The 42,594-nt window shown below is 42.9% G+C and carries 40 protein-coding genes and 2 rRNA genes; 34 read left to right on the top strand and 8 right to left on the bottom strand.

Features of this window, described 5'->3' with window-relative positions; genetic code table 11:
* From E7413_07655 to E7413_07610, 10 genes are all read left to right on the top strand, one after another.
* Positions 1-120: ribosomal RNA gene (locus E7413_07655) — 23S ribosomal RNA — on the top strand; the annotation flags it as partial.
* Between the two features lie 111 nt (positions 121-231).
* Positions 232-346, top strand: a 5S ribosomal RNA gene (rrf, locus tag E7413_07650).
* 723 nt (positions 347-1,069) lie between these two features.
* Positions 1,070-1,963, top strand: coding sequence for an MBL fold metallo-hydrolase (locus E7413_07645; GenBank protein ID MBE7019732.1), 894 nt, complete (start codon positions 1,070-1,072; stop codon positions 1,961-1,963).
* A gap of 233 nt (positions 1,964-2,196) precedes the next feature.
* Positions 2,197-3,702 (top strand): S-layer homology domain-containing protein, encoded by a 1,506-nt coding sequence (locus E7413_07640; protein ID MBE7019731.1) that lies wholly within the window; start codon positions 2,197-2,199, stop codon positions 3,700-3,702.
* Positions 3,703-3,736: 34 nt separating this feature from the next.
* A complete protein-coding gene (locus tag E7413_07635) occupies positions 3,737-4,681 on the top strand; it encodes a hypothetical protein (GenBank protein MBE7019730.1) in 945 nt (314 codons plus the stop codon).
* Between the two features lie 20 nt (positions 4,682-4,701).
* Positions 4,702-5,424 (top strand): acyltransferase, encoded by a 723-nt coding sequence (locus E7413_07630; protein ID MBE7019729.1) that lies wholly within the window; start codon positions 4,702-4,704, stop codon positions 5,422-5,424.
* Positions 5,417-6,250 carry a PHP domain-containing protein gene (locus E7413_07625; GenBank protein ID MBE7019728.1) on the top strand — a complete coding sequence of 278 codons (834 nt, stop codon included), beginning with the start codon at positions 5,417-5,419 and terminating at the stop codon, positions 6,248-6,250. The genes E7413_07630 and E7413_07625 overlap by 8 nt, the downstream gene beginning before the upstream one ends.
* Positions 6,234-6,959, top strand: a complete 726-nt coding sequence (locus E7413_07620; protein MBE7019727.1) for a YebC/PmpR family DNA-binding transcriptional regulator — start codon at positions 6,234-6,236, stop codon at positions 6,957-6,959. Before E7413_07625 ends, E7413_07620 begins: the two co-directional genes overlap by 17 nt.
* Positions 6,960-7,288: 329 nt before the next feature.
* Positions 7,289-9,280 (top strand): fructose-1,6-bisphosphatase, encoded by a 1,992-nt coding sequence (locus E7413_07615; GenBank protein ID MBE7019726.1) that lies wholly within the window; start codon positions 7,289-7,291, stop codon positions 9,278-9,280.
* A 69-nt stretch (positions 9,281-9,349) separates the two neighbouring features.
* A complete protein-coding gene (locus E7413_07610; GenBank protein ID MBE7019725.1) occupies positions 9,350-9,559 on the top strand; it encodes a DUF378 domain-containing protein in 210 nt (69 codons plus the stop codon).
* Positions 9,560-9,953: 394 nt separating this feature from the next.
* Here the strand turns inward: E7413_07610 and E7413_07605 are convergent, their stop codons facing one another.
* The 5 genes from E7413_07605 to E7413_07585 are packed head-to-tail and all read right to left on the bottom strand — an operon-like array spanning position 9,954 to position 12,851.
* Positions 9,954-10,541, bottom strand: a complete 588-nt coding sequence (locus E7413_07605) for an XTP/dITP diphosphatase (GenBank protein MBE7019724.1) — start codon at positions 10,539-10,541, stop codon at positions 9,954-9,956.
* The gene (locus tag E7413_07600; GenBank protein MBE7019723.1) at positions 10,538-11,086 is read right to left on the bottom strand and encodes an ECF transporter S component; all 549 of its coding nucleotides are present in this window, start codon (positions 11,084-11,086) and stop codon (positions 10,538-10,540) included. Before E7413_07600 ends, E7413_07605 begins: the two co-directional genes overlap by 4 nt.
* Positions 11,087-11,091: 5 nt before the next feature.
* Positions 11,092-11,568: a 2-C-methyl-D-erythritol 2,4-cyclodiphosphate synthase gene (locus tag E7413_07595; GenBank protein MBE7019722.1), complete on the bottom strand. Its 477-nt coding sequence runs from the start codon at positions 11,566-11,568 to the stop codon at positions 11,092-11,094.
* A gap of 26 nt (positions 11,569-11,594) precedes the next feature.
* Positions 11,595-12,323 carry a 2-C-methyl-D-erythritol 4-phosphate cytidylyltransferase gene (gene ispD, locus E7413_07590; GenBank protein MBE7019721.1) on the bottom strand — a complete coding sequence of 243 codons (729 nt, stop codon included), beginning with the start codon at positions 12,321-12,323 and terminating at the stop codon, positions 11,595-11,597.
* Between the two features lie 36 nt (positions 12,324-12,359).
* The gene (locus E7413_07585) at positions 12,360-12,851 is read right to left on the bottom strand and encodes a CarD family transcriptional regulator (protein ID MBE7019720.1); all 492 of its coding nucleotides are present in this window, start codon (positions 12,849-12,851) and stop codon (positions 12,360-12,362) included.
* A gap of 371 nt (positions 12,852-13,222) precedes the next feature.
* On the opposite strand from E7413_07585, the gene E7413_07580 reads away from it, so the two are divergent.
* The 21 genes from E7413_07580 to E7413_07480 all read left to right on the top strand — a co-directional run bounded on the left by E7413_07580 (position 13,223) and on the right by E7413_07480 (position 34,386).
* A complete protein-coding gene (locus E7413_07580; GenBank protein ID MBE7019719.1) occupies positions 13,223-14,857 on the top strand; it encodes an acyl--CoA ligase in 1,635 nt (544 codons plus the stop codon).
* Between the two features lie 31 nt (positions 14,858-14,888).
* On the top strand, positions 14,889-16,598 hold the full coding sequence (gene iorA / locus E7413_07575; GenBank protein MBE7019718.1) for an indolepyruvate ferredoxin oxidoreductase subunit alpha: 1,710 nt from the start codon (positions 14,889-14,891) through the stop codon (positions 16,596-16,598).
* Between the two features lie 17 nt (positions 16,599-16,615).
* Positions 16,616-17,188, top strand: coding sequence for an indolepyruvate oxidoreductase subunit beta (locus E7413_07570; protein MBE7019717.1), 573 nt, complete (start codon positions 16,616-16,618; stop codon positions 17,186-17,188).
* A gap of 86 nt (positions 17,189-17,274) precedes the next feature.
* On the top strand, positions 17,275-18,252 hold the full coding sequence (locus E7413_07565) for a LytR family transcriptional regulator (protein MBE7019716.1): 978 nt from the start codon (positions 17,275-17,277) through the stop codon (positions 18,250-18,252).
* A gap of 74 nt (positions 18,253-18,326) precedes the next feature.
* A complete protein-coding gene (locus E7413_07560; protein MBE7019715.1) occupies positions 18,327-18,947 on the top strand; it encodes a regulatory protein RecX in 621 nt (206 codons plus the stop codon).
* On the top strand, positions 18,925-20,253 hold the full coding sequence (gene rimO, locus E7413_07555; GenBank protein ID MBE7019714.1) for a 30S ribosomal protein S12 methylthiotransferase RimO: 1,329 nt from the start codon (positions 18,925-18,927) through the stop codon (positions 20,251-20,253). Before E7413_07560 ends, rimO begins: the two co-directional genes overlap by 23 nt.
* 5 nt (positions 20,254-20,258) lie before the next feature.
* On the top strand, positions 20,259-20,981 hold the full coding sequence (locus tag E7413_07550; protein MBE7019713.1) for a phosphatase: 723 nt from the start codon (positions 20,259-20,261) through the stop codon (positions 20,979-20,981).
* Between the two features lie 23 nt (positions 20,982-21,004).
* Positions 21,005-21,955, top strand: coding sequence for an ROK family glucokinase (locus E7413_07545; protein ID MBE7019712.1), 951 nt, complete (start codon positions 21,005-21,007; stop codon positions 21,953-21,955).
* A gap of 38 nt (positions 21,956-21,993) precedes the next feature.
* Positions 21,994-22,914: a UDP-N-acetylmuramate dehydrogenase gene (gene murB, locus E7413_07540; GenBank protein MBE7019711.1), complete on the top strand. Its 921-nt coding sequence runs from the start codon at positions 21,994-21,996 to the stop codon at positions 22,912-22,914.
* 25 nt (positions 22,915-22,939) lie between these two features.
* Positions 22,940-23,854 (top strand): DNA-binding protein WhiA, encoded by a 915-nt coding sequence (gene whiA / locus E7413_07535; protein ID MBE7019710.1) that lies wholly within the window; start codon positions 22,940-22,942, stop codon positions 23,852-23,854.
* Positions 23,855-23,866: 12 nt separating this feature from the next.
* The gene (locus E7413_07530; GenBank protein ID MBE7019709.1) at positions 23,867-27,274 is read left to right on the top strand and encodes a DNA polymerase III subunit alpha; all 3,408 of its coding nucleotides are present in this window, start codon (positions 23,867-23,869) and stop codon (positions 27,272-27,274) included.
* Between the two features lie 113 nt (positions 27,275-27,387).
* Positions 27,388-27,882 (top strand): hypothetical protein, encoded by a 495-nt coding sequence (locus tag E7413_07525; GenBank protein MBE7019708.1) that lies wholly within the window; start codon positions 27,388-27,390, stop codon positions 27,880-27,882.
* 12 nt (positions 27,883-27,894) lie between these two features.
* Positions 27,895-28,320, top strand: coding sequence for a DNA-binding protein (locus tag E7413_07520; GenBank protein MBE7019707.1), 426 nt, complete (start codon positions 27,895-27,897; stop codon positions 28,318-28,320).
* A gap of 14 nt (positions 28,321-28,334) precedes the next feature.
* Positions 28,335-28,805, top strand: a complete 471-nt coding sequence (locus E7413_07515; protein ID MBE7019706.1) for an acyl-CoA thioesterase — start codon at positions 28,335-28,337, stop codon at positions 28,803-28,805.
* A 152-nt stretch (positions 28,806-28,957) separates the two neighbouring features.
* On the top strand, positions 28,958-29,515 hold the full coding sequence (gene efp, locus E7413_07510; GenBank protein MBE7019705.1) for an elongation factor P: 558 nt from the start codon (positions 28,958-28,960) through the stop codon (positions 29,513-29,515).
* A 33-nt stretch (positions 29,516-29,548) separates the two neighbouring features.
* On the top strand, positions 29,549-29,980 hold the full coding sequence (locus tag E7413_07505) for a hypothetical protein (protein ID MBE7019704.1): 432 nt from the start codon (positions 29,549-29,551) through the stop codon (positions 29,978-29,980).
* Between the two features lie 275 nt (positions 29,981-30,255).
* Positions 30,256-30,606: a four helix bundle protein gene (locus tag E7413_07500; protein ID MBE7019703.1), complete on the top strand. Its 351-nt coding sequence runs from the start codon at positions 30,256-30,258 to the stop codon at positions 30,604-30,606.
* Between the two features lie 228 nt (positions 30,607-30,834).
* Positions 30,835-32,622, top strand: a complete 1,788-nt coding sequence (locus E7413_07495; GenBank protein MBE7019702.1) for an MBL fold metallo-hydrolase — start codon at positions 30,835-30,837, stop codon at positions 32,620-32,622.
* A 67-nt stretch (positions 32,623-32,689) separates the two neighbouring features.
* Positions 32,690-32,848, top strand: coding sequence for a rubredoxin (locus tag E7413_07490; GenBank protein MBE7019701.1), 159 nt, complete (start codon positions 32,690-32,692; stop codon positions 32,846-32,848).
* Between the two features lie 67 nt (positions 32,849-32,915).
* Complete coding sequence (locus E7413_07485) at positions 32,916-33,452, top strand: rubrerythrin family protein (protein MBE7019700.1); 537 nt, start codon at positions 32,916-32,918, stop codon at positions 33,450-33,452.
* A gap of 181 nt (positions 33,453-33,633) precedes the next feature.
* Positions 33,634-34,386 (top strand): ZIP family metal transporter, encoded by a 753-nt coding sequence (locus E7413_07480; GenBank protein ID MBE7019699.1) that lies wholly within the window; start codon positions 33,634-33,636, stop codon positions 34,384-34,386.
* 451 nt (positions 34,387-34,837) lie between these two features.
* Here the strand turns inward: E7413_07480 and E7413_07475 are convergent, their stop codons facing one another.
* Entirely contained in the window at positions 34,838-36,217 is a 1,380-nt protein-coding gene (locus E7413_07475) for a hypothetical protein (GenBank protein ID MBE7019698.1), read from the bottom strand.
* A 32-nt stretch (positions 36,218-36,249) separates the two neighbouring features.
* Positions 36,250-37,281 carry a DUF4432 family protein gene (locus E7413_07470; protein MBE7019697.1) on the bottom strand — a complete coding sequence of 344 codons (1,032 nt, stop codon included), beginning with the start codon at positions 37,279-37,281 and terminating at the stop codon, positions 36,250-36,252.
* A gap of 218 nt (positions 37,282-37,499) precedes the next feature.
* Here E7413_07470 and E7413_07465 point away from each other — a divergent pair, with 218 nt between their 5' ends.
* From E7413_07465 to E7413_07455, 3 genes are read left to right on the top strand one after another with little or no spacing between them, the layout of a single operon-like run.
* Positions 37,500-38,849 carry a potassium transporter KtrB gene (locus E7413_07465; protein ID MBE7019696.1) on the top strand — a complete coding sequence of 450 codons (1,350 nt, stop codon included), beginning with the start codon at positions 37,500-37,502 and terminating at the stop codon, positions 38,847-38,849.
* 11 nt (positions 38,850-38,860) lie between these two features.
* Entirely contained in the window at positions 38,861-39,511 is a 651-nt protein-coding gene (locus E7413_07460; GenBank protein ID MBE7019695.1) for a TrkA family potassium uptake protein, read from the top strand.
* Positions 39,512-39,522: 11 nt separating this feature from the next.
* A complete protein-coding gene (locus tag E7413_07455) occupies positions 39,523-40,356 on the top strand; it encodes a helix-turn-helix domain-containing protein (GenBank protein MBE7019694.1) in 834 nt (277 codons plus the stop codon).
* Between the two features lie 71 nt (positions 40,357-40,427).
* Here the strand turns inward: E7413_07455 and E7413_07450 are convergent, their stop codons facing one another.
* The gene (locus tag E7413_07450) at positions 40,428-41,915 is read right to left on the bottom strand and encodes a carbohydrate kinase (protein ID MBE7019693.1); all 1,488 of its coding nucleotides are present in this window, start codon (positions 41,913-41,915) and stop codon (positions 40,428-40,430) included.
* Between the last annotated feature and the right edge of the window lie 679 nt (positions 41,916-42,594).

The following is a 42,594-nucleotide window of genomic DNA, read 5'->3' as shown; positions in this document are numbered from 1 at the left end:
AAGATTTCCCACAGAGTTAATCTGGTAAGAACGCACGTAGACTATGTGTTTGATAGGTCGGAGGTGTAAGTGCAGTAATGTATTGAGCTAACCGATACTAATAGTTCGAGGACTTGACCAGAGCATACAAGATATGCATAAGTGATACAAGGAAACAAGGTTACAGAATTTACTATCCAAGCAGAATTCGTATTATTCGGTTTTGAAGGTACAAGAAATACCTTTAACCATACCGGTGACCAGCGGAGAGGCCCCACCCGTTCCCATCCCGAACACGGAAGTTAAGCTCTCATGCATCGAAAATACTTGGCGGGAGACTGCCCGGGAAGATAGATAGTTGCCGGTTTTATGAAAAAGACCACCCTAAAGGTGGTCTTTTTCTTTTTGTTGCTTGAAAAACGGCGCAGACCGCGAATTTTAAGAGAAAAATTCGCTATGAAAAAACTTCACCATTCGGCGTACCATCTGTACGCCTTCAGGCTTACGGTTGGGGCGGATAAATCCGCACCCAACTTCAGTTTTTCCATTCTGCATCCGTTTTTCTGCACAAGAAAACGATATATTTGGCAAAACGGATGAACTTCACCACCCAGCGTACCGTTATGCTGTACGCAGTACTACGCCTTCGGATAACCCCTTCGGGTTCAGTTTCTCCGTTCTGTTCTCATTTTTCCTCGTATAATTTTTTCAAGGTAAAACGGCGCATAATCCGTGAATTTCACCCTCGGCGTACACTAGGTACAGCCGAGGGCTCCGTCAAGGCGTTGCCTTGATTCAATTTCCGAATTCTGTTCTCATTTTTCTTCGCAAATATTTTCTAATGTAAAATACCTTAGAATCAAGATAAACGGCATCACTCGCCGTACCGTTATGCTGTACGTTGTAGGGGACGGTGCCCACACCGTCCCGCTGTATGATTTTGATGAACGCTTCGTTTTGCCGTACCTAAAACGGGCAGAGATGGTCATCTGTCCCTACAATTTTGTATACGATTCTCACCTTATCCGTTGACATTTTTTGACAAATATAGTAGTATAATAAAGTAACAAAAAACAAGGAAGGTGAAGATGTGGCACGAGCAAAAAAATTGGACCCTAAAGGGTTTGTTTGGGTTGTAATTGCCTTTGTTCTGGCATTTTTTGCAACAAAAATCCCCGAATATACCAAGCCGTCGCCTTTAGCTGATGTAGACTGGCAGGGGAAACTTTCCGTGGTATATGTGGACACCGGGAATTCCGATTCTATTGTGGTCCATTTTCCCGACGAGCGTACTATGCTCATTGATGCAGGAAAACCCGACGATTTTGATGCTATTTCCCAGGTATTGGAAAGCTTCGGGGAAGACACCATTGACTACGCTGTAATTACCCATCAGCATGATGACCATATCGGTTCATTTCCTGAAATTTTAGAAAATTACACGGTGAAAACCGTTTATATGCCCACATCTCCCATCGCTAACGACCCTACCGAAGAATCCATGAGAATTATCGAGGAGCATAATATACCCCTTGTGGAAATCAAGCAGGGCGTGATGGTGTGTGAGGGAACGGTCAAAGCCGAATTTTTGTCTCCCATGTATGAGCATTACGGTGACAAAAATGACTACAGCGGTGTGCTATACATGACTTATGGCGAGCGGAGTTTCCTCTTTATGGGAGATGCCACCACAGACGTGGAAAACGATATGCTTTCTAAAAAAACCGTTCCTCATGCGGACGTGCTGAAAGTGGGACATCACGGTTCCAAAGGCTCCACATCGAAAAACTTTTTAAATGCGGTGATGCCCTCCTATGCAATCATTACTACAGGAGAAAATGACTACGGACATCCCACAAAAAAGGTACTTGATTTACTCAGTGCCAAAGGAATTGAAGTGTTCCGAAGCGATCATCACGGAAATATTACGGTGGTAACAGACGGAGAAGACCTGAGTGTGACACCGCAAGAGAAAGCTCAGTAAAAAAACAGCTGTTTCCCTAAAGGAGGCAGCTGTTTTTTTATCGGAAAAGTTTTTTATTCTTCTGATGTGGCAAACTGTCAAAAAAATGGTAAGAAAAAAACTGTGGTTTTTGTTGATTTTTTTGAAATGATATGCTATAATGAACTTGGTATATTGAAAATGGGGGCATGTTACCCGTTTTCTGCCTAAGAATTATTTGTGAAAAATAACTTACATAACAGGAGGACCCAACCATGATGAAAAAAATTCTTTCGTTACTGCTTGTAATGATGATGTTCTCAAGCGTTGCCTTTGCGGCAAATTTCACCGACTTTAATGAAAGCCACTGGGCATATGTTTATGTGGATGAATTAGTGGAAAATGGTGTTGTAAACGGGTATGAAGACGGTTCTTACCGTCCCGAATCCAATGTAACCCGTGCAGAGCTTTCCAAACTTCTTTCTCTGCAATTTGGCGAAAGTGTAGAAAAAACCTATACCGACGTATCAGAAAACGATTGGTTTTATGATTATGTAACTGTCAGCGGCAGTTATTTCCTCTCTGAAGGTGTTTTTAATCCCAATACTCCTGCAACCAGAGAAGAAGTGGCATATGCCATTTACAAAGCGAAAAACTTAAATGCACCTACCGCTGCAGCAACCTTTACCGACACTGCAAATATTGCAGCAGTATATCAGGATGCTGTTGCAGCTGTTGCAGAACAAGGTATTATCACCGGTTATCCCGACGGTAGCTTTGGTCCCAAAAACAATATTACCCGTGCAGAGGTTGCAACTGTATTATCCAGAGCGATTAAGCTGGATGTTGGCGAAGCGCTCTATCGGGAAGTTTTCAAAATGGCGAAACTGACCAAAAAAGGTTACGATGCCAATGCTTTAATCACTTACGGGGAATTGTCTTCTGCAGCACTTCGTATGTTCAACAATGAATATAAATTAGCATACTACAATTTAGGAGACGTTGTTGGCAAACGTCCTTTCGAACATGACGATGCCTTATCCTTCTGGATTATCGGCAGAGACGTGTTAGGTGCAAATATTGTTACCGAAGCGAACATTGATACTCCCATCAGCGTAAAAGAAGCAATCGATGTTATGGCATTCTACGCAGAAAAACACGATTTCTTAAAGAGAACCATTGATAAATCCAAACTGATGGCAGGAAGCGATTTAACCGCTCCCTTAAACTATTTCCGTTTTGCGCAGTTGATTACCGAAATTGACGAACAGATTCCTATGTTGGTAAGAGTGGATGTTACCAGCGGTGCCTCTGCCAACAAAATTCCCACTGAAATCCGTAAGGACCTGGGTAGCTATCCGGCAAACAGAAGTCGGTATCAGGCTATTTTAGAAGAAATTCCCAACAGCATTTATGAAGCAGCATATCCCTTCCAGGGAAGCGCTTTGGGCGAAGCGTATGATTTTGCAAGAGAAATGATGAGCTTCCTCTTAAATCCTCTGCATGATTTTGCTATTATTGCACAGCATAACGGTGCGGAAATTCAGATCAGCTACTATCCGTCTTTAGTAATGCGCAAAGATAACGTATATGTAATGCGTGCGCAGATTGAAATTCTGTCTGCAAAAGACGGTTTGACCTTAGAAGATATTTGCTTGACTAAAGTAAACAGACCGATTAAAGCCGGAGATAAATTTTTCTGTGATATTAACACCAATGCACAGGTTCCTTCCGCAAATTTCAACGGTGGAATGCTGACCATTGATGCAATTTACGAATAAAAGAAAAAGAAACATTTGTTTAGGAGATTCGGGTATGAAACTGAAAATTGCCAATCTTCATATCGAAATCACAGGGGACTTAAATCCTTTGTTTATTGAGCGTGCAACACCTTATGAGACATCCTTTTTCAAGGCAGATATTACCATTCATTTTCATTTGAAAGACCATGTGGAATTGCCCTTGGATTATCAGATTTTGTCCGTTACCAATGACCGTACCTGGGCAGTGTTGCCAAACGGTGCTTTCAGTTATTGGGATTTTAACGAGCAGATTGGCAAACATACCTTGCTTACCAAAATCAAAAAAGATAAAATTGACATTCAGTTTTACCGTCTGGAAGATGAGCAGGAAATCCGCTTGATCAATGAAGCTCTGCGGGAATATAAAAAGACTATGCCCAATCCCAAGGAATATAAAAATGCGGATAAAGCAGCGTTTAAGCCGGAATTTCCGTTAATCAATTCTACCGACCAGGCAATGCGATATGCATTACTTCATCATAACGGATTCATGGTGCATGCCTCTGCAATCAGTTATGATGGGTATGGAATTTTATTTTCAGCTCCCAGCGGAACCGGAAAAACCACCCATACCAAACTGTGGGAAGAAGCTTATGATTCTGCATTCATTTTGAATGATGATTCTCCTATCATCCGCTTTTTGGAAGACGGCAAGGCCTATGCCTGCGGTTCTCCCTGGGCAGGTGCCAGTGGAGAAGGGCAGAATGTGGTGGTTCCCTTAAAAGCAATTGTATTTTTGCAGCAGGGTGAGAAAAATGAGATTTCTCGCTTGCAGACCTTGCAGGCGCTTCAATGGTTGTTAGGCTCTGTGAATCGCCCCGTGGAAAAAGGACTTATGGATAAACTTTTTACCTTGATTCACTTGTTACTCAGCGATACCCCTTGTTACCTTTTGAAATGCCGTCCTGACCGTGATGCGGTGGAAACGGTAAAAAAAGAATTATTTTGTAATGATTAACTGCCGGGAGAAACAGAAAAATGACAAATGCTTTTTCTAAGATTCAAAATTATTTAAAACGACGTGTTTTTCGTGTGAAAAACCATCTTTTGTATGCAACTTTAGCGCAGATTGTGTTGATGTCCGTCAATGTGCTGACGTTCCTCAGCGATACTCTGGATATCCCCTTTACGGTATTTCACATTGTGGTTCCCACCTATTTTTATCTGCTCTTTATTGTGTGTTACTACTGCCTTACTTACAAAATGAACAGGAAGCTGATCAGGCAATCTCTGTTTTCCAGAATTTTGGTGGTTACCATTCTGGCGGTAAACGTGGTTTACACTGTGATTACCACGATAGATGAAGAAGGCTGGTTCTATTATTTAGACACGGTAATCGTGCAGGCGATCAACGCTTTTTATATTATGATTTATATCACTACAAACGGCAGACAGTTTGCCCAGGGACGTCAGCTGAATTTGCTTCGTATCTTCGGATACGCTTCTGCAATTTCCGCGTTGTTGGCTTTCTATTTCACTTTCGTGGATCCTATGGTCATGTGGGTACTGGTTGTTGCAACCACCGTGCTGTTATTCGGTACCTACCTGATTTTCCATGAAAATCTGAAGAAAACATTACCCAAGAAAAAACGGTTACGTTCCCGTGCACAGAATAGTCTGAGCACGTCTGTCAAACAAAATAGCATGAAAAAATCTACGAAGCAGAACAGCTTAAAAGATCGATCCAAGAAAAATGGTTGATTTGCATACACACACTACCAATTCGGATGGGTCCCTTACTCCCCGTGAACTGGTGAAATTAGCAAAAGAGCAAGGATTTTCGGCAATTGCCGTGACTGACCATGACACGGTGGACGGAGTTTTTGAAGCAATGCAAGCCGGAAATGAATTCGGGATTGAAACCATTCCCGGGATTGAGCTTTCTTGTAACTATGAAAGAGAGCTTCATATAATCGGGCTTTTTATCGATCCCAATTATCCGCCCTTGGTGGAAAAGTTAAAGGAACTTGCAAAAAATCGGGAAAAGAGAAACCAAAAAACCTTAGAAATTTTAAATAGCTTAGGAATGCCCATCACCGTGGAGGAAGTGAAACAAATTGCCACGGGAAACATCTGGGGCAGAGCTCATTTTGCCAAGCTTCTTTGCGATAAGGGGTATGTGGCAAGCGTGAAAGAGGGTTTTCAGAAATATTTGGGACACGGCAGAGTGGCTCACGTGAACGAAGACCGTATTGAGCCGGAAGATGCCATTTCTCTCATCCGTGCGGCAGGTGGCGTTCCCATTTTAGCCCATATGCACTATTTGAAATTATCAGAAGAAGATTTACGAAATCTTCTCATCCGCTTTCAAAAAAGCGGACTTGCGGGGGCAGAGGTGATTTACACCGAATACACTCCCGAACAAACCAAGCTATATACCGAACTGGTGGAGGAATTAGGACTCCTAAAAAGTGGCGGAAGCGATTTTCACGGGGCAATGAAGCCTCAGATTCCACTCACCCCCAACCACCTTCGGATACCATACTCATTTTTAAAGGAGATTAAAAACCATGTCCGGACATTCTAAATGGTCAAACATCAAACACAAAAAAGGAAAAACCGATGCCCAGAAAGCAAAGGTATACACCAAAATCGGCAGAGAAATCGCAGTAGTGGTAAAAGCAGGCGGCCCTGACCCCACGGTTAACGGAAAACTCCGTGATTTGATTGCAAAAGCAAGAGCTAACAATATGCCCTCTGAAAACGTGCAGAGATGTATTAAAAAAGCGGCAGGCGGCGAAGATACCTCCAACTACGAAGCAATCACCTATGAAGGTTACGGCCCCGCAGGCGTAGCGGTAATTGTGGAAACCTTAACCGATAACCGTAACCGTACCGCAGCAGACGTGCGTCACGCTTTTGATAAATGCGGCGGCAATATGGGTGCAACCGGTTGTGTAAGCTGGTCCTTCCAGGAAAAAGGCATCATTGTGATTGAAAAAGAAGATGCTATGGATGATGAGGAAATGACCTTAGAAGCGCTGGAACTGGATGCAGAGGACATTGAAGTGCTGGATGAAGGCTACGAAATCACCACTTCTCCCGACACCTTTTCTGCTATCCGTGAAGCATACGAACAGAAAGGTTATACGATCTTAGAAGCGGAAGTTTCCAAAATTCCCGATAACTATACTACCTTAACCGATGAAGACCACATCAAGAATATGAATAAACTTATTGATATGTTAGAAGACAACGACGATGTGCAGAATATTTATCATTCATGGAATGAATAGAACTCGATAAAATAACGCAGATCACAAAAAAGCAATGGATAATCCATTGCTTTTTTTGTTACGAACAAACTTCATCACTCGCTGTACCGTTATGCTGTACGCAGTACTACAGCTTTGGATAACCCCCTGCGGGGTTCAGTTTGTTCGTTCTGCGTCATTTTCTCATCGTTTCCCCAAACAGTTTTTGAATGACGAAAATCCAAATTTGTAGGGCAGGGGCTTGCTCCTGCCGCATTTGAATTCAAAAAATAAAATAAATAAAAAATAAAAAAATGCAAAAACTAAAAGAACCAAAATATTAAAAACAAAAATCAAAATGAGAACAAAGGATGGATTTTATGAACCATGGGGGAGACCGTTTTTTGGAACTTTTATCCATGCAATTTCCAACTCAAAAGGTTGCTGCTGCCGAAATTATCAACTTAACTGCCATTTTAGGCCTTCCGAAAGGTACCGAACATTTTTTAAGTGACCTGCACGGGGAAGATGAAGCATTTTGTCAGTTGTTAAAAAATGCATCGGGGGAAATCCGATTAAAAATTTCCGAAGTGTTTTCACAAAATAAAGAACAAGCCGAAGTACTTTCCCAAAAAGAGCAGGATGAACTTGCTCATCTGATATACAACCCGAAAGAATTTTTGGCTAATCGGAAAAAAACAGCTTTCTGGTATCATAAAACCTTTTCCCGATTGATTCTTCTGTGTCGGGCGGTGGCGGACAAATATACCCGTTCCAAAGTGCGAAAAGCCCTTCCCGAAGAATATGCATACATTTTAGAGGAGCTGTTGCACCGACGTCCCGATTCTCCTAACCGTCTGGCATATCAGAAAAGCATTCTGGATGCCGTTATCGGTGTAGGACAGGCGGATTCGTTTATTGGTGTTCTTTGTGAATTAATCAGTCGTTTAGCGGTGGATCATCTGCATATTTTAGGAGACATTTTTGACCGTGGCAATGGTCCCCACCGTATTTTAGATATCCTGGAGACTTATCACAGTGTGGACATCTGTTGGGGCAATCACGATATTCTCTGGATGGGCGCTAACTTGAAAAATCCTCTTTGTGTTGCCTCGGCGGTACGGATTACTTTGCGGTATAATCATCCCAAACTGCTGGAACAAGATTATGGAATCCCTCTTAGAAAACTGTTTTTTCTGGCAGATAAACTGTATGGAGAAACATCTTGCACGTGCTTTTTGCCCAAAGGGGAAGCTGACGGCGATTGCTTTTCTGTGGCTCGTGCACACAAAATTATTTCAGTAATTTTGTGGAAGCTGGAGATCACATTCCGAAAAAACCATCTTCATTATGACTTGGAGCATACCTGCACACTGGAACATATTGATCGGGACGGCAAAACCATTCTTTGTGATGGGGTTTCCTATCCCCTTTCCGACACCTATTTTCCCACTGTTGATCCTCAAAAACCATGGGAACTGACGGCAGAAGAAGAGGAAGTGTTACAGGATTTGTGCCAAAGCTTTTCTCATTCGGAAAAACTCAGCCGACACGTTCGGTTTCTAATTGCAAAAGGGAGAATGTATCAGGTGATGAATCACAATCTGTTGTATCACGGGTGCATCCCTTTTACAGAGGATGGTTCGTTTGCATCCTTTTTGGGGTATCGGGGACGTGCTTTGATGGATTTTTGCGATAAAGCCGTTCGTAAAGCATATTTTCTGGAAGAAAATCATCCTGAAAAAAAGTCTGCAGTGGATTTTTTCTGGTATTTGTTTGCCGGAAAGTATTCTCCTTTATTCGGAAAAAACGAAATGAAAACACTGCCCCGATACCTTGTTTGTGACAAATCTGCTCATCGGGAAATTAAAAATCCGTATTATCGGCTCATAGAGGGAGAACAAGGGAAAGAGATTGCCCGAATCATTTTGTCAGAATTTTCATTGTATGAAGAGTATTCCAAAATTGTAAACGGACATGTTCCTGTTCGTCAGAGCAGTGGAGAAAGTCCGCAGAAAGCCGGTGGAATCCTTTTTATGATAGATGGCGGATTAAGTCCTGCCTACCAGGAAAAAACGGGAATCGGCGGATATACGCTATTGTATAATTCTCACGGTTTTTTCCTGACTGCTCACCAACCGTATGGCACTAAAAATGTAAACACCTCCGAAGCATTTTGTTCACATAGGGTGGTGAGAGACCATCGTAATCACCGAATCCGAGTTTTCAATACAGACACAGGATTTGTGATTCAAAAAAGAATTCGGGAACTTCGCCGTCTTATCAGTCATTATCAGGCGGGAACACTGCCGGAAACACCCTCTCCAAAAAAAATGTATAAAATCAAGAAAATTACCATATAATAAAGTTGAAAAAACACATCAGAACAGTCGATTCAGTAAAAATCGACAGAAAAACAGGAGGCGTCATGTATGTTGTTAGATACCATTTCATTGGTTTTGGTGATTGTGGGAGCATTAAACTGGGGTGCCATCGGTCTTTTTAACGTAGACCTGGTTTCATCCATCTTTGGTGCAGGCTCCATGCTCACCCGAATCATTTTCTCCTTAGTGGGAATTGCAGGTCTTTGGGCGATTACCATTCTGTTTAAGGACAAAGTCCCCATGGAACACAGGGATTAAAAAAACGGTAAAAATGGGTCAGAAATAATTAAGCTCACCCTCGACGTACAGCACGTACGCCGTCGGGTAACGCAAAGCATAGCTTTGCTTCGCTTTCTTATTTCTGTTCCCATTTTTCCTCGTTTTTGGGGGATTGCCTATGATGGAGGAAAATTCCACCCGCTCGGTACAGCTTCGGGCTTGTCAAAGCAAAGCTTTGATTCGAATTTCGAATTCTGCATCCATTTTTCCTCGTTTTGGGGTAGGGGTAATGAAAAACGAAAAATGAAGAATGAAAAATTGCGGTGGCACCCTGCGGTTGCATCAGATATTTCAATGGTTGGCAATGCCAACCCACCATCATTATTCATTCTTCACGATTCATTATTTATTAAAAAAAAGGAACTGTACGAATCTACAGTTCCTTTTCCTTTAATTGTTCTTTTAAATTGCGGATGGCATTTCCTCTGTGGCTCAAACTGTTTTTTTCGGAATCCGTCATTTCAGCGAATGTCTTTTCTAAAGCTTCCACATAAAAAATCGGGTCATAGCCAAAGCCGTTGTCACCACGTTTTTCATCAATAATCACGCCTTCGCATTCGCCCTCAGACACTAAAATATCATCCTCGGAAAACACCGCTGCAATCACGCTTTTAAATCTTGCGGTGCGGTTGGGTTCGTCTTTCAATTTGGCAAGGAGTTTGTCCATATTTTTGTTGTCGTCGGAGGGTTCGCCCGCATATCGTGCGGAATACACGCCCGGTTCCCCGCCAAGCGCATCCACCATAAGACCCGAATCGTCGGAAATGGTGGGAATTTTTGCAATTTTATAAATTTCTTTTGCTTTTAAGAGAGCGTTCTCTAAAAAAGTGGTGCCTGTTTCTTCCACGTCTGCGGTGATACCCATATCACGAAGAGACACACATTCGATGCCAAGCTCTCCCAAAATTTTATTGAATTCTTTTAACTTGCCTTGATTATTGGTTGCTACTAACAGTTTCACGTTTTTTTCCTCCCCCAAATCAGTTTGGAATCCATTAACCCTGCTTTGGTTAACGGCTTTAAAATCACAAATGCAATAAAGAAGTCCAGCAGATGATGCAGGGAAGTGCCCACACCAATCCAGAGTTGTACCAATTTCATAGAGTTGCCTTTTAAAAGATAACTCATATGGAAGAAGGTTGCGGCCCAATATATGGTGAACATATCAGCCAGGGTATGTAATACCATCGTAACAAGAATGGTCAGCACAGGATTCATTCTTTTGCGAATCATCATTGCACCTGCCACGGTAAAAAACACGTGAGTTGCCGCTCTTGCCGCTACTATCCCATCAATGGTGAAAAAGAATCCGATAGCAGAACCAAGCGCTGCAAAGGCAGCTGCAAGGGGACTCACAAACATGGCAATAATGAGCGGTGTGTGGGATGCCAGGGTTGCTGTAAATGGGTAGAATTGAATCACTTTAATGGGCATAAACATCGGAATAACGATAGCCAATGCAGTGAGCAGTGCTGTCAAAGTGATTTTTTTGGTTTTGTTTCTCATACTGTTCATTCTCCTTTTCTGAGAAGACAAACCGCGTACGCTGAAATTCCTTCTTCGCGACCGGGGAAGCCGAGTTTTTCTGTGGTGGTTGCCTTAACACTGATATTTTCTTTGTTGGTTTGAAGCACACGGGCGATATTTTCCCGCATTGCCTCAATATGAGGTGCAAGTTTCGGGCGTTGGGCACAAATGGTGCAATCTGCATTGCCCATTTCATAGCCGTGTTCTTTCATCAGAGCAGTTACTCTTTCTAAAAGAATCATACTGTCAATATTTTTATAGGCGCCATCGGTATCGGGGAAATGCTTTCCGATATCGCCTAAAGCCAGTGCACCCAAGATGGCATCCATCAGGGCGTGCACTAAAACGTCAGCATCAGAATGCCCCAAAAGCCCCATTTCGTGGGGAATATCCACTCCGCCCAAAATGAGCTTTCGCTCAGGCACCAGTTTATGTACGTCATAGCCAAAGCCGATTCTCATCTCTTCGGCCTCCTTTTTGTTTTGGTTTATTCTTCGTATTGTGCATCAATCAAAGCAGAGAGCATTAACATATCTTCTCTGGTGGTCAGTTTCAGATTTGCATAGCTACCTTCGGTGATGTGAATTTGAACACCGAGAGCTTCCACCAATGCGCAGTCATCGGTGGCAGAGGAATCAAAATTCTCATAGGCTTTTTTGATGATATCTGCCCGGAAACATTGGGGTGTCTGGATTTCTACCAGCTCATCCCGATTGACGGTTTCTTCGATAAATCCGTCTTTGTTAACTCTCTTGATCGTGTTTTTCGGCTTCACTCCCAGAGCAGAAGCGTCATATTCCATTGCATTTTTGATGCATTCTTCCATGAGTGCTTCCGAAACACAGGGACGCACCCCATCGTGAATCATAATAATTTCAGCATCCTCGGAAACTTCTGCCAATCCTTTTGCCACGGATTCGGCACGGTTTTTGCCGCCTGCCACAATTTTGGTTACTTTTTCCAGGTCAGCTGCTGCCACAATATCCTTGGCAGTTAGGATATCGTCTTCGGAAACCACTAAAATGATTTCTTTGACCATATCGCTTTTTTCCACGGCTTCCAGTGTGTGGGAAAGCACAGGCATCCCAAGTAAGGGCAAAAACTGTTTTTTTAGTTCCGATTGCATCCGGGAACCTTTGCCCGCTGCTACCACAATGGCAGAACATCGGGGGTCAGGGTCATCCGGTGCAAAAAGGCTTTTAATTCCTTCCAGCATAGTAAATTCCCTCGTTTGATATCATATTGTTATATATTATGCAGTTACAGCGTCGGGAAGACGTGCTTCCAGCAATTCTTCTGCTTCCTGCAGAGAAATGTTTAACGAAAGCATAATTTCAGAAACTAAAATCTGATGAGCAGACAAAAACATTTTTTTCTCGCCGGAAGAAAGACCTTTTTCTTTGTCTTTTTCCCGAAGATACTGATAAATAGGGCCGATTTCAAACAAATCTCCCGATTTGATTTTTGCCATATTTTCCCGATATCTCTTGTTCCAGTTATCATTCACCGCAATTTCTGCGGTGGCGATAAAAGAGAATAATTCGTCAATCACGGTGGGGGCAACTACGCCTCGCACTCCGATTTCGTCAGCATTTTTTACGGGCACCATCAGAGAAATATTTCCAATGGGTACTTCCAGTATATAGTAGGAACTGATGCTCCCTAAAATTTCTTTTTCTTCAATGGCGCGGATGATGCCTGCGCCGTGCATGGGATAAACGATTTTGTCGCCGATTTGGTACATTCCATGGTCCTCCTGTAAAATGTCCCAGGGTGAAAAGCTTACAAATTACATTCATTTTAACATATTTTTCCCATAAAGTAAAGAGAAAAAACCATATTTTCCTATTTTTTACGAAAATGAAAAAAGGCGGTAAAAAAAACTGCCAAAATTTGGTCACTTTTTCTTGAAAAATGACAAAATTCTCTTGACTAGGCGGTAAGATTGTGCTAAACTTAAAAATGATATGCTCAATAGGTGTAGCCACCTTTTTTTGGTATGCGAAAAATTGTATGAGAAATCAGAGGCAAATTCCGAATGCCTCTGTTGGAACTTTACATAAAACCCCTGAAAAAACGGGGGATGGACTTAGTGGAAACGGAGGTAATTTCCTGATGGTAATTACAGATTTTTTAGAACAAAATGCCCAAAAATTTTCTGATGATGTGGCACTGGTGGAAATTGTGCCCAATATCATTTCCCAGGCGAGAACCACTTGGAAGGAATACAGCTTGATTCCCACCAACTCCGAAGAAAGCGGAAGATGCGAAATTACTTGGTGTGAATTTAACAAAAAAGCCAACCGATTTGCGAACCTTTTATTGTCCCGTGGCGTCAAAAAAGGAGACAAGGTTGCCATTTTAATGATGAACTGCTTAGAATGGCTTCCCGTGTATTTCGGAGCATTAAAAGCAGGCGCACTGGCAGTGCCCTTAAACTACCGTTACACTTCCGACGAAATTAAGTATTGTTTAGAACTTTCTGAGTCTGATGTTTTGGTATTCGGACCTGAGTTTATCGGTCGTGTGGAAGAAATCTGCGATATGATTCCCAATGTGAAGCAGTTATTCTATGTGGGAAAAGACTGCCCCTCCTTTGCAGAAAGTTATGATAAACTGGTGACTTATTGCACCTCCAAAACTCCCGAAATTCCGCTGACCCCCGACGATAATGCAGCAATTTACTTCTCCTCGGGTACCACAGGATTTCCCAAAGCGATTTTACATAACCACGAAAGCCTGGTGCACGCTTGCTTAACCGAGCAGAACCATCACTCCCAGACCAAAGAGGACGTGTTCCTTTGCATTCCGCCTCTTTATCACACCGGTGCCAAAATGCATTGGTTCGGTTGCTTAGTGGTGGGCGCGAAAGCAGTTCTTTTAAAAGGGGTAAAACCCGAATGGATTGTGGAAACTGCGGCAGACGAAAAATGTTCTATCGTGTGGCTGTTGGTACCGTGGGCACAGGATATCTTAGATGCTATTGATAATGGTACCATTAAAATTGACCAGATGGATTTATCCAGATGGAGACTGATGCACATCGGTGCACAGCCTGTTCCCCCCAGCCTGATTAAGAGATGGAAATCCATTTTCCCCAACCATCAGTATGACACCAACTACGGTTTATCCGAATCCATCGGACCCGGCTGTGTGCATTTAGGGGTAGAAAACATCCATAAAGTGGGTGCCATCGGCAAAGCAGGTTACGGTTGGGAAGTAAAAATCGTGGATGAGCGTGGCAACACCGTGGAAAAAGGCGAAGTGGGTGAACTTGCCGTAAAAGGTCCCGGCGTGATGACCTGTTACTACAATGACGAAAAAGCCACCAACGATGTGTTAAAAGACGGTTGGCTCTTTACCGGCGATATGGCCCAGGAAGACGAAGACGGCTTTATCTTCCTGGTGGACCGTAAAAAAGACGTGATTATTTCCGGCGGTGAGAACTTATATCCCGTTCAGATTGAAGATTTCATCCGCACCAATCATAAGGTAAAGGACGTAGCAGTAATTGGCTTACCCGACCCCCGTTTGGGAGAAATGGCGGCAGCAATCATCGAATTGAAAGAAGATATGAGCTGCACCGAAGAAGAAATGGATAACTTCTGCAAAGCGCTTCCCAAATACAAACGTCCCCGTAAGATTATTTTTGCCGAAGTGCCCCGTAATCCCACCGGCAAAATTGAAAAACCGAAACTAAGACAAATCTACTGCGGCGAAAGCTTGGTTGCGGCGCAGAACGAAATATAGGAGGTTTTTTAGAATTATGTCTAAAAGATTGATGATTGGTAACGAAGCCGTTGCCAGAGGTTTATATGAAGCAGGGGTAAGCGTGGTATCCAGTTATCCGGGTACTCCTTCCACCGAAATCACTGAATTTGTTGCAAAATATAACGAAGTGGACGCCGAATGGGCAGCCAATGAAAAGGTGGCAATGGAAGTTGCTATCGGTGCTGCTATTTCCGGTGCACGTTCTTTCTGTGCCATGAAGCACGTTGGCTTAAACGTGGCGGCTGACCCCTTATTCACCGTGTCTTACACCGGCGTAAACGGCGGTTTGGTTATTGGCGTTGCAGACGACCCGGGAATGCACTCCTCTCAGAATGAGCAGGACTCCCGTAACTATGCCAATGCGGCAAAGGTGACTATGTTGGAACCTGCCGACAGCACCGAATGTAAGGAATATGCCAAACTGGCTTACGAAATCTCTGAGCAGTTCGATACTCCTGTACTACTCAGATTAACCACCCGTATTGCACATTCTCAGTCTATCGTGGAAGAGTGCGACAGAGTGGATGTTCCCTTAAAAGAATACCAAAAAGATGTAATGAAATATGTCATGATGCCCGGTATGGCAAAAAAACGCCGTCTGGTCATCGAAGACAGAAAAGACAAACTGGTGGAATATGCAGAAACCTCCGGTATTAACCGTATGGAATTAAACGATACCAAAATCGGTATCATCACCGCAGGTGCTCCCTACCAGTATGCCAAAGAATCCTTCCCCGAAGCATCTTATCTGAAACTGGGTATGCTCTGGCCTCTGCCCACCAAACTGATTCAGGAATTTGCAAGTAAAGTGGAAAAACTCTATGTTTTAGAGGAATTAGACCCCTATATTGAAAATCACATCAAGGCAATGGGCATTGAAGTTCACGGAAAAGACACCTTCTCCATGTTCGGCGAATTCTCCAACGTGTCTGTAAGAGAAGCAATCTCCGGCAAGAAGGACGAAGCAACTTATCCCGACTATAATCCGCCTATGCGACCTCCCGTAATGTGTCCCGGCTGTCCCCACAGAGGTATGTTCTACGTACTGTCCAAACTGAAACTGGTTGTTTCCGGGGATATTGGTTGCTACACCTTAGGTGCGGCGGCACCCTTGTCTGCAATGGATACCACCATCTGTATGGGTGCATCCGTCAGTGCGGCACACGGGATTTCCAAAGCAAATCCTGAATTATCCAAGAAAACCGTAGCGGTCATCGGGGATTCCACCTTCATCCATTCGGGTATGACAGGTCTTGCCTCCACCGCATACAACAAAGGCACCTCCACCGTGATTATCTTGGATAACTCCATCACCGGTATGACCGGCCATCAGCAGAATCCCACCACCGGCAAAACCTTAAAAGGCGAGCCCACCGTGGCGGTGAATTTGGAAAAATTTGCAGAAGCAGTTGGCTATACCAGAATCAAAGTGGTGGATCCCTTCAATGTGGAAGAATGCGAACGGGTTATCAAAGAAGAAATTTCCGTGGAAGAGCCGTCCTTGATTATTGCACGCCGTCCCTGTGTGTTATTAAAAGGCGTGAAATATGATTTTGACGTAAATATCTCTAAAGATAAATGTAAAAACTGTAAGATGTGTATGAAAATCGGATGCCCTGCAATTTCCATTGTAGACGGCAAACCCGAAATCAACAAAACCTTGTGTACCAACTGCGGACTGTGTAAAAACATCTGTAAGTTTGATGCCATCACTCTGTAAGAAAGGGGGAGACTAAGATGAGCACAAAATCTATTATGATTGTAGGTGTTGGCGGTCAGGGTACCTTACTTGCCAGCAGAATTTTAGGAAACTTAGCCATCGAAAAGGGTTATGACGTAAAAGTATCCGAAGTGCACGGTATGAGCCAGCGTGGCGGCAGCGTGGTAACTTATGTGAAATACGGTGAAAAAGTTCATTCTCCCGTGATTTGTCAGGGAGAGGCAGACATTATTATTTCCTTTGAAGAATTAGAAGCGCTGCGTTGGTTGCCTTATCTTAAAAAAGGCGGTAAACTTATCACCAATGTGCAGCAGATTATGCCTATGCCGGTCATCATCGGTGCGGCAGAATATCCCCAGAATATTTTAGATACTTTACAAAAAGAAGAAGTGGATTTAGTTTCCGTCAATGCGTTAGAAATTGCAGAATCCATCTTAAATTCCAAAGTAACCAACGTGGTGCTGTTGGGAGTATTGGCAAAATATCTGGAATTTGACAAGCAGGATTGGGTAGATGCAGTGTTAGCCACTGTTCCCGAAAAATTCAAAGAAGCAAACGAGAAAGCATTTTTACAAGGTTACGAACAATAAAAAGATTTTATCGGAATAACAAGAGAGCAAAACAAAGAAGCTTAAGATGTCCTCACTTTTCATCTTAGGCAGAATGAGGCTGTTTTATGAATCATAAAAGACAGATGAATCAGGTGGATTCTCATAATTATAATGGATATGTGAATCAAAAAACCGGATTCAATCAGAAAAAATTTTGGAAAACCTTTGGTATCTCCTTGCTGATTGAACTGCTGGTAGTGGTACTTGTAGTTGCAGGGATTATTGGGTACCGTGCGTTTCACCGCAATATCGGTGATGGTGACGAAATGACGGAAACGCTGTCTGCAGGCACCTTTGATGATGCACGTAATCTTTTGATTCTCGGTACGGATAAGAGCGGAAAACTTTCCGATGTGATTATGGTGATTGCAGTAGATCCCGATAAAAACACCTTATCACTGTTGTCTGTTCCCCGAGATACTAAAGTGTATTTTGACAATGACGATTTAGAACCCGATCAGTATATCAACGAAAACGAACCATACAAAATCAATGCAGCTATTGGCGTTGGCGGTGACAACTTTGCGGTTCAAACCGTTATCAATGAGCTGGATATTCCCATTCATGACTATATGATTGTGAACTTCCAGGCGGTGGAAACCATTATTGACGAGTTGGGCGGTGTTCAGTTTGACGTGCCCCAGAATATGTACTACACGGACCCCGAGCAGGATTTATATATCAATCTGAAAAAGGGTGATCAGCTCTTAGACGGTGAAAATGCAGTGGATTTGTTGCGTTTTCGTAGCTATGTGATGGGGGATTTGGAACGAAATCGCGTGCAGCAGCAATTTTTCCAAGAGGCATTTGCCCAGAAATTTAAGCCCAAGTATATCGGAAAAGTTCCCGCTATTTACAATCTGATCAATAAAAATATCCGTTCCAATATGAGTTTGGCTGAGATTTTATCATATGTGGATGTTCTTTCCAATATGGACAATCGAGAAGTGCAAACCTTTGAACTTCCCGTTACCATATCTGATCCTTTTGTAATTATCAACCAAGAAGAAGCGGATATGATTTTAGACGATTACTATCGTTAAGTCCCAAATAGGAGTAAAGGAAAACGAAAGTGGGGGTAAAACCCTGCTTTCGGTTTTCGTTTTTTTAAAAGACGATGATCAAACTGACTTTTAAGCCGCAACTGAAACGAAAAAACCGTTTTTCTGTGTTTATGGGAGACACTTATCTGTTTTCCATTTCTTCGTATACCTATCAGAAATTGGTGGGCAAAGAGGAGCTTTTAGCGGAAAGTGTGGAGGCATTTCAGAAAGAATGTGTATTTCCTGAGCAGTATGATTATTGTTTGGGGCTACTCTCCCGCAGAATGTATTCCGAGAAGGAATTGGGGGAGAAATTAAAGCTTCGGGGGTGTCCGCCTGCTGTGGCAGAGGAAATCATCGAAAGATTAAAAGAAAACGGATACCTTTCGGACGAAAGTTACAAGGAGCAGTTTTTATATTCCAGGCAAACCTATAAAAAGCAGGGCTTTTATAAAATCCGTCAGGAGCTTTTAGGGAAAGGAATTTCACTGGATGCTTCAGAGTATGATTTTACCGCTGAAAAAGAAAATTTAAAAGAGCAGGTGGCACTGCTTATAGCAAAACAAACCGAAACCCCAAAAATATACAGTCGTCTGATTCGAAAGGGATATCGCTTTTCGGATATTACCGATTGTTTGAGAAATCTTTCGTCCCAAGTGTTGGAAGAAGATTATGAGGAAGATTATGATGCCTAAGATTTTATGGATTCAACTTGGCTGCTCCAAAAATAAGGTGGACGGCGAAATTATGATTACCAATCTGCAAAACGCAGGCTATGTGATGGTGGATAATGAGGAAGATGCCGACGTGATCATCATAAACACCTGTGGGTTTATTAAGGCTGCCAAAGAGGAAGCCATTTCGGAAATCTTAAATGCGGCATCTTATGGAAAAAAAGTGATTGTGGCAGGTTGCTTATCAGGACGATATCAGAATGAAATTTTAGAAAATTTTCCCGAAGTGGACGGTGCGCTGGGGATTCACGATACTTCTAATATTGTGGAAGCAGTTTCCAAAGTGCTAAAGGGTGAACGAGTGGCGTACTTTTCCAAAAGCGAGGAAGAACCAAACTTTTGTGAGCGTGTTTTGACCACACCGTTTTATTATGCGTTCTTAAAAATTGCAGACGGCTGCAGCAACGGCTGTTCTTATTGTGCCATTCCGAAAATTCGCGGAAAATACGTGTCCAGACCCATGGAATCCATTATCGAAGAAGCCAAATGGATGGCAACCCAAGGGGTAACCGAAGTGATTGTGATTGCGCAGGATACCACCCGTTACGGCGTAGATTTATACGGCGAAAATAAATTGGTTGCACTGCTTTCGGAATTAGAAACCATTGAAGAACTCCGCTGGATTCGTCTTCATTATCTTTATCCGGAATCGGTAACCGACGAGCTGTTGGATTTGATTGCGGATTCCAAGAAAATTCTGCATTATTTTGATATTCCCATTCAGCACTGTAACAACAGAATTTTAAAACTAATGAACCGTCGCACCGATAAAGATGAAATTTTAACCCTACTTCATAAAATCAAAACAAAAATGCCCGATGCAACCATCCGCACTTCCTTAATCAGCGGATTTCCCTCGGAAACCGTGGAAGAACACAAAGAACTGGTGAACTTTGTGAAACAAGGCTTTTTTGACAGACTTGGCGTGTTCCCCTATTCTACCGAAGAAGGCACCCGTGCCGCCCGCATTACAGGAAAATTAAAAACCCATGAAAAAGTGCGCCGTTCCAATGAAATTATGAAGCTTTCTTCTCAGGTATCGTTGCAGAAGAATAAGCTGAAAATCGGCAAAACCTTTGAGGTGTTAGTTGAGGGGATAGACACCGTCAACAACATTTATTTTGGCAGAACCTATATGGATTCCCCCGAAATTGACGGCACAGTTTACTTTGAAGCGGATTTTCCTGTGGATATCGGGGAATATATTACTGTGAAAATTACCGGCTGTGACCAATATGATTTATCGGGCATTGCCGTGAAAGGATAATCATTATGTATCAGATTGATGTGGAAACCCATAGCCATACCATTGTGAGTAAGCACGCATACTCCACCATGCAGGAAAATATCAAGGCAACCCGTGATGCCGGAATGCGTGGTCTTTGCATGACCAATCATGCCCCTGCCATTCCTGATGCCCCGGGAGAAGTGCATTTCACTTGCTTAAAATTTCTGCCAAATGAAATTGATGGGATCCGATTCTTCAAAGGTGCAGAAGCGAATATCATTGATTATAAGGGCGGTTTGGATTTGCCCAACACCGTACTTGCTATGCTTGATTGGGTGATTGCCTCCATTCACGGACCTTGCCTTCCCAAAGGTTCTATCGAAGAAATTACCGAATCTTATCTTCGCGTTTTGGAAAATCCCTATGTGCACTGCATCGGTCATATGGGGCAGCAAAATTACCGTTGCGATTTTGAAGCGGTGGTAAAAAAGGCAAAAGAACAAAATAAAATTATTGAATTAAATAACCATTCTTTAGAGGGAATCCGTCCCGGCTCCAAAGAGCTCTGCACCAATGTGGCAAAGCTCTGCAAACAGTACGGCACTCGCGTGGCGGTGTCTTCCGATGCCCACTATTCCGGCTGTATCGGAAACTATAAGCTGGTGTTTGAAATGCTTTCGGAAGTGGATTTCCCCAAAGAATTGATTGTAAATGCAAGTTTAGAAAGTTTTGAAGCTTATTTAAAGGAAGTAAAAACGCAGTTTTAACGTGGCAACAGGAGGATATGACAATGAAGTATTATTTAGGCGTGGATTTAGGCGGTACCAATATTAAAGCAGGAATTACCGACGAAACAGGGAATATTCTTTTAAAAACTTCTGTCAGAACCGATTCCGCAGGAGATGCCCAAAAAATAGCAGACCAGATGGTTGGTCTTTGCCGTGAACTGGTCGAAAAAGCCAAGGTATCCATGGATGACGTGGAAGCGGTAGGCGTGGGAATCCCCGGTACCGTGAATGCGGAAAACGGAACAGTAATTTACTGTAACAATTTAGATATGGACGGTGCTCCCATTGGTGCCATGATGCAGGAGCAACTGCAAAAACCCGTTTATCTTGCCAATGATGCCAGCTGTGCGGCATTAGGTGAATTTGTTTGCGGCAGCGGTAAGGAGCATAATTCCATTATTTTAGTCACCTTAGGCACAGGTGTTGGCGGTGGCATTATCTTAGATGGAAAGCTCTGGGAAGGGCTGGAAGGTGCAGGTGCCGAAATCGGCCATATGGTGGTGCATATCGGCGGTGCGGAATGTACCTGCGGAAGAAAAGGTTGTTTTGAAGCCTATTCTTCTGCCACCGCATTAGTGAATCAGACCAAGGCGGCAATGGAAAAACATCCCGAAAGTATCTTGCATGCCGTTGTGGCAAAAACCGGAAGAGTCAGCGCCAAAACTGCTTTTGATGCCATGAGAAAAGGCGATCAGGTTGCGAAAGAAGTTGTGGATAATTATTTGCATTATTTATCCGAAGGGGTTGCCAATTTAATCAATATTTTTGCGCCGGAAGCCATTATTTTAGGCGGCGGTGTGTGTAACGAAGGGGATGCATTGCTGGTTCCCTTAAAAGAACAGGTTATTGCAAAATGTTATGGTGGCGATTTGATTCACCATGCGGACATTTCTATTGCATCTTTGGGAAATGATGCGGGATTAATTGGTGCGGCAATGCTCTTTCATGCATAATATCTGTATTTTTACAAAAATTCCGGAAGGAGTTCTTTATGAAAACAATCTTTGAACGATTACAAGAGATCTGTTCCTGTGTGTTGGAACAGGAACCTATGGCAAAGCATACCACCTTTAAAATCGGCGGTCCCTGCGATTATATGGTGCTTCCCAAAAGCGTGGAGGAAGTGAAGAGTATCTTATCATTTGCCAAAGAAGAAAATATCCGTGTTACCGTGTTGGGAAACGGCTCCAATGTGTTGGTGGCAGATGAGGGGATTGAAGGTATCGTTTTGAAAACCACAGAAATGAAAACGATTACCTGCAACGGGGAAGAAATCACCGCTCAGGCAGGCGCAAGACTTTCCACCCTTTGCGAAGTTGCCAAGGAGCATAGCTTAGGCGGACTGGCGGAACTTTCCGGGATTCCCGGCACCGTGGGTGGCGGCGTGTATATGAATGCCGGTGCTTACGGCGGCGAAATCAAAGATACCCTGGTAAGCTCCTTGTATCTTAATGAACATCTTGAACTGCAAACTCTTTCCGCCGAAGAACACGAATTGTCTTACCGACACAGTATTTTCCACAAACAGCCGCAGTGGATTGTTTTGGAAAGCACTTTCAAACTGACTCCTGCCAACCGTGATGAGCTTCACGAAACAACCGTGGAGTTATTAAAAAAACGAAATGAAAAACAGCCCTTGGAATATCCTAATGCAGGTAGCACCTTCAAACGTCCCGAAGGTTATTTTGCCGGGAAACTGATTCAGGATTCCGATCTTCGCGGATTTTCGGTGGGAGGAGCTCAGGTTTCCGAAAAGCATTGCGGTTTTGTAATCAACCGGGGCAATGCCACGGCAAAAGACGTTTGTGATTTAATCAAAGCTGTACGGGAGCGGGTACTAAAAGAATTCGGCGTGACGATGGAAGCCGAAGTGCGTTACTTAAAGAGAGGCTGCCCCGAAGCCAAATTGTAAATATCCCCCCAAAAGGAGGAAAATCATGTCCTTTACAGGAGAAATCAAACGGGAACTAAGCGGCGCTATGCCAAAACGTTCCTGTTGTGAAATGGCGGCATTAGCCACCTTATATGCAATGCTCAGCGAAGAAAAGCGGAGCGAAATTCATTTAAAAACCGAAAATATCACCATTGCAAGACGTATTATTATCTTATCCCGAAAGCTTCTGGGATTGGAATTGAAGCCCGATATCCGTTCTGCAAGCTCCAAAAGCAGAAAACAGATTCATCTGGTGGTGTCGGGAAAAGAAAATATTGAAATCCTGAAAAAGGAGCTTCATATGATTTCCGAAAAGGCAAATATCTTTTCTTCCAGAATCGATCCCTCCTTTTCGGTGTCGGACTGTTGCAAACGGACGGTTCTGCAAACTGCCTTTTTGGCATCCGGATTTATAAACAGCCCGAAAAAATCTTATCATTTGGAAATTGTAACCCATAAAAAACGGGTATTTACCGATATTTTAAACATTTTTGAAGAAGTTGGTATTGAAGCCAAAAGCATCACCCGCCAGAATAAATATGTCATTTATTTAAAAAACAATGAACTCATCTGTGATTTTCTGGGAATGATCGGCGTGAAACGGGGCCTGTTCCTCTATCACGAAATCAAAATGGAAAAGGAACTAAAAAACGGCATCAACCGTCAGATGAACTGCGAAAGTGCCAACGAGAACAAAACCATCAATACTGCACTCATTCAGACCCAAGCCATTCAGAAAATTATGCAAAGCTCGGTGGCAGATACCTTGTCGGAGCCTTTAAAAGAAACGATGAAGCTCCGCCTTGCTTACCCCACGATGTCCCTGTCTGAATTATGCCAAGTATCCGAAACCAAAATCACAAAATCGGGGTTGAATCATCGGTTCAATAAACTCATTCAGATTGCAGAAACCTTGTAAAGAGGAATTATTATGGATTTTTGTCACTTACATGTCCATACCGAATACAGCCTTCTGGACGGCTTGTGCCGGATTCGGGAGCTGGTTTCTTGCGCCAAAAACTTAGGGCAGACTGCTCTTGCCATTACCGACCACGGCGCCATGTACGGTGCCATGGAGTTTTATAAGGAATGTAAGGCACAAGGTGTAAAACCCATTATCGGATGCGAGTTTTATGTGGCATACTCCGATATGACCGACCGAAGCGTGCCGGGGTATCATCATCTGATTCTTTTGGCAAAAAACGAAACAGGTCTTCGCAATTTATACAAGCTTTCCACCGAAAGCTACAAAAAAGGGTTTTATTATAAACCCAGAATTGATAAATCTCTTCTGGCAGAGCATACCGAGGGGCTGATTTGCTTATCGGGTTGTATTGCAGGAGAGCTTTCTCAGAATATTTTGGCAGATGATATGGAGAGTGCAAAAAAAACAGCACGGTTCTACCAAAAAATCTTTGCCAAAGGTGATTACTATATTGAAATTCATAACCATCATCTGCCCGATGAAAAAAAGGTAATGCCAAAGCTTCTGGCATTATCCCGTGAACTGGGAATTCCTGCAGTTTGTGCCAACGATGTGCATTATATTCTGCAGTCTGACCACGATATTCAGGATATTTTAATGTGTATCCAGATGCAAAGACAAGTATCCGAGGAAGACAGAATCCGTTTGGAAACCCGTGAATTTTACTTAAAATCATACGAACAAATGGCAGAAATTTTCCCCGAGGAGTTACTGGCGAATACATTGGAAATTGCCGAAAAATGCAATTTAGAAATTCCGTTTGGAGAATTTCGTTTCCCCAAATATCCTGCCCCAAAAAATTCGGAAACTTATCTTCGGGAGCTTTGTTATCACGGACTTTGTGCCAAATATGAAACCGTTACCGAAGAATTAAAAGAACGGCTGGAATATGAGCTTAAAACCATTATTTCCATGGGTTTTTGCGACTATTTTCTCATTGTGTGGGATTTTGTTGCCTACGCTAAGGGGAAGGGCATTCCCGTTGGCCCCGGCAGAGGGTCTGCCGCAGGGAGCTTGGTTGCCTATTGCTTAAATATCACCACCGTGGACCCCATTCGTTACGGGTTGGTGTTTGAGCGTTTTTTAAACAAAGAACGGGTAAGTATGCCCGATATTGATATTGATTTCTGTAACGAACGCCGTGGAGAAGTGATAGATTATGTCATTTCCAAATACGGTTCTGACCGTGTGGCGCAAATTGTGGCGTTTGGTACCATGAAGGCAAGAGCTGCCGTAAAGGATGTGGCCCGTGCCACGGGAATTCCGTACTATTTAGCGGATGAAGTGACCAAAGAGCTGTCCAAATGTAAGGTGCTAAACATCACCTTAGATGAGGCGATGAGTCGCAAGGATAACCGCTTAAAAGAGCTGTATGACGAAAATCCCGACATCAAAAAGCTCATTGATACCTCCCGAAAACTGGAGGGACATATCCGTCATACCACCGTTCACGCAGCGGGGGTTCTGATTACAGGAGAGCCTGCAGTCAACTTAGTGCCCTTATGCAACGTGACCGATGCAGCTGCCACCCAGTACGAAATGGCGCACTTGGAATCCTTAGGACTTCTGAAAATGGATTTTTTGGGACTTCGTAATTTGACGGTAATTGAAGATACCTTAAACACCATTTACCGTCAGACGGGAAAACAGATTCTTCTGACCCGTTTAACCTATGATGACCCCAAGGTGTATGATTTATTATCCTCGGGAGATACCGACGGGGTATTTCAGCTGGAATCTTCAGGGATGAAAAACTTTTTAAAAGAGTTTAAACCTCGCACTTTTGAAGATGTGATTGCGGCAATTTCTCTCTACCGTCCGGGGCCTGCCAAAAAAATTCCTGAATTTATACGGAACAAAGAGAACCCTGATCTCGTCCAATATAAATGCAAAGAGTTGGAGCCTATTTTATCCGTGACTTACGGATGCATTGTGTATCAGGAGCAGGTAATGGAAATTTTTCGTCAGTTAGCCGGATACACGCTGGGTCAAGCAGATATCATTCGCCGCGCCATCTCCAAAAAGAAGGCAGACGTTCTGCTTAGAGAAAAAGAAAAATTTGTGCAGGGATGCTTAAAAAACGGAATTGCTCCTGCTATATCAGAATCCATTTTCCGTGAAATTGAAGATTTTGCATCCTATGCGTTCAATAAGTCTCACGCTGCCTGCTATTCGGTGTTAGCGTATCAGACTGCATACTTAAAATGTTATTATCCCGCTTATTTCTATGCGGCACTTCTCACTTCTTATATGGCATTTACCGAAAAGGTTTCCTATTATATCCAGTCCGCAAGAGAACGGGGAATTCGTGTCCATTCTCCCGGCATCAATACGGGAAATGTGACCTTTACCGTGAAAAATGATGACATTGTGTTCGGCTTAACCGCCATCAAGGGCATTGGCAAACAACTGGCAGAAGCCATTGTGAGAGAACGGCAGAACCATGGTGATTTTCAATCCTTGGAAGATTTTATCAAACGTCTTTTAGGCAAACAGCTCAACAAAAAAGCCATGGAATCCTTAATCCTGTCAGGCTGCTTTGACGAATTTGACAAGCGAAGTGAACTGCTTTTGGCTTACGAACCCTTAATGGACGAGCAAGCTCATGTGTTGCAGACTCACGTCAGCGGTCAGTTGGATTTATTTGGAATTTCTCTTCGGGAGCCTTCTCCCGAACCCATCCGGAAAAGTCCGAAAAAGAAAGAGCGTTACAAGCCAACGCCGGACGATTTAAAAATGGAAAAACAGGTGCTTGGTCTTTATGTATCGGGGCATCCGTTGGAGCAATTTCAGAAGAAAATCCGTTCTATGGGCGGAGACCCCATTGTTGCAACCAAGGAATCTATGTTGGAAGAGGGAATTTCGGAAAAGAATATCACGGTAATCGGTGTGATTTCCAATCTGGATGTCCGTCGCACCAAGCAGGGAACCCGAATGGCGTTTTTCAGTTTAGAGGATATGTCGGGAGTAGTCAGCTCGATTGCATTCCCTGATTTATATGTGAAAAATACAGATGCCATTTTGGAAGACAACATTGTGGTGGCAGACGGAAGACTGGTGTTAGAGGGAGAAGACACCTTCAAATTCATCTTGACAGGTCTTCGCAGATTCTCCACCGATTTAACCTACTTAAAGCTGTATTTGCGGTTGCCTGAAGAAGCATCTCCCCTCATGACAGATGTTAAGAAGCTGCTCACCTTCTTTTCGGGAGAAACTCCCGTTTATGTGTATTTTGAGAAAGAAAAGCGGCTTACCGTTGCGCCCAAAAAACTCTGGGTTATGGAAAATAATATCTTAATTGAAAAACTTTCCGCGCTGTTGGGTGCCGACAATGTGAAATTGGTTTCCGATTAGTGCAAAAGAAAACAACTGTGAAAACAGTTGACAAATTGCAAAAAGCAAAATATAATATAAAAAAATAAAAAAAGAAAAAATGTCAGTTTTTAAGAAAGAAAGGATTTAAAATTATGAAAAACTTAAAAATTTTAGCACTTTTGTTGGCAGCATTACTGTGTCTCTCCGCTTGCGGCTCTACTCAGGCAGAAAAAGACAAGTCTTCTAAAACTGCAGCTGCAAACAACACAAAAACTGAAGTTGCAGCCGACGCTGCAGCAGAAGATACCGCGTCTGACGATGGTTCCCAAGAACCCGCTGTAAACGCAGAAGCAACTCCCAGACCGGGCTCCAACATTCCTGATGCAACCACCACCGAAGCTCCCACTCCCGAAGGAGAAAGCTATCAGACTACCGGTATGTATCTGGGTATGGCAGACAGCAATCTGATGGTAATTATCGAAGCAAATCCTGAAGACGGTCAGCAGGAAAAATCTTATCAGATTTCTCCCGAAATTGATTTGGAAGCAATGGGAATCTCTGAAGGCACTTTAGTTGATTTATCCTACACCGTGGATGAAAACGGTATTAAAATTGTGAAGAGCGTTTCCATCGTTGTTGGCGAATAATTTGAAAGAACAATGGAATACCAAAGAAATGAAAACTTCCTCTTTCTCCGCCTGGAGAAAGGGGAAGAACTTTTAGAAGCACTTACTGCTTTGTGCAAAAAAGAAGATATTCAGGCAGGTATGGTTTTGGGTATTGGTGCCACCAATGATGTAACCGTGGGTTTGTTTGATACCGAGAAAAAGATGTACATTTCCAACACCTGCACGGGGGATATGGAAATCACCTCGCTTACGGGGAATATTTCCAGAAAAAACGGGGAACCATACTTACATCTGCATATTCAAGTGGCAGACGAATCCAATCAGGTAATTGGCGGACATTTAAGCCGTTGTGTGATTAGTGTCACAGCAGAAATTACGGTGATTTGCTCCGACATAAAAACCGAGAGAACCCCTAATGAAGACGGCATCAATCTTATCCATTTTCCCACAGCATAAGGAGGGGACAAACCTTGCATCAAAAAAAAGTCAAAGATTCCGAAACCGAGCAGGTTCAGCTGATTCTGCCCGAAGATTTAAATCCGTCGGGGAGGCTGTTTGGCGGAAGACTGCTCGCCTGGATTGATATTGTGGCAGCAATCACTGCCCGTCGCCACGCAGGCTGTAATGTAACTACCGCTTCCATTGACCGCTTGCAGTTTAAAGAAGGTGCATTTCCCGGAGATACTTTAGTCCTGCGGGGACGCATCACCTATGCGGGGAATACCTCTATGGAAATCCGTGTGGACACCTTTCGGGAGCGTGATAACGGAAGACTGCGTCTGATTAACACCGCCTACCTTGTGATGGTTGCTATTGATCAGAATCAAAATCCCGTCAAAGTGCCTGAATTGGTGGTGGAAACCGTCACCGAACAGATGGAGTGGGAAGCTGCCGTGAAGCGCAAAGAACTCCGCAAAGAACGCAAATCTTTGGGATATTAACAAAAAAATCTGCTAAAAATATCCAAAACACGAAAAATATTGAAAAAATAACTTGCAATTTTCAAAGACCTTTGCTATAATATACTTGTTATATTGTAATATAATTAAGAACTATAAACGGAATTTATTTCCGATTGAGAGGAGAATTCACTATGATCGGTGCCGGCGATTTCAGAAACGGCGTTACTTTCCAGGAAGATGGAAACATTTTTCAGGTTGTTGAATTTCAGCATGTAAAACCCGGGAAAGGTGCAGCGTTCGTTAGAACCAAAATCAAAAATATCATTACCGGTTCTGTAGTTGAAAAAACTTACAGACCCACTGATAAATTCCCGAAAGCTCATATCGAAAGAAAAGATATGCAGTATTCCTACAGCGATGGTGACCTGTATTACTTTATGGATCAGGAAACCTTCGATATGATTCCCATCAATGCAAGTCAGGTGGGAGACGCATTAAAATTCGTAAAAGAAAACGAATGCGTTAAAATCTTATCTCACAATGGTAACGTATTCGGTATTGAACCCCCCAACTTTGTGGAATTGGAAGTTACCGAAACTGAACCCGGCTTAGCTGGTAACACCGCTCAGGGTGCAACCAAACCTGCAACCTTAGAAACCGGTGCAACCATCAACGTGCCTCTGTTTATCAACATTGGTGACGTTTTAAGAATCGACACCAGAGACGGAAGCTATATGGAAAGAGCGTAGGCTCTTGCTTCCTTATTTGAAAGGAGAATTCCTATGGAAAATATCGGCGAAAAAATCGCATACTTAAAAGGCTTGGCTGAAGGCTTAAAAGTGGACGAATCCACCAATGAAGGCAAAATCATCAAAGGCATTCTGGACGTTTTAGCAGAAATGAACGATTACATTGAAGAAATCGATGACGATCTGGCAATGGTTCAGGAAGAAATGGACAATATGTCTGATGATTTGGCAGACGTGGAAGACATCGTATTTGAAGAAGACGAAGACGATTGTAACTGCGATTGCTGTGACGATGAAGACGTTTATGAAATCACCTGCCCCAACTGTGGCGAAGAAGTGTATGTAGACGGCGAAACCTTAGAAAACGAAGACATTTACTGTCCTTCTTGCCGTCAGCAGATTGAACTGGATCTGCCCGAAGGTTGTGACTGCGGTTGCGATTGTGACTGTGATTGCGAGGACTAATTCTTTTTAGCAAGAAAAAGGTATGCAAATTGCCGAGTGTTCTTAAGGACACTCGGCAGTTTTATTTGCCTTATGGCGAGTGGTATTTGCTGTTGCAAGTGATATTGCTAAGCAGTTGTATTGCCTTCGGCAGTTTGTTAGCGAATAAAATACCACTAAAACCAAAGGTTTTAATAACACTTTTGATTTATCAAAAATATCACTCTGTACAAAGTACAGAATATCACTTGAAAAAGTAACGATTTTGTCGTATAATTATTGTAGAGGTGATAGTAGTGGCAGATAGTGTTTTGAGAGATAAAGCAAAGCAATTTGCGAAAGATATGGTTTTTCTATGCAGAGAGATTAAATCTAATCATAAAGAATCGGTATTGGTGAACCAGCTACTTCGTTCGGCAACTTCAATTGGTGCCAATCTTCACGAAGCGCAATACGCTCAAAGCAAAAATGATTTCATATCAAAGCTTGAAATAGCACAAAAGGAGTGCTACGAAACAGAGTATTGGTTGGAATTGCTATACGAAACAAATCGTATGGAAGAAGAAAAATATAAGAAAATGCAAAATGAATGTGGTGCTATTCGCAGAATGTTAATATCATCACTAAAAACAGTTAAATCTAAATGAAAAAAGCCTGAAACCAAAATTGCTGTTTCGGGCTTTTTGTATAACGAAAAACATACGATAGTTTGCTATTTCGAAATGTGCGCGTGGATTTTTGATAGAATTTTTTCAAAAAATATTGTAAAATTTTTTTTGGTATGATATAATAAACAAAATAGAATCATTTCGCAATTTTCTGTTTTAAAACTTCCTGCATTGGAGACAATAAACTTGTATATAAGAGGTGATCATATGGAAATTACCAAAGATATTAAATACATCGGCGTAAACGACCACATTGTGGACTTATTTGAAGGGCAGTATGACGTTCCCAACGGAATGTCTTACAATTCCTATGTGATTTTAGATGATAAAATTGCGGTGATGGACACGGTGGATATCAATTTCACCCATCAGTGGCTGGACAATCTGCAGAACACCTTATCAGGCAGAAAACCCGATTATCTGATCATCCAGCATATGGAGCCTGACCATTCTGCAAACATCGTAAATTTTTTGAAAGCGTATCCCGATGCGAAAATCGTGTCATCTTCTAAGGCGTTCACTATGATGAATCAGTTTTTCGGCATGGATTTTTCCGACAAACAGATTGTGGTTGGAGAAGGAGACACCCTATCTTTAGGAAAACATAACCTTACCTTTGTCACCGCTCCTATGGTGCATTGGCCCGAAGTAATCGTGACCTACGATTCCACTGATAAAGTGCTGTTTTCTGCAGACGGGTTCGGCAAGTTCGGAGCGTTGGACGTAGAAGAAGACTGGGCTTGCGAAGCTCGTCGTTACTACATCGGCATCGTTGGAAAATACGGTGCTCAGGTGCAGAATTTATTAAAAAAAGCGGCAGGACTGGATATTGAAAAAATCTGTCCCCTCCATGGTCCTGTGTTAACGGAAAATTTAGGATATTATCTTAATTTATATAACATCTGGTCAAGCTATCAGCCTGAAGAAGAAGGCATTATGATTGCATACACTTCTGTGTATGGCAACACCAAAAAAGCGGTGTTGAAATTAGCAGACCAATTAAAAGCCAAAGGTTGCCCCAAAGTGGTGGTAAACGATCTGGCAAGATGCGATATGGCAGAAGCGGTGGAAGATGCTTTCCGTTACAGTAAACTGGTGCTTGCCACCACCACCTACAATGCGGAAATTTTCCCCTTTATGAAAGAATTTATCAATCATTTAACTGAGCGGAATTTCCAGAACAGAACGGTGGCATTCATTCAGAACGGAAGCTGGGCACCCTTAGCTACCAAAGTGATGAAAGAACTGTTTGCCAAATCTAAAAACTTAACCTTCTGCGAAAATGAAGTAACTATTTTGTCAGCGCTCAATGAAGACTCTCAGGCACAGCTTAACCAATTATCCGACGAGCTTTGCGGTGACTATCTGGCACAGCAGGGCGAAGATGTGGATAAAAACAATTTATCTGCCCTGTTTAACATTGGTTACGGTTTATATGTGATTACATCCAATGACGGCAAAAAAGACAACGGTTTAATCGTAAATACCGTAACTCAGGTGACCAACACTCCCAATCGGATTGCTGTGACCATCAATAAAGAAAATTATTCTCACCACGTGATTAAGCAGACAGGCAAAATGAATATGAATTGCTTAACAACCGACACTCCCTTCTCGGTATTCCAACAATTTGGTTTCCAGAGTGGCAGAAACGTGGATAAATTCGAGGGAGCCGATGTGCTTCGCTCCGATAACGGTCTGGTATTCTTATCCAGAAATATCAACTCTTTCCTGTCTTTAAAAGTGGAAAACTACGTGGATTTGGATACCCACGGCATGTTTATCTGCTCCGTGACCGAGGCAAGAGTCATCAATCAGAATGAGTCTATGACTTATTCCTATTATCATCAGCACGTGAAACCAAAGCCCCAAACGGATAAAAAAGGCTATGTCTGCAAAATCTGCGGATATGTTTATGAGGGGGAACCCCTGCCTGACGATTTTATCTGCCCCTTATGTAAACACGGTGCTTCGGACTTTGAGAAAATTGTGTAAGAGCTGAAATTTTCAGCTAATATAAACTAAACAAATAATTATGATATCATTATGGAGGTATGAAACAATGAAAAAATATGTATGTGACGTATGCGGATGGGTATATGACGAAGCAGAAGGCGCTCCCGATGCAGGAATCGATGCAGGAACCACCTGGGAAAACGTGCCCGAAGATTTCGTTTGTCCCTTATGCGGCGTTGGGAAAGACAGCTTTTCCGAAGAATAATTTTTTTCGTATTTTTAGTAATTTAAATTAAATTTTTTATTATATCACAACAACGGAGGAATTTATCATGTCCAAATATCAAGGAACTCAGACTGAAAAAAACTTAATGGCAGCATTTTCCGGTGAAAGCGAAGCAAGAAATAAATACACCTATTTTGCATCCAAAGCAAAAAAAGATGGTTACGAACAGATTGCAGCGTTATTCTTAAAAACTGCTGATAACGAAAAAGAACACGCAAAACTGTGGTTCAAAGAATTGGAAGGCATCGGCGATACTGCTGATAACTTAGTTGCAGCAGCAAACGGCGAAAACTATGAATGGACCGATATGTATGCAGGTTTCGCAGAAACTGCTGAAAAAGAAGGATTCACCGAACTGGCAGAAAAATTCCGTTTGGTTGCGGCAATCGAAAAAAGCCACGAAGAAAGATACCGTGCATTATTAAAGAACGTGGAATCCAAAGAAGTATTCAAAAAAGCAGAAACCAAAGTTTGGGAATGCCGTAACTGCGGTCACTTAGTAACCGGTGACAGTGCGCCTGAAATTTGTCCTACTTGTGCGCATCCTCAGAGTTATTTTGAGATTCATGCAGAAAACTATTAAGAAATGAAGAAACGAATCAATAATAGAGAATAAAGAATAAAAATGGTGGCATCTTGCGGATGCATTTTAATGCAGGCTTTGCCTGCCACCACAATTCTTCATTTTTCACGATTCATTATTCATTGCAGGGGAGGAGCGTGCTCCTCCCTTGTGTAATTTTCCAGCAGGCAGGTGAAATCTTATGACCATGGTATTATTAACGGCATTAGGCGTTGGCGGTGCCACCATGATTGGGGCGTTGCTCGGCTTCCTCTTTAAAAAACAAACTCATAAATTTTCGGATATCGTGCTGTCCTTTGCGGCAGGTGTCATGTTCTGTGCAGCGGTAATCGGCCTCATTATGCCCTCTTTGGAATATGGCGGAAAGTATGGTATTCTCATTACCATTGCAGGCATTTTTGTGGGTGCGCTGTTTTTAAATATGTTAGATAAGCTGGTTCCCCATTTACATAAATTGGCGGGAGCAGACATTGAAAGTCACCATCAGACCAACTTAAATAAAGTGCTTCTGTTTGTAATGGCAATTGCCATTCACAATCTGCCCGAAGGTCTTGCCGCAGGGGTTGGATTTGGTACGGATAACATAGAGCAGGCGTTGGTGATCGCAGGTGGGATTGCACTTCAAAATATTCCCGAAGGAATGGTCATCATTGCACCTATGCTGGCAGCAGGCGTTTCCAAAGGCAGAACCCTTATGATTGCCCTCGCCACAGGTTTGGTGGAAGTGGTGGGCACATTGCTGGGATATTTTTCGGTATCCATTTCCACTGCAGTACTGCCCTTTATGCTTGCCTTTGCAGGCGGGGTAATGCTTTATGTCATCAGCGATGAAATGATTCCCGAAACTCACGCCCACGGACATGAACGGGGTGCAACCTATTCGTTTTTAATTGGCTTCTGCGTGATGCTTGTGACCGACGTATTATTAGGATAAACAAAAAAGGTATGGATTGATTTCCATACCTTTTTTTATGTTTATCTTGAATAGAGCCAAAATGAGCGGAAAAATGATTCAAAAAGCGGAGAAAACGGCACACCGTTTCAATAGTGTGCTATGCTAAAAATGGAAAGAAAAGGGCATAGAATGAATCAATCAAGCCCGTAGGGGTAACCCGAAGGCGTACCGAGTGTACGCCGATGGGTGAAGTTCATTTGCTTATGCGCATTTTTACCTCATTGTAAAATGGAAAGAAAAGGACATAGAATGAATCAATCAAGCCCATAGGGGTTACCCGAAGGCGTACATTGGTACGCCGAGAGGCTTGATTGGTACATAGCAAAAGGCATTTAAATCAAATTGTTTGCCAAAACAATTTCACCTTAAATACAAAAAGCATGAGAAAATTCCCATGCCTTTTGCGTTCTATGTTCTTTTATTCCATTTTTTAGAAGGTGAGGACTTCGATGCCCATAATGTTACCAAATTCAACGATCTGGTCATACAGGTCTTCGCCATAGCCCAAGCAGCCGTATTCGTTGTTCCAGCTTTCAACCAGAGCACCGATATCGCCGTCCACTTTTACAAAAGCGTGGGGCCAGAAAGGAATACCGCATTCGTGACGACGAGCTTCCAGTTCTTCTTTTGCAGGCTGGAACACTTCGCAACGAGCCACGCAAATTCTGAATTTGCCGTCCACTCTGCTGATACGAGCAAGAACCCCTTTACCGCTCTTACATACTAAGTCGATAGATAAGCCGCCGGCTTCCCCTTCGGTGGGAATACCATGACCTGCTAAGCCCACGCCGTCTTCATTTGCTAAGCAGGGCGGAACAGCACCGTCACCGATGATTTTGATTTCGTTGGTAGCTTTGTTCACGTGCTGTAAGTCACCATAGTAGATGGGGTCTTTGGAAAGTCCCATAATCATAATGGAGGTTAAGCAGGTGTTGAAGTCAGATAAGGTAGCGGTGGGAACACCGTCGTTTAACATCATACTCTGTGCAAAACAGGTTGCAGCATAGTAGTCACCCATGCCGGGGAAGGACTGAATGGTGTAGTAATCGAATCCTTCTTTTTCTTTTAAGGTTTTTAATGCTAAGTATAAACGGATGGAACGGATGTTACCGTCGTTACGTTCTACCTTGCAGGTGAAGTTATTGTCAATCCAGTCACAAACTTTGTCAACTTCTGCCTGGGGAATTGCTTTTGCAGTTTCTACCAGTTCCATGGTGTCACGGGTGTCGATATCGATACCGAAGGTTTTCATCCACTGAGAAGGATCAGCAACACCGCAGGTCTGACCCATACCACGTCCGCCGAATGCTCTTAAGGTGGTTAATTCCATGCTCTTTTTCAGTTTGGAAGCTTTACAGAAGTTTGCTACTCTTTTTACGTTATTGATATCGGAAACACCGCCGTAAACGAATTTGTGTTTGATGCCAACTTCGTTTAATGCTGCGCTTAATACCAAGCCGCCAACAGGACGCCAGCCCTGAGAACCGTCGTGAGTCCAGATTACGATACCTTTTCCGGTTTTTGCGAATTCACGGATAGCACCGATCATGTGTGCTGCCCATACCCAGGTACCGGAGAATAATACTAAAGTGTCGATAGAATCATCTTTTGCTAAGGGAAGAATTACATTTTTTGCTTCTTCTTTGGTAGCAATGATCAATTTTTCTTCTACTAATTCCACGCCTTCAGCTTTCAGTGCTTTTTTGGAATTTTCGATGACGCTTTCGTCAATGAATAAGTTGCCGTCCGGGTCTAATAAACCGTCTTTATGTACACCGTAAACGACAAATGCAGTTTTGGATTTTAACATAATGGTTTTCTCCTTTTTTGGTTTTTAATATTTTAACCTAATTTTTTTTCGATTTCATCGTTGCCCGAAATCACGTTGATTTCCACACGGAATTTTTTGGTTTCTCCCGGTTGTAGGAAGGGGAGCAAGCCGTTTTTTCTAAGATAATCACGGGATTCGCAAGGCACATTTGCAGGCTCTAACGCCAATACATAGTCTTTCACATCTTCCAATACCCACTGGGTTAGGTAGGGCAAATCCTTACTGTCAAAGCTGATGGCTACGGCAAGTCCGCCCTCTAATTCGGGGTTATGAATCCACACGGTTTCAGTGTCACCACCGAAAGTGTGCATATAATTTTTTTCTGCATTGGCACCGTCAGGTTTTTTGATGGACGCCTGTTCATCCATTCGCTCTTTGGTGTAGTCATCATAACCAACACATTCTTTGCTGGGCACGTGAACAACGGCATCTTCACATAACAGGGGATAGCCGAAATTGATATGATAAAGCAGGTTGAACGGACATTCTTTGCCACCCTCATTGGTGATTTCATCTTCAATCACCACGGACGATTTTCCGAATTGGGAAGAAATGCTTCGTTTGATGCCGATTTTATGACCAAAGGGAGTGCTATCGTGCAGTTCCCCCGTAATTTTTAAAATCCCTGCTTCGTAATCGGACAAATCACACACTTTTTTAGCGGGAAGGGAAGTCCATCTGCCGTGCTGCCCTAAGAGTTCGCCGTTATCCTCGCAAGGAGGACCTAGGTGAGTGGGTCCGCAGGTGGTGAGTAAGCCTGCGGAAAACGTACGGAGCCATTCGATTCCAGACGCATCAAAATGAGCAGGATGGGCTTCCATATTTTCGGTTAAAAAGGCAAGGTTGGTGCCTTTATAGGATGCCAAGGAAATGTCTAAACCACGGTCACACACCACGGTATAGCAAAAACCGCTTCCCGTGTTCACGTCAATACAACGGCAACCGTCGGTGATACCGTCGGTTAAACGGTAATGACGGGTTCCGCCCATCTGAATGGTGTTTCCCATATATTTTTTGGTATCTTTTCGATTGATTTCACTCATAGCGGTTTCCTCGGCTCATCTTTTTTTGATTGTTACTTTTATTATAACAAATATCTTTTTTGAAAAAAAGATAAATTTGTGCAAACTATGTGTCATTTGTTCACAAAATGACATTTTGTATATATTTTTTGGTTTCAAATTGACTTTTTTATCATAGCGTGTTATAATCAGCTTGTATAAAATATTATTTCATAGGGAGAAACACTATGAAACAAGTTATGAAAAAAAGGAAAAAAACATTTTCATCTGTGCAGATTATCTTGCTGGGTTTTTTCGGATTGGTTCTGTTGGGGAGTTTTGTGCTAAGTCTGCCCATCAGTTCTCAAAACGGACAGCCTGTGCCATATATTGACGCCTTATTTACCGCCACCACCTCGGTATGTGTGACGGGGCTGGTCACTGTGCCCACTGCGTTTGCCTGGAGTGTGTTCGGGCAGGCGGTCATCTTAGTGCTGATTCAGATTGGCGGTTTGGGTGTGGTCACCGTAATGGCGGCATTTATGATTTCCTTAAAAAAGAAAATGGGTATGGATGACAGGATACTCATCAGCGATTCTTTTAACTTGAGTTCCATGGACGGGATTGCCGTTTTTGTAAAAAAGGTGCTTGCCCTTACCTTCACCATTGAAGGAATCGGAGCTTTGCTTTATATGACGGTGTTTATTCCCGAATTTGGATTGACGGGTATCTGGTTTGGCATTTTTCATTCTGTTTCTGCATTCTGTAATGCGGGGATTGATTTATTGGGAAGTGCAAGCCTTTGTCCGTACGTGTTGAATCCTGTGGTGAATTTTACCACCATGTTTTTAATTATTTCGGGTGGCTTAGGCTTTGTGGTGTGGTTTGACATTTTTGAAAATCTCCGCCACAAAAGAAGACGTGGCATTCGCTTTTTAAGCCTGCACAGCAAAATTGTGCTGTCAGTCACTACGGTTCTTTTGATTGGCGGCGGTATCGTTTACTTTTTGCTTGAGTGCAATAATCCGTTGACGATCGGCAATTATTCATTTGGTGAGAAAGCGATGGTTTCGCTCTTTCAGTCGGTGACCACAAGAACCGCAGGATTTGCGACAATCCCGCAGGAAAATCTGACGGGAGGTTCTTCGTTTTTGAGCTTGCTTTTGATGTTTGTGGGCGGGTCTCCCGCAGGTACGGCAGGTGGTGTCAAAACAGTTACGCTGTTCGTCTTGTTTATGACAACTTTGGCAGTGATTCGCTCCAAACGGACGGTGGATGTGTTTCATCGACAGATTTCTTTGGAAATTGCGAAAAAGGCACTGGCTGTTTTCTTGTTTTCCATGTTGGTGGTAATTGGCTCCACCTTCCTGCTTTTGGTTGTGCAGGGCGGAGACCTTATGGATATCCTCTATGAAACCGTCAGCGCCACCGCAACGGTTGGTTTAACACGTAATTACACGGGCGGTTTGAATTTTTTTGGCAAAATGATTATTATTTTAACGATGTATTTCGGCAGGGTAGGACCTATTTCTCTGGCGTTTGCGTTCAGCACGGATAAACGCAGAGAAAATTCGGTGGTCAATCCCCAAGAAGATGTAATTGTAGGATAAGGAGAAAAAAGATGAAACTTCATAAAAGCTATGCAGTGTTTGGATTAGGAAGATATGGTAAGGCGGTTGTCAGAGAGTTATTGGAGAACGGAGCATCTGTTTTGGCGGTGGATTATAACCAGAAAACGGTGGATGCATTAGCCGATGAAATTCCCTTGGTCAAATGTGCTGATGCTACTGATCCCGCTGTGATAAAACAGCTTGGAATTTCCGAGTTCGATGTGGTGGTAATTGCCATGGCGGAAAATTTCGAGGCAAGTGTAATGGCAACTCTTTTGTGTAAAGAACAAGGAGTGGAAAGGGTGATTGTAAAATGTGCCAATGAGGCTCATCGTGCCATTTTAATGAAATTGGGGGCAGATGAAGTGGTAATTCCCGAATCAGAATCAGGAATTCGTTTGGCAAAAAATTTGGTTTCCTCCGGCTTTGTGGATATTGCGGAGATTTCGGAAGATATTTCTGTGCTGGAAATATCCGTAAAAAAAGAATGGGTTGGCAAAACATTGTTGGAATTGGAACTTCGTAAAAAGTATAATATGAATGTGGTTGCCCTAAAAAAAGAGGGGGTAACCGATATTTCATTCCGTCCCGATACAGTGCTTGAGAGTGGCACACAGATGATTGTGATTGCCGATAAAAACACCTTATCCCGTATGAAGTAGAGAGAAAAACGATGTTAAATATCAATCAGGTAAACTTATATAAAATATTCCGTGATTTTTACACCCTCACCAATATGCGGGTGGTTTTGTTCAGTAAAGAGCAGGAGCAGCTGATGGAGTATCCCTCCACCCGTCATAATTTTTGTGATTTGATTTGCAAAAGTGGTCATTGGGCCAAACAGTGTGAAAACTGTGACAGAAAAAACGTGCAAATCTGTTCCCGAGAGCAGAAGACAGTAAAATACCTTTGCCATCTTGGGCTTTGGGAATGTATTGTGCCCATCTATGATGACAACGGTATTATCGGATATGTGATGTTTGGGCAGGTGCTTCCCGACGGGGAAGCAGATGTTACCAGAAAACAGTTGGCAAAACAGTTTGCGGAAGAGGATTTTCCCGGGATTTCGGAGGCAATCCAAAAAATTCCTGCCAAATCCAAGGCGGAGCTTTCTGCCTGTATCACGGTGTTGCAGTCGTTGGCGGCATATATGCTGTCCAACCAGTGGGTCACTCCTCAAAAATCTGAATTTATCCGTCATATGGACAAATTCATTGAAAAAAATTTGGAAAAAAATATCGGTGTGGAGGATATCTGTGCCGAATTTCATATCCGAAGAACTCGTCTTTACAGCGTGGCAAAGGACTATTTGGGATGCCCCATTGCCGAGTATATCCGCAAGCAAAAAATTCAGCATGCTTGCCGTTTGCTTTTAGAAACCGACGAATCGGTAAATCAGATTGCCTATCGGGTTGGCTTTTACGATTACGGTCATTTCTCCCGTATTTTTCGGGATATTAAAGGAAGGACCGCCACCGAATATCGCAAATCCCATCGGCAAAGATAGTTTTTTATAAAATACTGAAAAATATCCATCAAAAAACCGCTCAGAATGCCTCTGAACGGTTTTTTTCTTTCTTATAAGGATTTTATCGCTTTGTAAAGATTTTCGTATTTTAAGTAGTGTTTTTGATATTCTTTTGCGGTTTCGGGGTTGGGGTGGAAGATTTTGCGCACTGCTACCAGTTTGTCAACCGCTTCTTCTAAGGTGTTCCAAACGCCCATTGCAACCCCTGTCATTGCCACGGTGCCTGCAGAACCAACTTCTTTGCAGTCTAACGCGGTGATATCGGTGTTTAAGATATCTGCTTTAATCTGCAGCCATAAGTCGGAGGTTGCGCCGCCGCCTGTTGCACGAATTTCCTGAATCTGGCCTGTCATTTCCTTCATGGTGTTGAAGTTTAAGAGCATTTCATAAGAAGTGCCTTCCATTAAGGCTTTGTATAAGTCATATTTGGAAGTTTCCAAAGTAACGCCCACAAATGCGGCTTTGGAATCGTTATCCATATAGGGAGTTGCTGCTCCTGAAAAATGGGGAAGCACCAAAATGCCTGTGGGGCCCACCGGTGCAGCCTTGTCCAATTCGGCATACACGTTTTTGCCTTGTTCTTCTGCCTGCTTGTTTTCTAATTCCGCAAAATTATCACGGAACCATTTTAAGGTTGCGCCGCCTGTGTAGGAAAGTGCATAACAAGCATAGCTGCCGTTCAGATAAGGAACAATGGAATATCCGCATTTGTAAATGCCCGGATTCTGCGGTTTTTCATTTAACATAACGGGAATACATTCCACGGTACCGGTGCCGTCCATAGCAGAATCGGTGGAGAAAATTCTTGCACCAATCATTCCGCCAATCTGGTCGTGACCGCCGTTTACAATGGTGATATCATAAGAAATGCCCAGTTCTTTTTTCAGTTCCTCTTTCACTTTGCCTGCAATAGAACCTGTGGGAACTGCTTTGGACATTAAAGAGATATCTACTCCCAGTTTTTCAAAACCTTCTTCGTAGTAGCAAAGGTTTTCAATATCAAACATTCCGGTACGGGCTGCCAACGAATAGTCGGTCTGTGCATTGCCCGTCAAGGTGTATACAATGAAATCTTCGCCCAGTAAAATGTGTTTACATTTTTGGTAAAGCTCAGGCTTATTGTGTTTCCACCATAAAATTTTGGGGAAACTGTAAAGGGAATGGGGTTCTACCCCGGTAATCATCGCTAAGTGTTCTTTTCCCAGAGTATCGCACATCAGTTTGCATTCTTCTTCTCCTCTGGGGTCGGTATAAAGCATCGAGGGCGCTAAAATATTGTCGTCCTCATCCAGCATTGCAAAGGTTTCCCCAAAGCTGGTAACGCCCAATGCGTCAATCTGATATTCGGCTACTGCCTGTTTTAGCAGGGATAATACCCCGTTTTTCACGTCGTTAAAATCAATTTCGTGTTGACCGTTTTTACGGATGATGTCATATTCTTTATAGTAAGTGGTCAAATATTCTGCTTTCTCGTTGTACAACGCGATTTTACAACCGGTGGTACCCACGTCTAAGCCGCCTAAAATCATAGGAAACATCCTCCTTTTTATTATTTGATTTTATTATAGCAGAGGAAGGGTGCAGAATCAAGTCTTTTTGGAAAAAATGTGTCGGAAAGTGAAATAAGGTTCAAATCCTGTTACAAAAAAACGGGCAACACCTTGCGGTGTCACCCATTTTCTTATGGTCGGGATAACAGGATACAGCCGCCAATGGCGTCTTGGTTGCTCGGCGACCCAAAGGCGATGCCTTTCGGTACCCGCCTTGCGCACCAACTTCGCTAAAAACCGTTCCCCAAACGGTTTTCTTGACGCTCGTTGCCTTCTTAAGGTTCAAATCTTGTTACAAAAAAACGGGCAACACCTTGCGGTGTTACCCATTTTCTTTTGGTCGGGATAACAGGATACAGCCGCCAATGGCGTCTTGGTTGCTCGGCGACCCAAAGGCGATGCCTTTCGGTACCCGCCTTGCGCACCAACTTCGCTAAAAACCGTTCCCCAAACGGTTTTCTTGACGCTCGTTGCCTTCTTAAGGTTCAAATCCTGTTACAAAAAAACGGGCAACACCTTGCGGTATTGCCCATTTTCTTTTGGTCGGGATAACAGGATTTGAACCTGCGGCCTCTTCGTCCCGAACACGCTCTAAAGCCTGATATATAGCGGTTTTTACCTTTTTTAGCCCTTTCCGCTACATTTAACATGCTCTTTAGACATCTTA

The organism is Oscillospiraceae bacterium (assembly GCA_015068645.1).
GTDB lineage: Bacteria > Bacillota > Clostridia > UMGS1840 > UMGS1840 > SIG452.
The sequence above is the reverse complement of the archived record's forward strand: the minus strand, read 5'-3'. Positions and strand labels throughout refer to the sequence as shown.

Excerpts from the sequence above, each read along its gene's own strand:
- E7413_07550 (MBE7019713.1), top strand. The coding sequence starts at position 20,259 with ATGTATCAGATTGATGTGGAAACCCATAGCCATACCATTGTGAGTAAG.
- ispD (MBE7019721.1), bottom strand. The coding sequence starts at position 12,323 with ATGCTGGAAGGAATTAAAAGCCTTTTTGCACCGGATGACCCTGACCCC.
- E7413_07635 (MBE7019730.1), top strand. The coding sequence starts at position 3,737 with ATGAAACTGAAAATTGCCAATCTTCATATCGAAATCACAGGGGACTTA.
- E7413_07615 (MBE7019726.1), top strand. The coding sequence starts at position 7,289 with ATGGATTTTATGAACCATGGGGGAGACCGTTTTTTGGAACTTTTATCC.
- E7413_07475 (MBE7019698.1), bottom strand. The coding sequence starts at position 36,217 with ATGTTAAAATCCAAAACTGCATTTGTCGTTTACGGTGTACATAAAGAC.
- E7413_07585 (MBE7019720.1), bottom strand. The coding sequence starts at position 12,851 with ATGTACCAAATCGGCGACAAAATCGTTTATCCCATGCACGGCGCAGGC.
- E7413_07530 (MBE7019709.1), top strand. The coding sequence starts at position 23,867 with ATGGATTTTTGTCACTTACATGTCCATACCGAATACAGCCTTCTGGAC.
- E7413_07580 (MBE7019719.1), top strand. The coding sequence starts at position 13,223 with ATGGTAATTACAGATTTTTTAGAACAAAATGCCCAAAAATTTTCTGAT.
- iorA (MBE7019718.1), top strand. The coding sequence starts at position 14,889 with ATGATTGGTAACGAAGCCGTTGCCAGAGGTTTATATGAAGCAGGGGTA.
- murB (MBE7019711.1), top strand. The coding sequence starts at position 21,994 with ATGAAAACAATCTTTGAACGATTACAAGAGATCTGTTCCTGTGTGTTG.
- E7413_07490 (MBE7019701.1), top strand. The coding sequence starts at position 32,690 with ATGAAAAAATATGTATGTGACGTATGCGGATGGGTATATGACGAAGCA.
- E7413_07545 (MBE7019712.1), top strand. The coding sequence starts at position 21,005 with ATGAAGTATTATTTAGGCGTGGATTTAGGCGGTACCAATATTAAAGCA.
- E7413_07560 (MBE7019715.1), top strand. The coding sequence starts at position 18,327 with ATGATCAAACTGACTTTTAAGCCGCAACTGAAACGAAAAAACCGTTTT.
- E7413_07465 (MBE7019696.1), top strand. The coding sequence starts at position 37,500 with ATGAAAAAAAGGAAAAAAACATTTTCATCTGTGCAGATTATCTTGCTG.
- E7413_07460 (MBE7019695.1), top strand. The coding sequence starts at position 38,861 with ATGAAACTTCATAAAAGCTATGCAGTGTTTGGATTAGGAAGATATGGT.
- E7413_07480 (MBE7019699.1), top strand. The coding sequence starts at position 33,634 with ATGACCATGGTATTATTAACGGCATTAGGCGTTGGCGGTGCCACCATG.
- E7413_07505 (MBE7019704.1), top strand. The coding sequence starts at position 29,549 with ATGGAAAATATCGGCGAAAAAATCGCATACTTAAAAGGCTTGGCTGAA.
- E7413_07450 (MBE7019693.1), bottom strand. The coding sequence starts at position 41,915 with ATGTTTCCTATGATTTTAGGCGGCTTAGACGTGGGTACCACCGGTTGT.
- rimO (MBE7019714.1), top strand. The coding sequence starts at position 18,925 with ATGAGGAAGATTATGATGCCTAAGATTTTATGGATTCAACTTGGCTGC.
- E7413_07485 (MBE7019700.1), top strand. The coding sequence starts at position 32,916 with ATGTCCAAATATCAAGGAACTCAGACTGAAAAAAACTTAATGGCAGCA.
- E7413_07495 (MBE7019702.1), top strand. The coding sequence starts at position 30,835 with ATGGAAATTACCAAAGATATTAAATACATCGGCGTAAACGACCACATT.
- E7413_07630 (MBE7019729.1), top strand. The coding sequence starts at position 4,702 with ATGACAAATGCTTTTTCTAAGATTCAAAATTATTTAAAACGACGTGTT.
- E7413_07470 (MBE7019697.1), bottom strand. The coding sequence starts at position 37,281 with ATGAGTGAAATCAATCGAAAAGATACCAAAAAATATATGGGAAACACC.
- E7413_07525 (MBE7019708.1), top strand. The coding sequence starts at position 27,388 with ATGAAAAACTTAAAAATTTTAGCACTTTTGTTGGCAGCATTACTGTGT.
- E7413_07520 (MBE7019707.1), top strand. The coding sequence starts at position 27,895 with ATGGAATACCAAAGAAATGAAAACTTCCTCTTTCTCCGCCTGGAGAAA.
- whiA (MBE7019710.1), top strand. The coding sequence starts at position 22,940 with ATGTCCTTTACAGGAGAAATCAAACGGGAACTAAGCGGCGCTATGCCA.
- E7413_07455 (MBE7019694.1), top strand. The coding sequence starts at position 39,523 with ATGTTAAATATCAATCAGGTAAACTTATATAAAATATTCCGTGATTTT.
- E7413_07600 (MBE7019723.1), bottom strand. The coding sequence starts at position 11,086 with ATGAGAAACAAAACCAAAAAAATCACTTTGACAGCACTGCTCACTGCA.
- E7413_07625 (MBE7019728.1), top strand. The coding sequence starts at position 5,417 with ATGGTTGATTTGCATACACACACTACCAATTCGGATGGGTCCCTTACT.
- E7413_07595 (MBE7019722.1), bottom strand. The coding sequence starts at position 11,568 with ATGAGAATCGGCTTTGGCTATGACGTACATAAACTGGTGCCTGAGCGA.
- efp (MBE7019705.1), top strand. The coding sequence starts at position 28,958 with ATGATCGGTGCCGGCGATTTCAGAAACGGCGTTACTTTCCAGGAAGAT.
- E7413_07610 (MBE7019725.1), top strand. The coding sequence starts at position 9,350 with ATGTTGTTAGATACCATTTCATTGGTTTTGGTGATTGTGGGAGCATTA.
- E7413_07570 (MBE7019717.1), top strand. The coding sequence starts at position 16,616 with ATGAGCACAAAATCTATTATGATTGTAGGTGTTGGCGGTCAGGGTACC.
- E7413_07565 (MBE7019716.1), top strand. The coding sequence starts at position 17,275 with ATGAATCATAAAAGACAGATGAATCAGGTGGATTCTCATAATTATAAT.
- E7413_07620 (MBE7019727.1), top strand. The coding sequence starts at position 6,234 with ATGTCCGGACATTCTAAATGGTCAAACATCAAACACAAAAAAGGAAAA.
- E7413_07640 (MBE7019731.1), top strand. The coding sequence starts at position 2,197 with ATGATGAAAAAAATTCTTTCGTTACTGCTTGTAATGATGATGTTCTCA.